We start from the raw sequence: 56,153 nt of genomic DNA on the forward strand, positions 1-56,153 counted from the left end.
CAGGAGTGCCGCCGGATGCTCGACCTGTACGCCGAGGCGGGCGGCAACACGATCGACACCGCCGTCAACTACCGCGACGGAGCCAGCGAGGAGATCCTCGGCGAGCTGCTCGAAGGCCGGCGCGAGTCGTTCGTCCTCGGCACGAAGTACACCGTCTCGCGGGACCGTGCCGACCCGAACGCCGCGGGGAACCACCGCAAGAACCTGAGGGCCTCGCTGGAGACCAGCCTGCGCCGGTTGCGTACGGACTACCTCGATCTCTACTGGGTGCACATGTGGGACCGCGACACCCCGATCGAGGAGACGATGCGCGCCCTGGACGACGCCGTCCAGGCCGGCAAGGTGCTGTACGTGGGGATCTCCGACGCCCCCGCCTGGGTCGTGGCCCGTGCCAACACCCTCGCCGAGTGGCGCGGGTGGAGTCCCTTCATCGGCCTGCAGGTGCCGTACAGCCTGCTGCAGCGCGACATCGAGAGAGAACTGCTGCCCATGGCCGAGTCTCTCGGGCTCGGCGTCACGGCGTGGAGCCCGCTCGGGGGCGGCGTGCTGTCCGGCAAGTACACCGGTGCGGACGGGCCCGCGCCCGCCGGACGGCTGGCCGCACAGTCCCTTTCGGACCGCGACCACGCCGTGGCCCGGGCCGTGCGGGATGCCGCCGGCGAACTCGGGGCGACCCCGTCCCAGGTGGCGATCGCGTGGACGATGAGCCGCTCCCCCGCCGTCCACCCGATCGTCGGGGCGCGTTCCGCCGATCAGCTCCGGGACAATCTCGCCTCCGCCGATCTCACCCTCCCTCCCGAGATCCGCGAGCGGCTGGAACAGGCCACCGGGTTCACGCTCGGGTTCCCCGGGGACTTCATCGCCCAGACCTCGTCATGGGTGTTCGGCGCCGCGCTCGCCGATCCCTCTCCCGGCGCGGCCCGGCGCTGACGGCGTACGGCTACCGCACCCGGAACGCGGCCGCCGCGGCGGCGGCGATCGCCACGCACAGGACCACGACGACCGTGAGCGACCCCAGAGGGTCGCGGCGCCGTACGGGCGTCGCGGCATGCCTGGCCGGCACCCGGTGGACGGGGGACGCCGACGGCGTGGCGACGGGCCGCGGGGTCGTATGGGGACGAGTCGCATGAGGACGGGGTGACGGCGCCACGACGACCGGCGGCCGGGGCACGGCCGGACGCGGGGAGAGGCGCGGCGCCTTCGGCGGGGCCGGCCTGGGCTTCGCCGGCGCCGGCGACGCCGAAGGCGGTGGCGGTGGCGGTGGCGGAGGTTGCGGGCTGGGAGGCGTGGGTTGCGGGGCAGGCGGAGGCGGCGGCACGGGTGTCGGCGGCGTGCAGCGGGCCGGGCCTCCGACGCCCACCTCCACGTGCAGGCCGACGATCACGTCCACGTCGACGCAGAGGCCGATCCGCGCCCCCGGCCGGTGCGGGTCGGCGACCGTGCGGGACGCACCCGCCACGCCGCCCACGACTCCGGGCGCGATTCCGGGGTCGACGGCCGTCGCCGTGATCTCCGCCGCCCGCACCGCCCCTCCGGTCTCCGGCCGACCCGCTGCCGCCGTCCCGGCCGCGGCGAGCGTGTGGCGCTCGGCCCGCGCCTGCCCGGGGAACGCGGCTGACAGCGCGGCGCAGGCGGAGACGGCCGCGACGGCCATGCGCAGGCCCTCCGTCCGGCCCATGTCAGCGGCCCTCGGGGATCCGCTGGAACTCGTGCAGGGCGCTCACGAAGGCGTCCGGCTTGACCGCCAGGCCCCCGCTGAAGGGATGGGCGATGTTCCAGGCCAGGTAGACGCCCACGCCGAGCAGGATCGCCATGGCCGTGACCGGGATGAGCGCGAAGCCCCGGGGTCTCGCCCCGGCCAGGAACGGGAAGACGACGACGAGGACGCCCGTGACGACCGTCAGCAGGAGGACTCCCGGCGGCGGCGCCGTCCCCGCGTCCGCCGCGCGCTGCCGCCGGGCGGCGAACAGGTCCGCCATCCGGTCCAGCACCGCGCTCTTCGCGTCGCGGGCCTCGTCCGTCGTCACCGGCAGTCCCGCCACGTAGGCGCGCAGGGACTCCAGCCGGTCCGTCCCCTCCGGGCCGAGCCGCCCGGCGGCCATCAGCGGCCACTCGTCGTCGACGACGTACCGCGCGTACTCCCGCAGCCCTTCGCGTAACTGGCCGGCGTCGGGGACGGGCAGGGGCGCGGCGGCCCAGTAGGTCTCGACGAGGGCCTGCGTCTCCAGATAGGTGTTCTGCCGCGCCGCGTCGGCCGAGGTCCACGGCACGACGATCGCGATGGCGAACACGAGCAGGAACAGCGAGGAGAGCATCGACCCGGCGTGGCCGGCGGAGGTGCCGCCCGGATCGCGGTCGTCGGTGCCCCGGCCCAGTGTGCGGAAGAGGATGACGGACAGGGCCACCAGGCCGACGGCCGCCACGGCGGCGAGTACGCCCGCGAGCATGACACCTCCAGCAGTTTGACGATTACTTTAGGTAACATGACTAGCACATGAAGTAACCCCGGACCAGCGGTTGCGGATAGAGTTCCGGCTATCGGCACGGCGTTACCAATGAGGCGCGCGTGCCAAAACCCTAAATTTGGCACTAATGCGTCTCATTACGGAAAAATCCCGAAATCGGAGAGTTGGAGCTCCTTGACGAAGTTCCTACACCGACGAAGACTTCCCTCGACCTGCGTGCCCCGGTCCGGCCGACCCCCCTGCCTGAAGGGGCACGCCAGATGGAGGAAAACCCGATGAGGAGCTCCCCCCGCCGAACGCGGCGTTACGCGGCTGTGCTCGCGCTCCCCCTGGCGCTCGCCCTGAACGCCCTCCCGGTGCTCGCCGATCCCTCACCCCAGCCGGTGCCGCCCGACCGGGTGTCCGGCACCGCGCAGGACGGCGTCGCGCTGATGCGGGTCGTCGTCGCCGACCAGGCGGCGGTGGACAGGCTGGTCTCCCTGGGCGTCGACCTGGCCGAGTACACCAAGCCGGTCGAGGGCGGCGTCGAGGTGCACGCCGTGCTCAGCCCCGGCGAGGCGCAGGGCCTGCGCGACCAGGGCTTCGACGTCCGCGACGCGATATCCGACCAGGGCGACTACGCCGCGAACCTCGCCGAGCGGCGGCAGGCCCTCGCCTCCGCCGCCGCCGACGCCGCGGAGACCGACACGCTCACCCCGCTGCGCGCCGAGTGGTTCACCAGCCTGGACGGCCAGAGCTTCCTGTCGGCCGAGGTGAAGTCGAGCGCGACCGACGCGCAGACCGTGCTGACCGCCACCTGGGACAGCGGTCCCGGCACGGCCCCCGGCTCCGGCGGCACGACGACCATGTCCCGCTTCACCGACGCCGGGCAGTACATGTACCACCGGTTCAGCGCGCCCGTCCCCGTGGCGCAGGCCCCCACGAAGGTCACGGTGACCAGCAGCCGGGGCGGCTCGGTCACGGTGCCGGTGACGAAGTGGCTCGGCGAGAGGCGCAAGCCCCCGAGCAAGCACTACGTGTCGGACTTCGTCGACCACTACATGGACCCGACCGAGGTCACCGGCCGCATCACCGGGCTCGCCGAGCAGTTCCCGAAGATCGCGGAGATCGTCGACCTGCCGTACCGGACGAACGGCTACCGGCGGGCGGCCCAGGCGCAGTTCGGCAGCGGGACCGGCGCCGCCGCCGCGAGCACCTTCTACGTGAGTTCCAAGGCGTACGGCAGCGAGGGCGGCAACGACGTGAGCGTCGCGCTGGTGAGGCCGGCCACCACCGGAACCCCGCTGTCGGTCGCGGTCACCGGCGGGAACGTGGCGGTCACCCTCGCCACCGACGCCTCCGGGGCGATCGGCAGCACGGCCGCGCAGGTGGTGGCCGCCCTCAACGGCGACGCCGCCGCCTCCGCGCTGCTCACCGCCGCCACCTACCGGGGCAACGCCGGGAACGGCCTGGTGGCGGAGGCCCCCGCGACCCGGCTGACCGACGGCCTGCTGGCTCCGGCGACGGTCTCGCGCCGGCCGTTCCAGATGAAGGCCCTGCGGATCGGCAGGCACCGGGACGGCTCGAAGGTCGGGGTCTTCCTCTACTGCCAGGAGCACGCCCGCGAGTGGGTGACCCCCGTGACCTGCGTGGAGACCGCCGAGCGGCTACTGCACAACTACAACGAGGACCCGGCCACCCGCAGGCTCGTCGACGACCTCGACATCTTCGTGATGCCGACGGCCAACCCCGACGGCGGCCACTACTCGATGTACGACTTCAACATGCAGCGGCGCAACATGACCGACCACTGCCCGGCCGCCAACGGAGACCCGGGGCGCCGCAACTCCTGGGGTGTCGACCTCAACCGCAACTTCACCGTCGGCTCGGTGTTCGACGGGTTCAACGGCGCCTCCACGACCTGCACCAGCGACACGTTCGGCGGGCCGTCGGAGCTGTCGGAGCCCGAGACGCGCAACCAGGTGTGGCTCGTCGACACGTTCCCGAACATCAGGTTCGCCATGAACACCCACTCCTACGGCGGTTACTTCATGTGGCCTCCGGGGGCGTACAAGACCGCCGGGCGTGAGACGCTGCCGCGGGCCGACTTCGGCACCGAGAGCTTCTTCTGGAACGCGTCCGGTCACATCCTGTCGGCCGTGCAGGACCGGCGAGGAACGGCGATCTGGCCGGGGCGCACCGGCCCGGTGGTCGACGTGCTCTACTCGGCGGCGGGCAACAGCGCCGACGAGCACTGGTACAACCGCGGCATCATCGGCTGGGACTTCGAGGTCGGCGCGGACGTCTACGACCAGGCCACCAAGCAGTACCGCGCGGTCGGCTTCCAGCCGCCCTTCGAGGAGGGCCACGAGGAGGCGATGGAGTTCGCGGGCGGCCAGATCGCCATCCTGGAGGTGGCGCGGGAGTACGGGGAGGACCACCACCGGCCGGACTCCCGGCTCAAGGAGCTCGCGAAGGACGACACCTCGGTGACGTTCACGTTCACGACCGACGAGCCGGCGAACGTCTACTACACGCTCGACGGCGGCCGCCCGACGCTGAACTCGCCCAAGCTGGCCGCGGCCGGCATGCGCGAGGGCGCGCAGAGGATCACGGTGAACCAGACCACGGAGGTCCACTGGTTCGCCGTCGACATCGCCGGCAACGTCGAGAAGAACTACAAGCCGGACGGCTCCGGCGACAACTACAACAAGGAGACCGTCAAGGTCAGGGGCAGGCGCTGACCGGTTCGTGAAGGTGGCCGCCGGCGCCGGGACTTTCCCGGGCCGGCGGCCGTCGCCGTACAGGGGAGGTTTCCGCGCGGAGTCCGCGACCCGCGCGTTCAGGGCGTTGTCACTCAGGGTTAGGAAATCCTGACGTAACGGGTTGTTGACCGGGCGGTCAATCAGACGGAGTGTCGGAGCACAACCAATCTCTCCCGTACGGAGGCACGGATGGATCTCACGAGATCGTTGTCCGACGTCGTCGCCCTCCTCGCCGGACTGGTCGCGGTGGTCGCGCCGTTCTTCTGGGCCGACGCCCAGGCCGCGACGCAACCCCTGCTCGTCCTCGGCGCGCTCCTCGTCGTCTCCGCCCTGTGGTCCATCCTGGGCGCGGGCGGCGCGAGCTCCTGGGTGACCGCGGCGTTCGGCGCCCTGCTGTTCGTCTCGCCCTGGGCGTTCGGTTTCGACGGCGACGCCGCCTCGGCGTGGACCGCCTGGATCACCGGCGCCGTCACCGTCGTCGTCGGCCTGCTGACCGTCCTCCAGGTCCGCGGCCGGACGACCGTCGCCGCCTGAGCCCTGCCCACCCTCTGTACGGCCCCGCTGCCGCCCTCCCCGGCGGACGGCAGCGGGGCCCTTCGTCCGCGGCCCGGCGGCCCGCATGCTGAGAGGCATGCTGGGAGCATGGACCTGTCCGTACGCTTCTCGCCTGATCTGTGGCTCTTCCTCGCGCCGCGCAACCGGCGGCCCGAGGTGTGCCTGCCCTACGACGGGACCTCCTCGCTCGGGCACGTGGTCGAGTCGGCCGGGGTGCCGCTGACCGAGGTCGGCGGGCTGACCGCGGCGGAGCGCCCGGCCGGCCCGTCGTACCGGCCGCGCCCGGGTGAGGTCGTGGACGTCCGGCCGGTACGCAGGCCGCAGGTGATCCCGGAGATCCGGTTCCTCCTCGACGTCCATCTCGGCACGCTGGCCCGCCGTCTCCGCCTGGTCGGCCTGGACACCGCCTACCACAACGACATGGACGACGACGCCCTCATCGAGCAGGCGAGCGCCGAGGAACGGGTGCTGCTCACGCAGGACCGCGGCATCCTGCGCCGCCGGTCGCTGCGGCACGGCGCGTACGTGCGCGGCGCCCGGCCGGACGACCAGTTCCTCGACGTGCTCGACCGGTTCCGGCCGCCGCTGGCGCCGTGGACCCGCTGCACCGCCTGCAACGGAACGCTCGCGACGGTCGGCAAGGCAGAGGTGGAGGACACGCTGGAGCCCGGCACCCGGCGCACCTACGACGCGTTCGCCCGCTGCCTCGCCTGCGGCCGCGTCTACTGGCACGGCGCCCACGGCGACACGCTGTCCGCCATCGTGCGTACCGCCGCCGACGCCGTCTCCCGGCCGTGAAGGCGGTCCGGGAGCGGCGGGCGGCGGTCAGCGCCGGCAGGTGCGGAGCATGTTGAGCAGGGCCGTCCTCTCCTTCCCGGTCACGGAGAGCCGGTGGTGGTGCTTGACGGCGATCCACGCCGTGGCGTAGCGGCACCAGTGGCTCCGGCGCGGCGGACGCCAGCTCTGCGGGCCCCGGCCTCCCTTGGCCATGTTCACCGAATGGCTCACCACGACCAGCTCGGGCCGGGTGAGGTCGTTGGCGAAAGCCCGGCGACGCGCCTGGCTCCATCGGGCGGCGCCGGAGCGCCAGGCGTACGCCAGAGGCACCAGGTGGTCGACGTCGACCTGCTTGACGCTCTTCAGCACCCTGCCGTCGTACGGGCTGTACCAGGCGCCCTTGACGGGGCGGCAGTGCGCGTCCCTGCGCACCCCCCGCCCCTGGCGGGCGAGGACCACCTCCCGCGCGTCGCACGCTCCCTTGTGGTGCGCCCACCGGGGCTGGAACCGCCGATGACTGTATCCGCGGAGCGGCAGCGGCCTGGCGACCTTCAGCTGGGCCAGGAGGCGGCGGGCCGACGCCGCCGCGTGGGAGCTGCCCCCGGCTTCGGCCGTCGCCTGGGGAGCGGCGGCGACCGTGGTGATCGGGACGACCAGAAGGGTGAGTACGGCGGTGTTGAGCGCCCTCGCGGGAAAGATCATGCCTACAGCCTTACCAAACCCACGGGCGCGCCGAAACCCGAAGCGAGCCCGCGCCCCCGGGTCCGTACGCTCTGACGGCGGTCGCGCGATCGCACTCCAGGCGCTTCCACCTCGGCGGCCCCGGCCTTCGGCGCTTGTTCTCAGATCTGCACCACTAACGAATTTGGTGCACCCGGAAATTCGGTATGCGACGTCGGTATGCCGGAGATTGCGCAATTACGTCTTGACGATTTCTGTAAACTTGATGCCGATTTGTGTGCGTCGGGGGGTGCAGATGCAAGTTCTGGAGTGGAACACCAGGGACCTGGCCGCTCGGGACCGTTTTCCTTTCTGGCATCAGACGTTGTCGCAGACACTCGTGAGCACATGGCCGGCCTCGGACAGCCCCGCCGACTTCAACGCGTCGGCGCGGCTGTTCGACTTCGGCGCGGTCACGTTGTCGACGATGAGCCACAGCAGGCTGCAGGTGAGCCGGCCCGCGAAGCTCATCCGGCAGACGGATCCGGAGGTCTTCCAGCTCCACCTCGTTCTCGCCGGCGACGGTGCGATGACGCAGGCGGGCCGGGAGGCGCGCTTCGCGGTGAATCACCTTCTTCTCATCGACTCGTCCCAGCCGTGGCAGGGATGGCGAGGGGCCGGCCGTGGGCCGGCGGAATCTCTGATCGTCCAGTTCCCGAGATCCTCGCTGGGCCTTCGGTCCGACATGGTCGGGCGGCTCGTCGCGGCGCCGTTTCCCGCGCGCGCCGGGATCACCGGTGTCCTGGCCGCGCACCTGAGGCAGCTGACGGAGAACGCTGGCGACCTTACCCGCCAGGACGCGGAGGCGCTGGGCGCCGTCACCCTCGACCTGGTCGCGGCGGCCTGCGCGCACCGGTGCGAGGCCACCCGCGCGCTGGCGCCCGAGTCGCGGCACCAGGCTCTGCTGTCGCTGATCCACCATTTCATCCGGCAGCGGCTCGGTGATCCGGACCTGAACGCGGAGATGATCGCCGCGGCGCACGGGATCTCCGTACGGCACCTGTACAAGATCTTCCAGGAGCAGGGGCTGAGCGTGGCGGGCTGGATTCGCCGGTGCCGCCTTGAGGGGTGCCACCGCGATCTCGCCGACCCCCTGCTGCGAGCACGGCCCATCCAGACCATCGCCGCCCGCTGGGGTTTCAGCGACGCCGCGACCTTCAGCCGCAACTTCCGCGCCGCCTTCGGCATGTCCCCCCGTGATCACCGGCACCAGGCGGCGGACGACGCGTGGCGGGAGGGAACGGGCCTGGACTGAGGCCCCCGCTGGGGCGGGGGCCCGGGACGACGGCGATCAGGAGGCGACGGAGTACGGGGAGTTCAGCTCCTTCTCGAACCAGTCGATCGTGCGGCGCAGGCCGGTGACGGGGTCGACGCGGGGACGCCACCCGAGCCGCTCCTCGGCGAGCGAGGTGTCGGGGCGGCGTACGGCCGGGTCGTCCACCGGCCGGTCGATGAACCGGACCGGCGAGGAGGAGCCCGCGAGGTCCCGGATCGTCTCCGCCAGGTCCGACATCGACATCTCCGCCGGGTTGCCGATGTTCACCGGCCCGGCGAAGTCGCTCTCGGCGAGCGCGAGCACGCCGTCGACCGTGTCGTCCACGTAGCAGATCGACCTCGTCTGGCTGCCGTCGCCGGTCACGGTGATCGGCTCGCCCAGCAGCGCCTGCCGGATGAAGGTGGGAATCGCCCGGCCGTCATGCGGCCGCATCCGGGGGCCGTAGGTGTTGAAGATCCGCGCGATGGCGGTGTCGACGCCCCGCGAGTCGTGATAGGCCGTGGTCAGCGCCTCGGCGAAGCGTTTGGCCTCGTCGTACACGCTGCGCGGCCCGACCGGGTTGACGTTGCCCCAGTACGTCTCCTTCTGCGGGTGCTCCAGCGGGTCGCCGTACACCTCGCTCGTGGACGCGAGGACCAGCCGGGCGCTCTTCTCGGCGGCGAGCCCGAGCGCGTGCAGCGTGCCCATGCTGCCGACCTTCAGCGTCTCGATCGGATGACGCAGGTAGTCGGCGGGCGACGCCGCCGACGCGAAGTGGAGCACCAGGTCCACCTGGCCGGGCACGTGGACGAACCCGGTGAGGTCGCACTCCACCAGCCGGAACGCCGGGCGGCCGATCAGGTGCTCGACGTTGCGCGGAGACCCGGTGAGGAAGTTGTCCAGGCAGACGACCGCCGCGCCCTTCTCGATCAGGCGTTCGCACAGGTAGGAGCCGAGGAACCCGGCTCCTCCGGTGACCACGACACGGGATCCCTTCACCGCACCTCCACTCCTCGTGACCTTCTGACCGCGTCCAGCACCTCGGCCACTCCGATCTCCAGCAGGCCTTCCGACGGCGTGTCGCCGTGCGGGTCTCCCCGGCGTCCCGCCCACAGCGCGATGTGCGGGCGGCCCGGCGGCGGCCCCCACAGCGCGGGCGGGACCGGGCCGTACAGGATGACCGAGGGCGTGCCGACGGCGGTGGCCAGGTGTGACATGCCGGTGTCGCCGCACACCACCAGCGCCGCGTGCGCCGTGAGCGCGGCGAGCTCGGGCAGGTTCGTACGGCCGGCCAGCACCGACTCCTCCGGCAGCCCGGCGAGGGCCGCGACGTGCCGGGCGAGCGCGATCTCGGTCACCCCGCCCGTGACGACGACCCGGTGGCCCGTCCGGACGAGCTCGGCGGCCACCTGGGCGAAGCGGTCCGGCGGCCACTGCCGGGCCCGGAACGCCGCGCCCGGATGGATGACCACCTCGCCGCCGGGCAGCGGCCCCGGCCCCGGGTCGCCGAGCGCGAGGTCGTCGGGGTCGGCCGCGATGCCGTACCACTCCAGCAGTGAGCACCACCGCTGACGCTCGTGCGTCTCCGCGTTCCACTCCGGGCCGTCCGAGCCGGGGACGGCGGGGTGCGTGTGGGTGAGCAGGCGGCCCGGCCGCGTGCGGCGCAGCGCCTGGATGCTCTCCGGGCCGCTGCCGTGGAGGTTCACCGCGACGTCCGGCGACGCGTACGGCACCGGTCCCGGCCCGGACACGTCGATCAGTTCGTCGACGCCGCCGATCAGCGGGAGCAGCCCGCCGAGGTAGGCGGGGGTGGCGAGCACGAAGTGATGCCCGGGATGCGCCCGCCGCAGCGCCCGCAGCGCGGGCACCGAGGCCAGCAGGTCGCCGAGCCCCAGCCCGCGCAGGGCGAGCAGGACCGGTCTTCCGGGTTCCTCTAGGGCCATGACGTCTCCGTCGAGGCCGCCACGACCAGCTCCCTGACCTCGCAGCCCCGCGGCTGGCCGAGGGCGAACAGGATCGCCGACGCGACGTCCTCCGGCTGGTTCAGCCGAGCGTCTGGGCCGGGCTTGTACTGCTCGGGCCGGTCGTCGAAGAAGCGGGTGTGCATGCCGCCGGGGATCAGCAGGGTCACCCCGACCTGCCCGGCCAGCTCGGCCGCCAGGGCCCGGGTGAAGCCCACCACGCCGAACTTCGAGGCGCAGTAGGCCGTGGCGTCGCTGAGCGCCCGCACGCCGAGCGTGGAGGCGACGGTGACGACTCTGCCCCCGGACTCGCGCAGGAACGGCAGGGCCGCCCGGACCACCGCGGCGGTGCCGAGGAGGTTGACCCCGATCACCCGCTCCCACCTGTCGGCGGCCACGTCCTCCAGCCGTCCGCAGGCGTCGACGCCCGCCGCCGTGACCACGGCGTCGAGTCCGCCCGCCCGCTCGGCGAGCTCGCGTACGGCCCGCTCGGCCTGCTCCCGGTCGGCGAGGTCGGCGCGCACGTGGTCGAACCCGCCGTCCGGCTCGTTGAGGTCGACGACCAGCGGCCGGCCGCCCGCCTTGGCGACCGCCGCCGCGGTGGCCCGGCCGAGGCCGGACGCGCCACCGGTGATCAGTACGTTTCCCACCATTGGGTTTCCCTTTCGACTGGAGGACCGCTACCCGCGACGGAGGTCACGATGCGGCCCGGGCGGCGGCGATCAGGCCCGTGGTGGAATATCCGGGCACGGTCGGCAGGATGACGACCTCCCCACCGGCCCGGCGCACGGCCTCGGCCTCGGGCATCGACCGCTCGTCGTAGTCGCCCCCCTTCACCCACACGTCGGGGCACAGCCGCTCGATGACCTGGGACGGCGTGTCCTCGCCGAAGACCGTCACGGCGTCCACGAAGCCCAGCGCGCGCAGCACCTCGACGCGGTCGCGCTCGCTCACCAGCGGCCTGCTCGGGCCCTTGAGCCGCCGGATCGAGTCGTCGGAGTTGACGCAGACCACGAGGGCGTCGCCGAGCGCCCTGGCCCGCCGCAGCAGGCTCACGTGCCCGGCGTGCAGCAGGTCGAAGCATCCGCCGGTCGCGATGAGCCGGCCTCCGGAGGCCCGCACGGCGGCGGCCACCTCGAAGGCGGAGGCGCCGGGCGGGAACGGCACGGGCGCCTCGGCGGCCGGACGCGGCAGGCGGAGGGCGGCGGCCCCGCCGTCCGCCACGAACCTGGTGGCCTCGCCGACCGCGCGGGCGACGGCGTCCTCGGTGGACGCTCCGTCGGCCAGGGCGAGGGCCGCCGCCGCGGCGAAGCGGTCGCCGGCGCCGCAGGCGTCCGCGCCGACGGCGACGTGCGGGGCGGGGACCGGCCCGAACCTGCCGCCGCGACGGGCCAGCATCGCGCCGCGCTCACCGAGCGTGATCGCGACGGCCTCGGCGTCGAGATCGCGCACGAGCCTGCGGGCCGTGCGCTCCGGCGAGACGTACGGCTCGCCGCACATGCCCCGGGCCTCCGCCTCGCTGGGCGTGACGAGCGCGCAGCCCGGCACGGGCAGCGACCCGCGCGGGTGGGGGTCCCAGACGACCGGCACGTCGAGGCCGCGCAGCAACTCCCGGAGCAGGTCGGCCACGCCGCGCCCGTAGTCGGCCACCAGCACCGCGCCCGCCGAGGCGAGGGCGTCCGCGGCGCGGGCGAAGGCCGAGGCGGAGGCCACCTGGCCCGGCCGCCCCATGGCCCGGCCGTCTCCGGTGTCGATCCTGACCAGCGTCTGCCCCCGGGCCCGGACCCGGGTCTTGCGCACGGTCGTGCCGCGCAGCGGGAGCCGTACGATCTCGACCGTGGGCGACAGCAGGTCCTCCAGGCAGCGGCCCGAGGGGTCGTCGCCGACGGCGGTGACCAGCGTCACCTGTGTGCCGTCGCGGGCGGCGAGCAGCGCCGCGAGGCCGGCGCCGCCCGGCCGGTGGTGCTCCGCCTGCCCCTCGACCACGGGGACGGGCGCGTCGGGACACAGCCGGTCGGCCGTGCCCTCGACGTCGACGTCGAGCAGGGAGTCTCCGACGATGACGAGTGGTGCGCTCACGCGACGGCCTTCTCAATCACGTCACACAGCATGTGGATCACCGTGAGATGCACCTCCTGGATGGTCGCGGTGTCGTCGGCGGGCACCGTCAGGGCCTCGTCGCACAGGTCGGCCAGCGGGTTCGGCCCGGGACCGGTCAGCGCCCAGGTGGTCAGGCCGCACTCGCGGCCGGCCTCGGCCGCCTCGGTCACGTTGGCGCTCGTCCCGCTGGTGGACAGGCAGATCAGCACGTCGCCGGGGCGGCCGTGCGCCCGCACCTGCCGCGCGTACAGCTCCTTCAGGCCGAAGTCGTTGCCGATGGCGGTCAGCGACGAGGTGTCGCCGTGCAGCGGGATCGCCGCGTACGGCCTGCGGTTGGCGCGGTAGCGCCCGACCAGCTCGGCGGTCAGGTGCTGCGCCTCGGCGGCCGAGCCGCCGTTGCCGCACGCGAGCAGCCGTCCACCGCCGCTCAGCACGGCGGCGAGCTTGTAACCCCAGGCGTGGATCTTGGGTGTCTCCGGGTCGACCGCCGTCAGTGCGGTGCTCAGCCGGGCCAGGTGAGGATGCATCGCTCAGCCTCCCGCGGCGGCGAGGGCGCCGAGACGCCCGCCGGCCAGGTTTCGGTACACGGACTCGGTCTGCTCGGCGATCCTCCGCCAGCCGTAGCGGGCGCGCGCCCGCCGGGCCCCCGCGGCCGACAGCGCCGACCGCAGCTCGGGCCGGGCGAGCAGGTCGCCGAGCGCGCGGGACAGCGCGCGGGGCCGCCGGGGCGGCACGAGCACGCCGCACCCCGCGACGGTGTCGAGGTGGCCGCCGACCGCCGAGGCGATCACCGGCACCCCGCAGGCCAGGGCCTCCAGGGGCACCATGCCGAACGGCTCGTACCACGGGACGGTCACCAGCACGTCGGCGGAGCGCATGAGGGCGGGCACCTCGGCCCGGCCCACGCTGCCGATCAGCCGGACCCGGTCGCCGAGGCCGAGGCCGTCCGCCAGCGTGCGCAGCCGCGTGCCCTCCTCGTCGCCCGGGTCGCCGCCCGCGATGACGAGTTCGGCGCCGGGCACGTGCCGCAGGGCGCGGACGACGGTGTCCACCCCCTTGCGCGGCACCATGCGCCCGATGCTCAGCACCCGGGGCCGGTCGCCGCGCGGGGCGGCCGGGCCGCCGGGGTGGAACAGGCCGAGATCGACGCCGCACGGCACGACCGCGATCCGGTCGCGCGGCACGCCCAGCGCGACGAGTTCCCGCACCTCGTCGGAGCAGGTGGCGACCACCGCGACGGCCCGGCGGCCGATGTCGCGCTCGGCGGAGATCCGGGTCGCCGGGCTCGTGTCGGCCTCGCCCTGCCAGCGCCGCTTCACCGTGCCGAGCGCGTGGTAGGTCTGCACGACCGGGACGCCGAGCGGCTCGGCCGCCGTCAGGGTGGCCAGGCCGCTCATCCAGAAGTGGGCGTGCGCGACGTCGGGCCGCTCGGCCTTCCACCGGCGGGCGAGGTGCGCCCCGAACTCCGGCATGTGCGGTAGCAGCTCGTCCTTGGGCAGCGGCTCGGGCGGCCCGGCCGGCACGTGCTCGACGATGACGCCGGGCGCCATGGGCACGGTGTCCGGCTGCTCCGGGGAGGTGCGCCGCGTGTGCACGACGACCTCGTTGCCCCGCTCCGCCAGGGCCAGGGCCAGCGCCGCCACGTGCACGTTCTGCCCGCCGGCGTCCACGCCGCCGAGGGTCGCGAGCGGGCTCGCGTGCTCCGACACCAGGGCGATCCTCATGGCACCCCCTCCGTGACCGCATCACCGAGCTCCGTGACCGCCCCGCGGAGCGACGTGACCGCCTCGCCGAGCTCCGTGACCGCCCCGCGGAGCGACTCCTTCGCCGCGGCCAGGCCGTGGACGGCGTCCACGACCTGCGCACCGCTGACGGCGGACAGGCACGGATGGCCGGGGACGGGGCAGAGCCTCGCCCTGCTCCCCCTGCAGGGGGCGTCCTGGTCGCCGAGGAGCACCGAGGGCACGCCGTACGGCGCCCAGCGGGCGGCGGGCACGACCGGCGCGAACAGGCTGACCACCGGCGTGCCGACCGCCGCCGCGAGATGGGCGGGGCCGGTGTTGGCCGCCACGACCACCGACGCCCCGGCCAGCACGGCGGCCAGTTCGGCGAACGTGGTCGCCCCGCCGAGGTCCGCCGCGGGACCGGAGACGATCGCGGTCAGGGCCCGCTCCCCCGGGCTGCCGGTGACGACGACCCGCTCACCCGCGGCCAGCAGCGCCTCGACCGCCTCCGCCCAGCGCTCCACGGGCCACGCCCTGGCCTGCGCGGTCGTGCCGGGATGCACGACCACGTAGCCCGGCGGGCCGGTGAGGTGCGCCACGTCCGGCAGCGGCCCGCGTACGGCGAGCCGCCCGTCGTCGCCCGGCGGCAGGACGAAGCCGGCCGCGCGGACGAGGCCGAGCATCCGCTCCGGCTCGGGCACGTCCACGCTCTCGTCCACGACGTGACGCACGTCGAGCAGGGAGCCGGGGTAGTCCTCGCTGATCGCGGCGATGCGCGGCACCCCGGCGAGCCGCAGCAGCAGGGCCGTCGGCAGCGCCGACTGGTGGAAGGACGTGAAGATCACGGCCAGGTCGGGGCCGACGGCGCGCACCTGATCGACCAGGCGGGCCGCGTGCTCGGAGGTCACCGGCATCCGGTCGGGGTCGATCCAGGGGGCGCGCCACTCCAGCACGCGGCCGACGCCGGGCAGCAGTTCGGCCGCCGCCCTGCCGTACGGACCGGCGAGCATGACGACCTCCCGCGCCCCGGCGGCGACGGCGCGCACGGCGGGCCCCGCGAGCAGCACGTCTCCCGCGTTGTCGGGCCGCACCACCAGTGCGGTCCCGATCACGGACGCCTCCCCGTCCGCACCGCCAGCTCGCCCCTGAGCCGGTGGGCGCACGCGACCGGCGGGATCACCACGCTGGTCACGGCCATGCGCCAGATCTCCCCGGGCGTACGCGGCCCAGGGGCGATCCGCGCCCAGGCGAACTCTCCGGTGAGGCCGAGCCAGGCGAGCCCGGCGGCGCCCGCGGCGAGACGCGTCCGGCGGCCGGTCCGCACGCCGGCGGCGGCCAGCGCGAGCGCGAGCAGGCCCGCGCCGGTGGTGAGGGCGTGCCGCCTGAGCCTGCCCGGCCCGCCGATGAACAGACGCCAGTCGCGGCCGTACGCCTGGCGCATGATCGCGTCGGAGGCGTTGCCGCGCTGGAAGCGCACGCTGGACCAGAAGCCGTCGCCGCGCACCGGATGCCGGGTCAGGCGCTCCCCCTTCACCAGGCAGAATCCGGCCCGCTCCACGCGTATCGCGAGGTCGGCGTCCTCCCGGTACGCGCCGGGGAAGCGTTCGTCGAACCCGCCGGTCGCCTCCAGGGCGGTCCTGCGGTAGGCCATGTCGGCGGTGATCCAGTCGGCGTCGGCCAGGCCGGCCGTGTTGCGCTCGGCGTCGGTCGGGCGGCGGCCCTCGGCGGAGCCGGGCAGCGGCACCTCCAGCCGTCCCTGGCTGCCGCCCACGTGCGCGGGCAGGCGGGCGAGGTCGGCCGCCAGCGCCCGCGCCCAGCCGGGCCCCGGCACCACGTCGTCGTCCAGGAACGCCACCCACGGGGTCGTCGCCGCCCGCCAGCCCACGTTGCGGGCGGCGGCCGGGCCGCGCCCGCCCGACCTGAGCACTCGTACGCCGGCGGGGACCGGCAGAGCCTCGGCTTCCTCCCCCGGACGGTCGTCCACCACGATCACCTCGGGGCCGTCCCCCTCCTGGGGGCCGGCGGCTTCCCGGGGACTGATGGCGGCGAGCGTGGCGGCCAGGCTCGGCCGCCCGATCGTCGGGATGACGACGGTGACCGCCGGCCCCTGGGGGGTGGCGTCCGCGGGCGCGTTCCTCCGCTTCCGGCCGGTCTGCCGGGTCGCCTGCTGGGTCGCCTGCTGGGTCGCCTGCTGCGTCGTCTGCCGGGTCGTCTCCGATGTCATCCCGCGAACACCGCCCCCCTGCGCACGACGTACGGGCCGAGCACGAGCACGTCCACAGGCGCCGAGCCGAAGCACTCCAGCGCGTCGCGCGGGTCGTCCACCATCGGACGGCCCGCCGTGTTGAGGCTCGTGTTGACCACCACGGGAACCCCGGTGCGGGCCTCGAACTCCTCGAGTAACCGGGCGAGCAGCGGGTCGCGCCCGCGCTCGATCGTCTGGATGCGGGCCGTGCCGTCGACGTGGACGACGGCGGGGACGCGGTCGCGCCACTCGGGCTTCACGTCGTGGACGAACAGCATGTACGGGCTCGACATCGGACCCCTGCCGAAGATCGTGGAGGCGCGTTCCGCGAGGACCATCGGGGCGATGGGGCGGAACTGCTCGCGGCCCTTCACGTCGTTGAGCCGCTCGGTGTTGCGGGGATTGCCGGGGTTGGCGAGCAGGGAGCGGCGGCCGAGGGCGCGGGGGCCGTACTCCGCGCGGCCCTGGAACCAGGCCACCACGCGGTCGGCGGCCAGTTCGGCGGCGACGGCCGCGGCGAGGTCGGCGGGCCGCTCGTACGGCACCTTCGCCACGTCGAGCCAGGCGCCGAGCTCCTCGTCGGTCCAGCCGCGGCCGAGGTCGGCGCCGGGCATCGGGGCGACCCGGTCGCCGGAGGCATGCGCGAGGTGCAGCGCCCCGCCGAGCGCGGTGCCGGAGTCGCCCGCCGCCGGCTGCACCCAGACGTCCTCGAACGGGCCCTCGGCGAACAGCCGGGTGTTGGCCACGCAGTTCAGCGCCACTCCCCCGGCCATCGTCAGATAACGGGCGCCGGTCCGCTCGTGCAGCCACTTGGCGAGGTCGAGCAGCACCTCCTCCAGCCGCGTCTGCACGCTCGCCGCGAGGTCGGCGTGGTCGGAGGTCCACTTCTCGCCCTTGCCGAGGGCCTTGGCGTAGACGCTCCAGTCGATCGGCTCGACCCGGAAACCGCCGTCGCCCGTGGGGTGGACGAGCTCGCGCATCTCCCGCAGGAACCGCGGCTCGCCGTAGGAGGCGAGGGCCATCACCTTGTACTCGTCGCTCGACCGCAGGAAGCCGAGGTGCGCGGTGAGGTCCTCGTACATCAGTCCGAGGGAGTGCGGCAGGGCCTGGCTCGCCAGGACGGTGAGCTCGCCGTCCCGGTAGTGCCCGGCGAGGTGCGACACGGCCTCGCCCCGGCCGTCGCAGACCAGCACCGCCGACTCGCGGTACGGCGCGGCCAGCCCGGCCGACGCGGCGTGCGCGATGTGGTGGGGGACGAACCGCACCTGGGCGGAGTCCAGCCCCGGCAGGGCGGTCGCCAGGAAGTTGGGGGCCCGGCGCGCGTAGGTGGTGCGCATCTCCTCCCAGCGCGCGTCCTGTCCCTCCCCTCCGGGCAGCACCAGCTCCGGGTCGTAGGAGTAGGCGACGCCGTCGAGGTCCTCGGGTCGCAGGCCGGCCTGTTCCAGGCACCACGCCGCGGCCTGCTCGGGCAGTTCCCAGGCGGAGAACGGCACCGGCCGCTTGCCGTGCTTGCGCCGGCTGAAGCGCTCCTCCTCCGCTGCGGCGACCACCTCGCCATCGATCACCAAAGCGGCGGCTGGATCATGAAATATCGCATTTATCCCCAAGAACCGCATCGGTTTCCCTCCGTTGCGCAGTGCCGGTCTGGTTACCGAGAGAAGCGGCGCTAAACACTGCTTTGTAGAGAAGTCGACGTGAGTGGGGGAGGTGCTCAATAACCGCTACTCTGCGTAGCCAAAGGCCCTGACCTGGAGGTGGTCAGCACGCGGTCAGGGCGCGGTCACAGCGCGTTTGCTCCGATTTCCTCCGGGTAGCCCGGCGGGCGATTCCGCAGGAGGCCGCCCGTGACCCAGCCCGCTCACCAGCCCGCCGCGGTGCTCTTCGACCGTGACGGCACTCTCGTCCACGATGTTCCCTACAACAGCGATCCCGGCCGCGTGGCGCCGGTGGAGGGGGCGCGGGATGCGCTGGACCGGCTCCGCGCGGCCGGTGTCCCGATCGGTGTGGTCACCAACCAGTCGGGGGTGGCCAAGGGGCTGATCCCGCCGGAGGCCCTGCGGGCCGTGAACGACCGGGTGGAGGCCCTGCTGGGCCCGTTCGACGTGTGGGAGATCTGCGAGCACGACGACGGCGACCGCTGCGCCTGCCGCAAGCCCGCGCCCGGCCTCGTGCTGAGCGCCGCCCGCCGGCTCGGCGTCTCGCCCGTCGACTGCGTCGTGATCGGCGACATCGGCCGGGACGTGGAGGCGGCCCGCGCGGCGGGCGCGCGGGGCGTCCTCGTGCCGACCCCGGTGACGCTGCCGGAGGAGGTGGCCGCGGCCCTCGAGGTGGCGCCCGACCTCGCCGCGGCGATCGATCTGGTGCTGCCGAGGATTCCGCTCACGGCTGAGCCTTAAGCGGGTGCGGGCGGGGCAGAGGGGTGACGCGCCCGGCGGGGAGGCGCGGTGTTCCAGAGTCTGCAGAAGGACGGACGGGGAGCGACACGATGAAGATCATGGTCTGGCACGTCCACGGTTCGTGGACCACCTCCTTCGTGCACGGGGGGCACGAATACCTGGTGCCGCTCACGCCCGACCGCGGCCCGGACGGGCGGGGCCGGGCGGAGACCTATCCCTGGCCCGGCACCGTGCGGGAGGTGCCCCACGACCGGCTGGCCGCCGAGGACGTCGACCTGATCGTCTACCAGCGGCCGCACGAGATCGAGCTCGCCCGTGAGTGGCTGGGGCGTGACGTGCCGGGCGTCTACGTCGAGCACAACACCCCCGCGGGAGACGTGCCGAAGACCCGCCACCCGCTGGCGGACCGGGACGACATCCCCCTCGTCCACGTCACCCACTTCAACGACCTCTTCTGGGACTCCGGCCGCGCGCCGACCCACGTGATCGAGCACGGCGTGGTGGACCCCGGCCACCTCTACAGCGGTGAACTGCCCCGCGCGGGGGTGGTCGTCAACGAGCCGATCAGGCGCTGGCGGGTGGCGGGCACCGACCTGCTGCCCACCTTCGCCACGGGCGCCCCGATCGACGTGTTCGGCATGCAGGTGACGAACCTGCCCGCCAAGCTCGGCCTCGACGGGGCGATGGAGGCCTTCGAGGACCTGCCGCAGAGCGCCATGCACGCCGAGCTGGCCAGGCGCCGGGTCTACCTGCACCCCTACCGCTGGACCTCGCTCGGCCTGTCGCTGATCGAGGCAATGATGATCGGCATGCCGGTCGTCGCCCTCGCCACCACCGAGGCCGTCGAGGCGGTGCCGCCGGAGGCGGGGGTCGTCTCGACCAAGATCCCCACGCTGCTGCGGGCCCTCGACCGGTTCGCCAACGAACCGGAGCTCGCCGCCCAGGCCGGCAAGGCCGCCCGCTCGGCCGCGCTCGCCCGCTACAACCTCGACCGCTTCCTCGCCGACTGGGACCGCCTGCTCACCTCCATCGTCGCGAGTTGACATTCTTGGGCAAGGTCTTACTCCTCGATGAGACCGGCCGGTCTCACCACCGGAGTACGCTTCCGTGAGGGCGAGGGGGAGCCATGCCCGATCCTCGGGAGATCCATGACGCTTTCGCGGAGGCGCTCTGCACGCACGACAAGCGGCGCCTTCTGGACTGCTTCCACGCGGACGCCGTTCTCGTGACCCCCGTCGGCGTGGTGGAGGGGCACGAACAGATCGAGTGGTATTTCGGCCAGTTCTTCTCCACCGTGCCCGACCTGACGACCAGGGTCATCACGATCTCGGTCTGCGGTGACACCGTTTCCGTCGAATGGGTCACGTCGGGAACTCAGACGGGGGAAATGCTACTCCCGGACGGCACCGTGATCCCCGGCACCGGCCGCCCCGTCTTCTGGAGGGGTTGCGGAATGTGGTCGGTGGAAGACGGCAGGTTCGTCACCGGGCGCATCTACTACGACCAGTTGCGTGCTTACATGTCGCTGGGCTGCCGGCTCGTACAGAACAAGCCCCGCTCCGCGACCGCCGCCCCTGATCAGGAGGCCCGACCCGTGCCCGCCACCCATCCGAGCGGCCAGGAGACCCGGGCCGAGCCGCGCTCCAACTCCATCCGCCGGCTTCTCCGCGGGATCTTCGGCATGTGATCGTCCCTGCCACCCGACCCCGACGCCGAGCCCGACTCGCCCACGGCTGTCGTGCGACGCCTTGATTGTTTACCGAGAACGGGGCACCGCGAGGGCGGGTGATCCGGCCGGGGTGGGAAAAGGCTCCTCATGATGCGCAACCTGGTGAACGGCGCCGTCGGCGGCGCGCTCGCGACGGCGGTGTACAGCGCGATGCTGATGGCGGCGGACAGGGCCGGTCTGCTGGAGGAGCCGCCGCCGCGGCGATTCGCCCGGATGACTCTGCCGGGCCGCGGGAGCCGTCCCCGACCGGGCGAGAGCGTGCTCTCGACCATCGCGCACTATGCCTTCGGATCGAGCTGCGGCACCGTGCTGGGCCTGCTGTCGGCCGGTCAGCGGGTGCCCGTCCCGATCGGCACGGCGTACGGGCTGCTGGTGTGGCACTTCGGCTGCCGGGGCCTCGCGCCGAGCATCGGCGCGTACGCGCCCCTGCCGAAGGACCGCCCGGGACGCCAGGCCACACTGCTGGCGGGACACCTGCTGTGGGGCACCGCGCTCGTGCTCGCGCTCAACCGGCTGAGGACCGAGAGGGCGCCGCTGACCACCGAGCTCGCGCCCCGGCTGCGGGAGGAGGTCCGGCGTCCCACGGTCCCCGAACCCGTCCCCGCCCTCTGATCCGGACCGCTCGCCCGACTACCAGAACCTGACTTCCGGATACTCCGCCGACGGCCCGTAGAGCAGGGGTCGCCGCTTGCCCTTCAGGTGTGTGTCGAGGAAGGCGGTGACGTATTCGCGGGTGATCTTGAGGGAGCGTTCACCGTCGATCGGAAAGGCCGGCATGCCTAGCTGCGGCGCGAGCACCGCGTAGTCGACGAAGCTCACGTGCTCCGCGCCGGTGACGGTGAGCCAGCGCTTCCACGTTCCGGTGACGTGGGGCCAGAACAGGTCCCATGACTTCGGCTGCCCGCTGGTCGCCGGCTGCTGCCGGGGGTTGCCGATCATCATGAACGGCTTGGTGACGGGCGCGACAGGGGTATCGGGGTTGTAGGAGCCGTCCAGGTTGACCGCGGCCTCGATGCGGTCGCTCACTGGCAGCAGGTGGGCCGCGCTCTGGCCGCCGACCGAGTGCCCGACCATCGCGATCCTGCTCTCGTCGATCAGCCGGTTCCAATGCCCGGCCAGCTCCAGCTCGTCCAGCACGAAGGTCGTGTCCGCCGCACGCACCCGGGCGACCTTCTCCCCCAGCTCCGGGGTCTGGCCGCCCGCACCGGCCTGGAACGTGACGGTCCTGCCGTCGGGGAACGTCGTGGCGACCGACTCGTAGGTATGCTCGATGCCCGCCACTATGTAGCCCCGGCTCGCGAACTCCTCGGCCAGCGAGGTCAGCGTGGCCCGTGGCATGGTCATGCCGGGCGACATGACCACCAGCGGCCATCCGCCCTTCTTCGCGAGCGCGGGCGCGTCGGCGCGGGCATGCGTCTTCGTCTTCGTGAGCGTGTCCGGCGCGAGGTCCTTCAGCTGGGGGAATCCCTTGAGGATCAGCGCCGATTCCTGCGGGGTGACGTACGGCGCGGCCCTACCCTTCGTTTTCTTGGCCGGATACCAGAGGGAGACCATCAATTCACGTGGTCTGCCGTCCACCCAGGGGTCGGGCCGGTGGGAGTCGACCAGGTGGACGTCCGACCGTCCGACCGCGTGGTGCCCGGTGGGCGCAGGAAGAGCCGGCGTGGGGGCAGGAGTGCCGCCGGTGACGGGAGCCAGGGCGATCACGCCGGCGATGAGCATGTTCTTCATGCCCGTCACCCTGCCGGGCGACCCTTTCGCACCGTCCCCTGCGAAGGTCACGCGGCGTGCGCGACTTTCGTAGGGGTCGCTCAGCCGGTCGCCCCGATAGCCTCTGACCATGACCTCTACCGGTGCGGGCATCCTGGATCGGGCCCTGCCGTGGGTGCTCGGGAGCGCGGTGTTCGTGCTCTGCGCGGGCTCCGCGTCCGGCTGGGCCGGCGTGGCGACGACGGTGCCCGCCCCGGTGGCCCTGGCGGTCGCCGCGGCCTCGGCGGGAGCCGCGGTCGTCGGCAGGCGTTCGGCGTGGCCGGTGACCGTGGTGGCGGCCGTCGCCTACGTCTGGCTGGCCGTGTGGCCGCCGGTGGTCGTCGCCTCCTACTACACGGGCCTGCACCTGGGGCGTCGTCAGGCGCTGTGGCTTTACGCGGCCGGCGCGTCCGCCGTGTGGGCGCTGGGCGCGGCCGTCTCCTGTCTGAGCGGCGGCCAGCGGGCGCTGGCGATGGGCTCCTCGCCCAACGTGCTCATCCTGGGCGGCGCGCTGGTCGGGCTTCCGCTGGTGGCCGGGTTGTGGAGCCGCGCCAGGCGGCAGGTGCTCGACGCCATGCGCGAGCAGGCCGGACAGCTGCTGCGGGAGCAGGTCCTGCGCGCGGAGCAGGCACGCGCCCAGGAACGCGCCCGCATCGCGCGGGAGATGCACGACGTGGTCGCGCACCGGGTGTCGCTGATGGTCCTGCACGCCGGGGCGCTGGAGGTGAGCGCGCTGGACGAGCGTACGGCCCAGGCGGCCGCTCTGATCAGCGACGTCGGCAGGGAGGCGCTGCGCAATCTGCGCGAGGTGCTCGGCGTCCTGCGCTCGCCGGACGCCTCCCGCGACCCGCAGCCCACGCTGACCGACCTCGACCGGCTGCTGGAGCAGTCTCGCGCCCTCGGCCTCGTGGTCAAGCGGCATGACGAGGGACGGGCCCGCCCGCTCGGGCAATCGGCGGAACGGACCGCCTACCGCGTGGTCCAGGAGGCGCTGACCAACGTGCACAAGCACGCGGACGGCGCCGAGACCGACGTGGTCGTCCGCTACCTGCCCGCCGAACTGGAGGTCGTCGTCCGCAACGGGCCGTCCCCCGCGGGCGAGGGGCTCCCCGGATCCGGGTGGGGACTGGTCGGCCTGCGCGAGCGCGTCGAACTGCTCGGAGGCGCCTTGGAAGCCGGCCCGCACGGAGGGGGTTTCCGGGTGCTGGCGAGGATCCCCGCCGCATGATGCGCGTACTGCTCGTCGACGACGAAGCGCTGGTGAGGTCGGGGCTGCGGATGATCCTGGAGTCGGCGGGCGACATCGCGATCGTGGGCGAAGCACGCGACGGCGAGGAGGCGATCGGCGCGGCCGCCCGGCTCAGGCCTGAGGTCGTGCTCATGGACGTCCGGATGCCCGGCATGGACGGCCTGACCGCCGCGGGGCGGCTGCTGCGCGCCGCCAGCGCCCCGAAGGTGGTCATGCTGACCACCTTCGACCTAGACGAGTACGTCCACGAGGCGCTGCGTCTCGGCGCCGTGGGGTTCCTGCTCAAAGACACCCCGCCGCGTGAGCTGATCGCCGCGGTCCGCACGGTCGCCGCGGGGAACGCGATGCTCTCCCCCGCCGTCCTGAAGAGGCTCATCGGCTCGTTCGTCCACAAGGCGCCCTCGCGTGCCGAGGCCGCTCGCGAGCGGCTCGCCGCGCTCACGGCCAGGGAGGAGGACGTGATCAGGGCACTGGCACGCGGCCTGTCGAACGCCGAGGTCGGACGGGAGCTGAAGCTGTCGGAGCCGACGGTGAAGGCGCACGTGAGCCGGCTGCTCGCCAAGCTGGGCCTGGCCAACAGGGTGCAGGCGGCGATCCTCGTCCACGACGCCGACCTCGCGTGACCCCGTCCGGCTCTCCTCGGAACGTCCTCCCGCCCCGTCCTCGGGGGAGAATGTGGTCTTGCGCTGTCGTGTTGCCGATCTGGCCAGCGCCGACCGACCGAGGAGAAGTCGAATGAGCAAGCTCGATGAGAACGCCGTGGCTTTACTGAAGGAGCCGGTCCACGCCTGGGTGACGACCGTCAGGCCGGACGGATCGCTGCACAACACCGTGGTGTGGGTCGACATCGACGGAGAGGAAGTCGTCTTCAACACCGCCGTGGGACGGGCGAAGGAGCGGCACCTGCGCGACAACCCCCGGGTGTCGGTCAGCGTGCTCGACCCGGGCAACGCCTTCCGCTTCGTCAGCGTCTCCGGCACCGCCACGCTGGAGCTCGAAGGCGCGGACGCGGTCATCGACGGCTTGGCGAAGAAGTACCTCGGGGTGGACGCCTACCCCTACCGCCAGCCGGGAGAGCAGCGCGTCACCGTACGCGTCGTTCCCGTGAAGGTCATCTCCAGCGCGGGACGCTGACGGGGCGTTCGCCGGGCGAGCACGCACACAGCCGCCCGGCACGCCCTCCCGCCCCCACCGGCGCCGGGACCGGCGCTCGGGCGTCCGCACGCGACCGGCGCGACGCGACCTCAGGCCCGCTCAGACTCCGGCGCGCAGGTAGGCGAGCACGGCGAGCACCCGGCGGTGGTCGTCCGCGTCCGGAGGCAGGTCGAGCTTGGCGAGGATGCTCGCGATGTGCTTGGCGACGGCCGCCTCGGTGACGAACAGCGCGCGGGCGATCGCGGCGTTGGACCTGCCCTCCGCGACCAGGGCGAGCACCTCGCGCTCGCGCGGTGAGAGCCGGGCCACCGGGTCGCGGCGCCCGCGCAGCAACTGCCGGACGACCTCGGCGTCGATGACCGTGCCACCGCCCGCGACCGTCGTCACCGCCCCGGCGAACTGCGTGACGTCGCCGATGCGGTCCTTCAGCAGATAGCCCACCCCGCCCCCGCCCGGGCACCGGGTCTGGTCGAGCAGTTCGGCGGCGTAGGTTTGCTCGACGTACTGGCTGAGCACCAGGACAGCGAGGGACGGCCGCGCCGCCCGCAGTTCCAGCACCGCCCGCAGCCCCTCGTCGCTGAATCCGGGCGGCATGCGCACGTCGGCGACGACGACGTCCGGGTCCTGCTCGGCGACCGCGGCGATCAGCGCGGCGGCGTCGCCGACCGCCGCGACGACCTCGTGCCCGAAGCGTTCCAGCAGGCCCACGAGGCCCTCCCGGAGCAGCACCGAGTCTTCGGCTATCACCACACGCACGGGATCACCTCTCGCACGGGATCTCCGCCCGCACCGTGGTCGGGCCGCCGCATGGGCTGTCGACGGTGAGCGTGCCCCCGACGGCCGCCACCCGGTCGGCGAGCCCGGTCAGGCCGGTACCGCCCGCCGGGTCCGCTCCCCCGCGCCCGTCGTCGGCGACCTCCAGCACGAGCCGTGCGCCGCGCAGCCGGCCGCGCACCGTGCAGGAGCCTGCCCCGCTGTGCTTGGCCACGTTCGCGAGCGCCTCGCAGGCGACGTAGTAGGCCGCCGCCTCCACCCGCTCGGGGAGCCGCCGGTCCAGCGCGATGTCCGCCCGCGCGGGCACGGGCGACCTCCCGGCGACGTCGCGTACGGCGGCGGGCAGCCCGCGATCGGCGAGCACCTGCGGATGGACGCCGCGGATCAGCTCGCGCAGTTCCTCCAGCGCCTGCCCGGCCAGCTCGCGCGCCTCGTCGAGCCGCAGGGCCGCGGGCGAGCCCGGCGGGAGGTCGAGCCCGGCCAGGCCCAGCTTCATCGACAGCGCGACCAGCCGCTGCTGCGCGCCGTCGTGCAGGTCGCGCTCGATGCGGCGGCGCTCGGCATCGAAGGCGTCCACCAGCCGGGCCCGGGACCGCGCGATCTCCCGCACCTCGGCCTCCTGCGGGACCAGCATCGCCCGCGCCATCGCGGCCCGGGCGCCCGCCCAGGCGCTGACCGTGTACGCCGCGACGGGCACCAGCAGCAGTCCGACGGCCGAGCCGGCGAAGGTCTCCGCCAGAGTCGCCTCCCCCTCGGGAGCGATCGGCTGCACGACCGGGGAGAGGATCAGCACCGCGGGCCCCCCGATCGCGGCCGCCGCCACCAGCAGGTCGACCCACCAGAGCGCGAACAGCCCCACGAGGGTGTGCCCCGCCTCCCGCCATCCCGGCCACCACCCGCCCGGCAGTCCGCGTACGGGCTGCCGGTCCACGTACCTCAGCCGCCACCGCTCGAACCGGGCCACGGGCGTGAGCAGCACGGCCGCCACCACGAGGGACACCGGTACGGCTGCCGGGCCGTCCATCGCCCGGACCGGCGTCAGGACGGCGGCGAAGGCGGAACCGGGGACGATCCCGGTCAGCAGGTACGCCAGCGACCGCCACGGCCAGGCCGAGGCAAGGAACCGCTGGGGCGGCCCGGCGAGCGCCTCCAGCGCGGTACGGGGCGTGAGAGGGGCGACGGCGGGGACGAGGAAGGGGGCGGCCACGGCATCGACGCTAGCCGCCGGGCCCGCCGTTGTCGGTAGTGCTGGGGATACCTCCGGTTCTCGCCTCAGCGCCAGTGCCTCGCGGGCCCGCCCCCGGTTGGCTCGGCTCCATGACACGAACAGGCACGACACGAACCGGCACGACGCAGACAGGAACGGCGCAGGCGGTCCTGCTCGACTCGGTCCGCATGGTGTACGGCACCGGGCCCGGCGCGGTGAACGCTCTCGACGGGGTGACCCTCGGCTTCGCCCAGGGCACCTTCACGGCCGTGATGGGGCCCTCGGGCTCCGGCAAGTCAACGCTGCTGCACTGCGCCGCCGGGCTCGACCGGCCGACGGACGGGACCGTCCTGATCGGCGGCGTCGACCTCGGGCCGCTCGGCGAGAAGGCGCTCACCCTGCTGCGCCGGGAACGGGTCGGCTTCGTGTTCCAGGAGTACAACCTCGCCGACTCGCTCACCGCCGAGGAGAACGTGGCGCTTCCCCTCCGCCTGGCCGGGCGCCGGCCCGGCCGGGACGAGGTGCGCGAGGCGCTCGCCGAGGTCGGCCTGGAGCGGCGGGCCGGGCACCGGCCCGCCGAACTCTCGGGCGGCGAGCGGCAGCGGGTGGCGATCGCCCGCACGCTGATCACCCGGCCCGCCGTGCTCTTCGCCGACGAACCGACCGGCGCGCTCGACCGCGCCGCGTCCCGGGTGGTCATGGAACTCCTGCGAGCGCTCGTGGACGCCCACGGGCAGACCGTCGTCATGGTCACGCACGACCCCGCCGCGGCGGCGTACGGCGACCGGGTCGTGCTGCTCGCCGACGGGCGGCTCGCCGGGGAGCTGGACCGGTCGAGCGCCACCGAGATCGCCGCCCGCGTGGCGCTGCTGGAGGAGACGTGCTGAACCGCCCGCTTAACCGGCCACTGAACCGGCCACTGAGTCTTTCGCTGCTCCGCGGCCGGTGGACCGGCCTGGCGGGCACCTTCGCCGCGCTCTGCCTCGGCGCCGCGATCCTCACCGCGAGCGCGCTGCTGCTGACGTCCGCCGGCCCGCGGGTGCCCGCCCGGTACGCCGCCGTGCCCCTGCTCGTGCACGGCCCCGGCGTGCCCGGGGAGGAGAACAACTTCGCCGAGAACCCGCCCTGGTCCCCCGAGACGACGGAGGCGCTGGTCCGCGCCCTGGCGGCCGTGCCCGGTGTCGCGGCGGTCGTTCCCTACCGCGACCCCGGGCCGTACGTCTCCGACGGCGAGCCGGCGCGGTCCGGAGACGGGGCGACACGGTCCGGGGACGGGGTCCGCGTCATCGGGCTGCGCGCCGAGCCAGGAGCCGATCTCTCCGCCGTACGGGCGGCGGCCGGGCGTGCCGTGCGCGGCGCCGGGGACGGCACGGCGCGGGTGCTTGCGGGAGAGGACCGGGCCGAGGCCGAGCCCGCCGCCGACGCGCGGACCCGCTGGATCGGCATGCAGGTGCTGACCGCGATGGCGCTGCTCGGCGGCTTCGTGTCGGTGTTCGTGGTCGCCTCCACCTTCGCGTTCCGGGTCGTCCAGCGCCGCCGGGAGTTCGGCCTGCTGCGGGTGGCCGGCGCGACCCCGCGCCAGGTGCGGCTGATCGTGTACGGCGAGGCGCTCGCCGTGGGCGTCGTCGCGGCCGCGGCCGGGGCCCTGCTGGGCGCCGCCGTCGCGCCCGCCCTGGGCCGGGTGCTCGTCACGGCGGGCTTCGAGCCCGCGTCGTTCGACGTGCGCCTCACCCCGCTCCCCGTGGCCGGCGCGGTCGCGGCCGGGATCGCGGCGGGCCTGCTCGGCGCCTGGTCCGCGTCGGGCCGGGCCGCCCGGGTCCGCCCGCTGGAGGCCCTGCGCGACCACGCGGCGGGCGGCACGCCGATGACGCGCCTGCGGTGGATCACCGGCGTCACGGCGGTCGCCGGCGGCCTGGCCCTGGCGGTGGCGAGCGCCTCCGCGCGGGAGGACTCCCTGGTGAACGCCGTCCTGGTCGCCGCGATGGCGCTCATCGTCGGGCTCACCCTGCTCGCGCCGGTCACCCTCCCGCCACTCGTCCGCGCCTTCGCGTGGCCGATCTCCCGGGCGGCCGTGGGCATGCTGGCCGGGCGGAACGCGTTGGCGGCCGTACGGCGCACCGCCGCCACGGCGGCCCCGGTGCTGCTGACGGTGGGCTTCACCGTGCTCGTCACCGGCATGGTGCGGACGACCGCCGCGGCGTACGCCATGGGGAACCCGGCCGCCGACCAGGCGGAGGAGGACCGGCTCGTCTGGCTGTTCACGCTCCTGCTGGTGGGGGTCTCGGCCGGCTACTCCGGCCTGGCGATCGTCAACACGCAGGTGATGGCGGCGTCGGCGCGCGTGCGCGAGTTCGCCGTCCTGCGCCTGTCCGGAGCGACGCGGCGGCAGGTGATCGGGGCGACCGCGGCCGAGGCGGTGCTCGTCACCGGGATCGGCACCACGCTGGGGTTCGCGGTGGCCGTGCCCGCGCTGCTCGGGATGCGCGCCGGGCTGTCCCAGAAGGCCGGTGCGGCCGTCCCCCTGGTGATTCCCTGGCCGGCGGTCGCGGCGGTGGTGACCGCGTGTCTCGTCCTCGCCGCGGGCGCCGCCACCCTTTTCACATGCGGCGCGATTTCACCTCGGCGACCGCTGTTCCCACGGTCCGGGAAATCGGCGTGAGGTGAACGTAAAGGGGCGGCCAAGCATCAGCCCTGAGCTGGTAAGACTTGTGATCCTTTTTGTCCTGACGGCTCCGATCTCGGATACGTCTCATACCCTTTTTATCCGGGCATTGCATTACACAGAATCGGGGAGGGGTCATGGCTGGCAGGCGCATGCCTTTCCTTTTACGCCCGCGTTCGATCCAGGCGCGCATCGCCCTGATGAGCGCGGTTCTCTCCCTCATGGTTCTCACGGTGATCGGAGTGGGCCTGGACCTCGCGGTCCGGAACCGGATCCACTCGCACCTGTTCATCGACGCCCAACGGGTGGCCACCGACTGGATCGCCTCGATGGGCCCCGACGGCATCCCCCCGCCGCCCGCCGCGCCCGAGAACCTGGTGCAGCTCGTCGACTCCCGGAACCGGGTGATCACCGCCAGCCGGGGGGCGACCGGCAGGCCGCCGCTGACCTCCCCCATGCCCGGCGACCAGGACCGCCTGCAGTACCGGATCGAGTGCCGGGACGGGGAGCGGTGCGTCGTGGTCACCGCCGTACGGGTGCTTCCGGTGCAGTCCCGGCTCTTCTGGAACGGCGAGCCGCACGCCGTCTACTCCGGGAGGGCCGAGCCGGCTCTCCTGGCGACGCGGCGGCTGGAACTGTTCATCGCGATCGGGGTGTTGCTCATGACGGCCGGCTGGACGTGGGCGAGCTGGCGCTCGGCGGGGCGCACACTGCGTCCCGTCCGGGACATCCGCGAGAAGGTCGAAGAGATCACCGTGTGCGACCTCAGCCTGCGGGTGCCGCAGCCGCGCGGCCGCGACGAGATCGCCGAGCTGGCCCGGGCCTCCAACGACCTGCTCGAACGCCTCGACTCCTCGGTGCGCCAGCAGCGGCACTTCGCCTCGATGGTCTCCCACGAGCTGCGGACCCCCCTGGCCGGGCTGCGGACGCAGCTGGAGGAGGCCCTGCTCTACCGCGACGACACCGATCCGTACGAGACCCTGCGCACGGCGGTGCGCACCACCGAGCGCTGCCAGGCGATCATCAACGAGATGCTCGCGGTGGCCCGTGTCCGCACGGCCGCGGCGGCCGAGCCCGAGCCGGTCGACCTCGGGGCGCTCGCGCGGGAGGAGGCCGCCGCCCGTACGGACGGGGTGCCCGTGCGCGCCGAGATCAGGGACGACGTGACCATCCTCGGCAACCGGGTCCAGCTGTGCGGCGTGCTGACCAACCTGCTGGTCAACGCCCAGCGGCACGCGCACAGCGAGGTGGAGGTCAGCGTCGAGCGGGCCGGGGACGAGGCGGTCGTCACCGTGCTCGACGACGGCGACGGCATCGCGCCGGAGGACCGCGAGCGGGTCTTCGAGCCGTTCGTCCGGCTGAAGGACGGGCGCCGCCGCGACCCCAAGGGCACCGGGCTGGGCCTCGCCCTCTGCCGCGTCACGGCGGACGCGCACCACGGCACGCTCCGCGTCGAGGACTCCCCGCGCGGCGCCCGCTTCGTCCTGCGCCTGCCGCTGTCCGCGGCAGTCCCGGCCGCCGAGGGTCGCCGGCTCAGCTGTTGACGATCGGCACAGTGCCCATCGGCACGGGGGCGAGGGTCAGCGCGAAGTCGCCTCCGCTGTCGGTGTACCAGCGGGCGACCGCGAACCCGGCCCGGGACAGCTCGCGAAGCAGGCCCTCCCTGCGGAACTTGGCGCTGATCTCCGTGCGCAGCTCCTCCCCCTCGGCGAAGGCGGCCGTCAGCCCGAGCGCCCTGATCGGGACCTCCATCGGCCGGGTCGCCCGCAGCCGCATCTCGATCCACTCGTTGTCCTCGTCGTACAGCGCGACGTGCTCGAACGCCTCCGGCTCGAAGGCGGCGTCCAGCTCGCGGTTGACCACCCGGAGCACGTTGCGGTTGAAGGCGGCCGTGACGCCCCGCGGGTCGTCGTACGCCGCGACCAGCCGGGCGTGGTCCTTCACCAGGTCGGCGCCGAGGAGCAGGGTGTCCCCCGGCCGCATGGTGGCGCGCAGTTCCTTGAGGAACACCTCCCGGGCGGCGGGCGTGAGGTTGCCGATCGTGCCGCCGAGGAACGCGACCAGCCGCCTGCCCGTCCTCGGCAGCAGCGCCAGGTGCCGCTCGAAGTCGGCGCGCACCGGCCGCACGTCCAGGCCGCGATAGCGTACGGCGAGCCGCTCGGCCGCGGCCTCCAGCGTGACGGCGTCCACGTCGACCGGGACGTAGGTCCGGAGCGTCCCGGCGGCGGCCAGCGCGTCGAGCAGGAGCACGGTCTTCTCGCTGGTGCCCGAGCCCAGTTCGACGAGCGTGTCGGCGCGGCTGAGGGCCGCGACGTCGACCGCCCGGCGGCGCAGGATCTCCAGCTCGCACCGGGTGGGGTAGTACTCGGCCAGCCGGGTGATCCGGGCGAACAGCTCGCCTCCGGCCGCGTCGTAGAACCACTTGGGCGGCAGCCACTTCGGTGTGGAGGTGAGCCCGGCGCGCACGTCGCCCTCCAGAGTCTGGCGCAGGTAGTCGCCGCCGAGATGATCGATCATGCTCATGGGCCACCTCTCAGTCGATGGGTGTCACCGCCACGCCGTCGGGGGAGGCGAGCAGCAGACTGCGGTCGGGCACCGGCCGCCATCCGGGCCGGTCGTCCAGCGGTTCGCTGGACACGAGCACTCCCTCCTCCAGGTGGGTGAACAGGGTGTCGCCCCAGGCGACGGCCGCCACCTCCGCGCCGCCCGTCACGAGCAGGTTGAGCCGCGCGTGCCGGTCCCCCTCCGCGGCCTCGCGCACGACGAGGGACAGCGCGTCGGCGAGCGGCACGCCGACGCGGAGACGGGCGAACACCGCCGCGGCGAGCCACGCCGAGTCGCACGCGCTCTCCGGGTCGGCCTCCACGCCGGTCACCAGGGGCCGGACCGCCTCGCGCCGGACCCTGCCGTTGTGGCTGAGCAGCCAGCGCCCGTCCGCGAACGGCGCCGTCGCCGTCTCCTCGACCGGCATGCCGGTCGTGGCCGACCGGACCGCCGCGAGCAGGCACGACGAGCGTGCCGCCGCGGCGAGGCCGGGCATGTTGGCGTCCGCCCACATCGGCACCGCCCGGCGGTAGCGGACCGGCTCCGGCAGGGCCGCGTCATACCACCCGAACCCGAACCCATCGGCGTTCACGATGCCGTACCTCTGCAGGCGCGGCGCGTACGACTGGCGAAGCAGGCCGTGCTCGGGGTCGCTGACGAGCGAGGCCAGGGACCGCGCCGGCCCCAGCCACGCCGCGTGGCGGCACATCGCCTAGTCCTCCGAGCGGGCGCAGCGGAACCCGGCGAAGATCTGCCTGCGGATCGGGAGGTCCCAGTTGCGGAAGGTCGTCCGCACCGCGGAGGGATGGGTGGCCCACGACCCGCCGCGCAGCACCCGGTAGGTCTCCCCGAAGAAGACCTCGCTGTACTCCTTGTAGGGGAAGCTCCGGAAGCCCGGATAGGGCTGGAACCACGAGTCCGTCCACTCCCAGACGTCGCCGACCAGTTGCTCGACGCCGTACGGGCTCGCTCCCGCCGGGTACGCCCCGACCGGCGCGGGCCGGGCTGCCCGGTGTCCCAGGTTCGCCCGGTCACCGAGGTCTCCCGGCCCGGCGTCGCCCCAGGGATACTCGCGGCCCCCGCACGCCTTCTCCCACTCGGCCTCGGTCGGCAGCCGCTTGCCCGCCCACCGGGCGTACGCGTCGGCCTCGTACCACGAGACGTGCTGGACCGGCTCGTCCGGCGGCACCGGCTCCTCCCGGCCGAAGCGGAGCCGCCACCAGGTGTCGCCGTCCCTCGTCCAGAACAGCGGGGCGTCCACACCGCTCCGCTCGACCCACTCCCAGCCCTGCGGCAGCCACCAGCGCGGGTCGCGGTAGCCGCCGTCCTCGACGAACCGCAGGTACGCCCCGCAGGTGACGGGGTGACGGTCGATCCAGTAACCCGGCAGGTGCCGCCGGTGCGCCGGGCGTTCGTTGTCGTACGCCCAGGCCACCGTGTCCGTGCCCATGCTGAAGATCCCGGCGGGGATGTGGACCTCGGGATCGGCGGCCGGAGCGCCGGGCGGCAGCTCGCCGTCCCGCACCAGTCCCGGCCGCCGGGACAGCTGCAGCGTGGCCAGCATGGTCTCGTCGTGCTGGTGCTCGTGCTGGAGGACCAGCCCGAAGACGAAACCACCGGCCCGCAGCGGGTCGGGGTCGGCCGGGTCCAGCCGGTCGAGGACGTCGAGCACCCGGCCGCGCACGCCCGAGATGTACCTCCTGGCCTCGGCCGGGGCGAGCAGCGGCAGCGTGGGCCGGTCCGCGCGCGGATACCTGAACGCGTCGTAGAGGTGGTCGATCTCCGGGCGCAGCGGCTCGATGCCGCCCGCCTCCCGCAGCACCCACAACTCCTCGTAGTTGCCGACGTGGGCGAGGTCCCAGACCAGCGGCGACATGAGAGGCGAGTGCTGGCGCGTCAGCACCTCGTCGTCGGCGTCGGTGTAGACGAGGGACCGCTCCCGTACGGCGGCGAGTTCGGCCGCGATCCTGTCCTTCAGTCCGGGCATGCCGATGTCGAGTTCGGTCATGCGAACATCTCCTCCATCCGGTCGGCGGCCGGTGGGCGGCCGGATTCGATGTGCCGGGAGGCGAAGGCGCGGACCCGGCCGACCAGCCGGGGCCCGGCTCCGAGCCGGGGCAGGGCCTCGGCGGCGGCGCGGAAGCAGACGGAGGCGCAACGGCGCAGGGCGGAGTCCGTGAGCCCGAGGCGGGCGGCGTCCGTCCACCTGCCGGCGAGCGGCCGGGCGGCCTCCATGGCGGTCGCCGCCGCCTGGTCGTCGGTGACGAGCGCGTGGACGACGGCCGCGCACACGGGCCAGCCGGCGGGACCCTGCGCGTCGAGGTAGCGCACCTCCAGCCAGCCCCGGGGCCGCACCGGCGGGAAGAGCGTGGTCGCGTGGTAGGCGAGGTCGGCCTCGCCGGCGGGCCGCCCGGCCACCCGGGCGAAGTCGCGGAACGCCGAGCCGTCGAGGACGGGCCGGCAGTCGTCGCCCTCCCGGACCATCATCAGACGCGCGTCGAGGAGGTAGCGCGCCCAGTCGTCCGCCGGGTCGCCTCCCCCGCCCAGGCGTTGTGCGACGGGAGCGGTCCTGGTCGGATCGAGACGGCTCCACACGGCCTGACGCCCGGAGACCCACCCGCCGGCGGGTGAGTTGGCGAAAGCGGCCACGAGCACGGGGCCGAGCGCGTGGGCTCGTTCCCAGCGGCTCCGCGGATCGTCGCCGAAGTCCAGGTTGACCTGGATCGAGGCCGTCGAGCACATCATCGTCCGGCCGTACGGACGGCCCAGGAAGGCGTCCATCGCCTCGTACCTCGGCTCGGTCAACTGCCTGGCCGGCGGGCGGAGCACGTCGAGGCCGCGGTTGCCCAGCCGCAGCCCGGCCCGGGTGAGCGCGAGCCGTACGGCCTCGACGTCGGCGGTGAGCTTGGCGATCGCGGCGGGCAGGGCGTCCGGCGGGGCCGACAGTTCGAGCTGACCGCCGGGCTCGAAGGTCACCTTGCTGCCGCCCGGGAGCGGCGGGAGCGCGTCCGCGATCCTGGCGACGGGGACCGGCCTCGCCGGGTCCACCGCGTCGAACACCAGGAACTCCAGCTCGACGCCCAAACGGTTCGACGCGGCTCCGCGGAAGCAGCTCCGAGCGTACTCCTGCACGTCGGCCATCCGCCCCCCTCGCCTCACGCGACCCGTCTCACACGACCCGGTGGTGCCGAGTCAACTTTCCCCGCAAACGCCTCTTTCAACCTGAGACCCGGCGAAACAGGGTGACAACAGGGGTCACGCGGAGGTCGCGGCCCACTCCTCGTCCCGCATCCGGATCATCGAGACGCCCACGACACCGAAGACCACGAGCAGGATGACCGGGCCGCCGAGCCCCAGGACGAGGTTCCAGGCGCTCGCGCCGAACAGCCAGACGATGATCCCGGCCAGCACACCGGCCGGGAACCACCATCCCGCCCGGCCCGCCCGGGCGTACGCGACGGCCACGAGGACGAGCCCGAGGAAGCTTCCGATCATGCCGGGCATCTGCCAGGCGGCGATCATCGCGGGCTGCGCCGCGTCCTGCATGAGCTTCTCCGCCTGGTCCGCCGGGAGCATCTGGTAGGCCACGATGTCGAAGAAGTCGGAGATCATGAGCGCCGAGAAGTTGATCAGGCCGAGGACCGCGATCACCCCAGCGATGTGGGCGAGCACCACGCCCTTCCTGCGTACGAGGTGGACGAGGCCGATCACGCCGGGGACCCACAGGATCCACGCGTAGTGGAGGAGGGTCGCGCTGACGCCCACGGCGCCCGGGTTGTGCGCGTACACCAGGGGGTCCTCGACCCCCGGCTCCGACGGGTCGGCGGCCATGCCGAGGAGCAGGCAGAGCGGAGCGAGGACGAGGCTGGCGCCCGCCGCGACGCGGCGGAAGGAGTTCGCGTTGGTAAGCATGCGGAGGACCGTACGGAGCGGTCCCGGGACCCGTCGTCAAAGCGTTCTTTGACCCCTGGTCCCCCTCCAGGCGGATTTCCGCGCCCCCCGCGTCCCCCCGGTCGCAAAGGACGCCAGGCAGCGGGCATGGCCTGGGGCGGCGTGCCCCTTTTGTCATGCAATGGGCGTGAATATCTGACCGAGTGACCACTACTGTCTGCGTCATGCTCCACCGCCGTCTCCCCGCCCCCGTCGACTGGCTCGTCGCGGTGGCCGTGGGCCTGTTCGCGGTCGCCGAGGAGGTCAGCGGGCGCACGGCAGCCCCCTCACGCGGCCATCTGTTCCTCTGGACAGCCGCCGGGCTCGTCGCCGCCGCCGGCGTGCTGTTCCGGCGTCGCGCCCCCTTCGCGATCCTCGCCGTCTACTCCGCCGCCAACGTCGCGTTGCTCGTCCTGACGCCCCAGATGGCGGCGGCCTGGCAGTTCTACACCCAGCTCGTGCTGTTGTTCACGCTCCTGTCGGAGGTCCGGCCGCGCGGCGTCAAGGCCGTGTGCGGCCTCGGCGCGACCGGTGCGTTCGTGGCCGCCATGCTGGCCGCCTCGTCCCCGCCGTCCGGCCCGGGGGACGTCGCCGTCGCGCTGGTCATGTGCGCCATCGCGGCGGGCGCGGGCCTCGCCGTACGCCGGCACCGCGCGCTCGCCGAGCAGGCCGCCGAGCGCGGCGAACTGCTGGCCCGCGAGGCGGTGGCGGAGGAGCGCGCCCGGATAGCGCGCGAGCTGCACGACATCGTCGCCCACAGCGTCAGCGTGATGACCATGCAGACCGGCGGCGTACGGCTCATGCTGCGCGAGGACCAGGAACGCGAGCGGCAGGTGCTCACCGCCGTCGAGGAGACTGGCCGGGGCGCCGTGGACGAGCTGCGCCGGATGCTCGGCCTGCTGCGCGGATCGCCGGCCGAGGTCCCGGGGCCGCGGGCCGGCCTCGACGGGCTGCGGGACCTGCTGGACCAGGTCCGGGCCGCCGGGCTCGACGTGACCCTGGAGGTGCGGGGCGATCCGGTGCCGCTGTCCGCCGGGCTCGACCTGTCGGCCTACCGCATCGTGCAGGAGGCGCTGACCAACACGCTCAAGCACGCCGGCGCCACCCGGGCGGAGGTGACCGTCGCCTACACCCCTCGGGAGCTGCGCCTCGACGTCGTGGACCACGGCCCCCGCGAGGGGCGCCCCCGGCCGGGCACGCGAGGGAGCGGGCACGGGCTCATCGGCATGCGGGAGCGGGCCGCGCTGTTCCGCGGCACGCTCACCGCGGCGCCGCTCCCCTCGGGCGGCTTCGGCGTCCGGGCGGTGCTGCCGCTGTGAGCGACGCCGTGAACGACGCTCCGGACGGCACGGGTGCGATCGGGATCCTGATCGCCGACGACCAGGCGATGGTCCGGACCGGGCTGCGACTGGTCATCGGGACGCAGCCGGACCTCACCGTGCTGGGCGAGGCGTCCGACGGCGAGCACGCCGTCGAGCTGGCCCGGAGCCTGCGGCCCGACGTCGTGCTGCTCGACATCGCGATGCCGCGCCTCGACGGCCTGGAGGCGGCCCGGCGGATCCTCGCCTCCCCGCGGCCGCCACGGGTGATCCTGCTGACGACGTACGACACCGACGAGAACCTCGACCACGCCCTGCGCTCGGGGGTCAGCGGCTTCCTGCTCAAGGTCTCGCCGCCCGAACACCTGTTCGCGGCGATCCGCAGCGCGGCGCGCGGAGAGGTCCTGCTCGACCCGGCCGTGACGGAGCGGGTCGTCGACGCCTACCGGCGCGCGCGGCCCGCCGCGGCGCCGCCCGGCGACTCGGGGCTGACGGCCCGCGAGGAGCAGGTGCTCCGCCTGGTCGCGCGGGGACTGTCGAACGGCGAGATCGCGGCCGCGCTGTCGATCGCCGAGGCGACGGTGAGCACGCACATCAACCGGCTGCTCGCCAAGCTCGGCCTGCGCGACCGCGCCCAGGCCGTACGGCACGCCTACGAGTCGGGTCTGGTCCGCCCCGGAGATCCCGGATCCTGAGCCGGTAGCGTAGGTGCCCATGACAGCTATCGACTCCACCTCTGGTGCGTACGGCATCGGCCTGGCCACGATCGCCGCGGACGGCACCGTGCTGGACACCTGGTTCCCCTTCCCGGCGCTGGGCGAGCCCCCGGCCGTGGGCACCGAGCCGATCTCCCACGAGGACCTGGGCGAGGGCATGGCGGAGCTCGTCGGCCCCGACCCCGCCCGCGGCGTCGAGGTCGTGGCCGTGCGCACCGGCGTCGCCGACCTGGCGGCTCCGCCGGCCGACGCGCACGATGTGTACCTGCGCCTGCACCTGCTGTCCCACCGTCTGGTCCGGCCGCGCGGGCTCAACCTCGACGGGATCTTCGGGCTGCTGGCCAACGTCGTGTGGACCAACCACGGCCCGTGCCGCGCGGAGGGCTTCGAGGAGGTGCGGCTGCGCCTCCGGGCCCGCGGCCCGGTGACCGTGTACGGCGTGGACAAGTTCCCCCGGATGGTCGACTACGTGCTGCCCGCGGGAGTGCGCGTCGCCGACGCCGACCGCGTACGGCTCGGCGCGCACCTGGCGAGCGGCACCACCGTCATGCACGAGGGTTTCGTCAACTACAACGCCGGCACGCTCGGCGCCTCGATGGTGGAGGGCCGGATCTCCGCCGGGGTCGTCGTGGGCGACGGCTCCGACGTGGGCGGCGGCGCCTCGATCATGGGGACGCTGTCCGGCGGCGGCAAGGAGGTCATCTCGATCGGCGAGCGGTGCCTGCTCGGGGCCAACTCGGGCATCGGCATCTCGCTGGGCGACGACTGCGTGGTGGAGGCCGGGCTGTACGTCACGGCGGGCACCAAGGTCGCCCTCCCGGACGGGCAGGTCGTGAAGGCCAGGGAGCTGTCGGGCAAGTCGGGCCTGCTGCTGCGCCGCAACTCGACGACCGGGGCCGTCGAGGCGGTGTCCAGGGAGAGCAGGGGCATCGAGCTCAACGCCGCGCTGCACGCCAACGACTGATCTCCCCTGCCGAGGCGCACCCTGAGATGACCCTGAGTCTGCCCTGAACTTGGCCTTCGGCCCTGTGAGCGGGGGGAGTGCGGCCCGTACCGTGAAGGCATGGGACGCATTCTCCTCATCGCAGCAGCCGTCATCGTCGGGTTCTTCCTTCTCGGCTCCGTGATCGGGCTCATCTTCGGCGCACTGAAGTGGGTCCTGATCATCGGCGCGATCGCCCTGATCGTGTCGGTCGTGTTCAAGCTCACCCGGAGCAGCCGGTCGAGCCACTACACCTGACCGGCGCGGTACACGCAAAGGGGCGGGCCCCGTCGCGATAGCGACGGGGCCCGCCTTCTTGTGCGCCTACGCGGTTCCTCGGGTTACGAGATGGGCGGGTAGGCGTTCGCCAGGAGCTGCTGGAACTGGGCGGAGAACCAGTGGCCCGACAGCGGGGCGCCGGCCAGCGCGCCCGAGAGGTTGTTGCCGTTCAGGCTGTTGCCGTGGTAGGTCGGGTCGCACATCGGGTCCGCGCCCTTGCCCTCGTCGTTCGGGATCTGCGCGCTGGCGCCGTCGGACTCACCCGGAGGCTTGATCCAGACGTAGGCGTCGAGACCGGCGGCGGGGTTCGCCCTCGGCCGCTCGCCCATGCCGGCACCGGACTGGTTGCACCAGTTGCCGGCGTGGATCCGGCGGTCGACGCGGGACTCGTTGACGAAGGTGTCCACGTTGGTGGACGTGCTCGCCTTGGTCGGACGGGCCGAGCCGCCCCAGCCGTTGCGGGAGGTGTCGATCAGCATGCCCAGCGTGTTCGGGAAGCCCTTCGCCACCAGGGCGTTGCGCAGCCCGACCGCGAAGGTCTGCTCGTCCACGTAGTAGTTCCAGTCGACCCACTTGGACTGACGCACCGACTGGCCGTTCACCGAGGTGTTGATGGTGAAGTACGGCTCGGACAGCGCGGCGAAGTTGGCGGTGTTCGTGATGAAGCCGTCGACGCTGTTCACGCCCGCGGTGGTCCCGGACGCGACCTGGTGGAAGAGGTTCACCACCGGGCCGAAGTTGGTGTCCCAGCCGAGCCAGGCGTGGTGCGCCGCGTCGATGTAGGTGTAGACGTTCCGGATCGCGTGCAGCTTGTTCAGCGCGTACTGGACGCCCTGGACGTAGGCGCCCGAGGACTGGGCCTCCTGGCACGCCTGGAAGTTGCTGACGTTGGTGATCAGGTTCGGCAGCGAGTCGGGCTCGATGACCGTCACGATGCGGAGGTTGGAGTACTTCGAGTCCGCCATGATGCCGGCGATCACGTCGATGTACTCGGACTTGTACCGCGCGAGGCCGTTGTTCGCGATCTTCAGCTCACCGTTGGAGGCGAGCGCCGAGCAGTCACGGTTCGGCAGGTCGTAGATGACGACCTGGATCGTGAGAGGCGCGCTGCCGTTGGCCGCGTCCTGCCTGACCGCCTCGTCCAGGTGGTCACGCAGACCCATGCTGTTCTGGCCCGCGGAGCCGGAGCTGATCGCGGCGATGCGGTCCAGCCAGACCGCCGTGGAGGTGTTGGCGATCTTCGAGCCGCCCGGCTCGTTCGACGCGCTCCTCGACCAGTCCGGGTTCACGTAGCCCGTGGCGCCGGAGTACGGGTTGTCCACGTGGGTCCCGGGCGGCGGCGGCGAGTACGACGGCGACTGGGACGGGGACTGCGAGGGAGACTGGGACGGCGACTGCGAGGGGGACTGCGAAGGAGACTGGGACGGCGACTGCGACGGCGACTGCGAAGGAGACCGCGACGGCGACTGGGACGGCGACTGCGACGGCGACTGCGGGGTCCCGTTGCAGGACACGCCGTTGATCTTGAAGTCGGTCGGCGACGGGTTGCTGCTGGTCCAGGTGCCGTTGAAGCCGAGGCTCGTGGACGCGCCGGTCGCCAGCGACTTGTTCCAGTCGAGCGCGGTCGCGCTCACGTTGCTGCCCGACTGGCTCCAGTTGGCCGACCAGCCCTGGGCGACCTTCTGGCCGCTGTTCGGGAAGGTGAACGTGAGCGTCCAGTTGCTGAGCGCGTCGCCCAGGTTCTGGATGGTCAGGTTGGCGGACATGCCGCCCTGCCACTGACTGGCGGAGTAGGTGACTTTGCAGGAGACCGCGGCACTCGCCGAAGTGGCGGTGGCCACGGCCGCCGTGGAGCCGATCGCGAGCACGGCCGCCGCGACCAGGCCGCGGCGCACCGTAGAGCTCACGGCTCCCGGTCGGGGGGTGGATCTCATTGGGAAGGTCCTCCTGGCGGTGGTTTCTGCGCTTGGGAGCGCTCCCACGAACCATAGGCACCGCCCCCGGCGGCGTACAGAGACCCGTCAAGACCCACATCGCCACAGAAAGCCCACCCGGCGTGTACCCGCCGCCCGAACAGGGCATCCATGGTGACGTTACGCCCGAAGACGCCTGCGTGTTACGTGAAAGTTTCACCCATTCATCCGTGAAACGCGTGGCCAGGGGCCTACTGCGCGTCAACCCGCCTCCTCCGGGCGTTCCGCCGGGCGGCCCCGGCGGAACGCCCGGGACGGACGGCGCCGGACACGAACCTGACCTGGTCACGAGGGGATGGGGTCCGGCGGGTAGCATCCGTGAGTCACACATATCGCGAATGGGGATCGTCATGACCGTCAAAGTGACCGTCACCGGCGCGGCCGGCCAGATCGGTTACGCGCTGCTGTTCCGCGTCGCCTCGGGCCAGCTTCTCGGGGCAGACACCCCGGTGAAGCTCAGCCTCCTGGAGATCCCGCAGGCCGTGAAGGCGGCCGAGGGCACGGCGATGGAGCTCGACGACTGCGCGTTCCCGCTGCTGCGCGGCATCGAGATCTCCGACGACCCGGCCCGGGCCTTCGACGGCGCCAACGTCGCGCTGCTCGTCGGCGCCCGCCCCCGTACGAAGGGCATGGAGCGCGGCGACCTGCTCGAGGCCAACGGCGGGATCTTCGGCCCGCAGGGCAGGGCCATCAACGACAACGCCGCCGACGACATCCGCGTGCTCGTCGTGGGCAACCCGGCCAACACCAACGCGCTCATCGCGCGGTCCGCCGCTCCCGACGTGCCGGCCGAGCGGTTCACCGCGATGACCCGCCTCGACCACAACCGCGCGCTGTCGCAGCTCGCCGGCAAGCTGAGCGTCCCGGTGACCGAGATCAGCAAGATGACGATCTGGGGCAACCACTCCGCGACGCAGTACCCGGACCTCTTCCACACCGAGGTCGGCGGCAAGGTCGCGGCCGAGCTCGTCGAGGAGGAGTGGCTGCGCGACACCTTCATCCCGACCGTCGCCAAGCGCGGCGCGGCGATCATCGAGGCGCGCGGCGCGTCCTCGGCCGCGTCGGCGGCCAACGCGGCGATCGACCACGTGCACGACTGGGTGAACGGCACGCCCGAGGGCGACTGGACCTCCGCCGCGGTGCCGTCCGACGGCTCGTACGGCGTGCCGGAGGGCCTCATCTCGTCCTTCCCCGTCGTGTCCAGGAACGGCCGCTGGGAGATCGTCCAGGGTCTGGAGATCGACGCGTTCTCCCGCGAGCGGATCGACGCCTCGGTCGGCGAGCTGGTGGAGGAGCGCGACGCCGTCAAGGCGCTGGGCCTCATCTGACGAACGATCTGACGACCGCGTGAGGAGGGGGCGGGCCGGTCACGGCCCGCCCCCTCCTCACGTTTTTCCCGGTGTTCCCGTACGTGCACAGAGGCTGTCTGCGGGCAGTGGACGGGCATGACTGGAGACGGGGCCTACGACGTTGTGGTGCTCGGCATGGGACCCGGCGGCGAGGGCGTCGCGGGACGGCTGGCGGAGGCGGGGCTCGGCGTGGCCGCCGTGGAGGCCGGCCTGATCGGGGGCGAGTGCGCCTACTGGGGCTGCGTCCCCTCGAAGATGATGGTGCGCGCGGCCGACCTGCTGGCCGAGGCCCGCCGCGTGCCCGGTGTGGCCGGGTCGGTCCGGGTGACCCCGGCGTGGACCCCGGTGATCGACCGGATCACCGGGGAGGGCACCGACGACTGGAGCGACGCCGACAGGGCCGAGCACTTCGAGAGCGCCGGAGTCGACGTCGTCCGCGGCCGCGGCCGGATCACCGGCCCGCGCGAGGTGACCGTGGACGGCCGCAGGCTGCGTGCCCGGCGGGGGATCGTCGTCGCCACCGGCACCACTCCCGCCGTTCCCCCGATCGACGGCCTGGTGGGCACGCCCTACTGGACCAACCGGGACGCCGTCGTGGCGCGGCGGGTGCCCGAGTCGCTGATCGTGCTCGGCGGCGGAGCGATCGGCTGCGAGCTCGCCCAGGTCTTCGCCCGGTTCGGCGCCCGGGTCACGATCGTGGAGGGCGCCGGCCGCCTGCTGCCCCGCGAGGAGCCGGAGGCGGGCGCGCTGCTGGCCCGCGTTTTCGCCGGGGAACGCGTCGAGACGCACACCGGCGTCGCCGTCGAACGGGTGCGGCACGACGGCGACGGCTTCGCGCTGACGCTCGGCGACGGCCGGATCCTGCGCGCCGCACACCTGCTGGTGGCGACCGGGCGCAGCGTCGACCTGGCGGCGATAGGCGCCGGGAACGCCGGCCTGGACGAGAAGGCCCGGTTCGTCGAGGTGGACGACCGGATGCGGGCCGGCGACGGCGTCTGGGCGGTGGGCGACGTGACCGGCCGCGGCGCCTACACACACGTCGCCGTCTACCAGGGCAGGATCGCCGCCCGCGACATCCTCGGCGAGGGCGGGCCCGCCGCCGACTACCGCGCGGTGCCGCGCGTCACGTTCACCGACCCGGAGGTCGGCGCGGTCGGCATGACCGAGCGGGAGGCCAGGGAGGCCGGCGTCGAGGTGCGGGTGGGGTTCGCCGCCCTCGGCGACTCGGCCCGGGGCTGGATCCACGGGCCGGGGCACGAGGGCCTGGTCAAGCTGGTCGAGGACGCGCGGCGCGGGGTGCTCGTCGGCGCCACCAGCAGCGGCCCGGCGGGCGGCGAGGTCCTCGGCGCGCTCGTGGTGGCGGTGCAGAACGAGATCCCCACCGCACGGCTGCGGCACATGATGTACGCCTATCCGACCTTCCACCGCGCCGTCGAGGACGCGCTGGAGACCCTCGACCACCGGCAGGCCGATATCAACACGTGACAGAACCGGCCGGGTCCCGGACGGGTCCAATGCATGACATCCCGGAAAGGAGATGATCATGCAGCACCCCACCCGGCCGATCACACGGGGACTGACCGGCCTCGCCCTGACCATGCTGACCGTCCCGGCGCTGGCCCTCCCGGCGGCCGCCCAGACACAGACCTCCCACCACACGATCCGCTACGCGTCGGTGGACTCCTGCCCGCGCAAGGACGGCACCGCGACGCCCTGCCACACCTGGCGGCTGGACCTGCTCGACGGCAGGCGGGTCGCGCTCAAGGACGCCATGCTGTGGCCGCTGACCGCCAAGGGCAGGCCCGACAGGACCAACAGCGCCCCGCTCACCGTCAGCGGCGACGGCGAGTCGGTGGCCTACTTCCGCAAGTCCGACCACCGGCTCGTGGTACGCGAGTTCCACGGCGGCGTCCGCGTGATGCCGAGGAGTCCGCTGCCGCGCGGCCTCGGCATGAACGCGGCCTGGCTGAAGCTCTCCCAGGACGGCGACCGCCTCGCCCTCGGCTACATCGCGGGGGACGGCCGCACCCGGGTCCGCCTGTTCGACGTGGCGCGGGCGAGCGCGACCGGCACCACCCCGGAGACGGACGGGTTCGCCGGCTTCAGCGGGGACGGCTCGTCCGTCCTCCTGCAGCGCGCCGGCGACGAGAACACCATCGGGCTGGCCGTCCACGACGACACGGGCGCCGAACTGGCCGCCGCTGTCCCGCCCCAGATCGTGGCCAACAACGGCCCATGGGGACTGTCCGCCGACGACCGCACGGTCGCCTACGTCACCGGCCTCGGCGAGAAGGCGAGGCTGCGTTTCTACGACGTCGCGACCGACCAGGCGACGGGCTCGGTCCGCTTCTCCCTGCCGAAGGACGCCGCGCTCGACATGATCGACTGGACCGGCGGGCACGAGGTGACCCTGCACCTGGTGCGGTCGCAGGGATCCCGCGACGTGGTGACCGTCCTGAAGGTCGACACCGAGACGGGCCGGACCCGGGTGCGGGACTCCTACAAGGTCCGCTCCGGCGCCTTCGCGTACCTGAGCTGCGGCGGCTGAGGCCGCCATCACCAGCAGCGCCGCCACCTCCGAGACGACGGTCAGGCGCTGCGTGAGACCGGCGGGCACCATGCCGGGGTCGAGGCCCAGCGCGCGGAGGGCGTACGGCACGACCACCAGGACGAGCGACCCGAGCGCGACCGCGCACAGCAGCCGGACCGGCCGCGACCGGGTGGCCCTGGCGACGAGCAGCCCGGCCAGCGGAAGACTGACGAACGCGGCGAACGCCGCGTAGCGGTGGATGCCCCCGGACACCGACAGCGACAGCCCCGGCCGGTCGGTCGGGAACCCGGCGACCAGCAGCAGGCAGCCGCTCCACACGCCGACCAGCAGGGCCGGGCGCCGGTCCAGCCGCGCCAGCCGTACGGCGAGCACGGCGGAGCCGGCCGCGAGCAGCGTCAGCGAGACGGGCAGCAGCAGGCCGTGCGGCGCGAAGGCGTACTCACTGATCATGTCCGTCAGCGGGTCGAGCCCCGCCGTCAGATGAAGCACGAACATCACGGCGGCGCCGGCGGCGACCAGCGTGTATCCCAAGACCATCCCCATGGCTCCTCACTGTGGCCATGGGGATGGCGGCGGCCCATCGGAGATCCACCGGAGCCGCCCCTGAGGCGTCCCCTAGGAAGGGTCTGCGGAGTCGGCGGGGGCGGTCTCGGGGGCGGAGGCCCGGAACCAGCGGCAGCCGTACCGGCCCATGGGGAAACCGACCCTGCCCGAGTCGTCGATCTCGATCCGGCCGTCCACGAGCAGGTCGGTCAGCACCTTCGACGAGTCGAACCCCTCCAGCGTGAGCTCCACCTCGGTCTCGGCGTCGCCGAGGTTGTGCACGGCGACGACCGTCTCGCCGTCGCAGTCCGCGCGGTGCGCGAACACCGCGTCCACGCCCGTGTCGAGCACGGTGTACTTCCCCCAGGCGAACTCGGGGCAGTCGCGGTAGTGCCGGATCAGGCGGGTGATCCACGCCAGGAGCGAGTCGGGGTCGCGTTCCTGGGCGCTGACGTTCACCTTCTCCGGGCCGAAGTCGCCCTTCGGCATGGGGATGCTCACCTTGGCGGGATCGGCGTCGCTGAAGCCGCCGTTGCGGTGCGGAGTCCACTGCATGGGCGTCCGTACGGCGAGACGGCCCTCGATCTCCAGGTTCTCGCCCATGCCGATCTCCTCGCCGTAGAAGAGCACGGGTGTGCCCGGCAGGGAGAACAGCAGGCTGTAGACCATCTTGATCCGCTCCAGGTCGCCGCCGAGCATCGTCGGCAGGCGGCGCCGCAGGCCACGCCCGAACACCTGCATGTCCTTGTCCGGGCCGAACGCCGCGAAGATCTCCTCGCGCTCGGAGTCGCTGAGCTTGTCGAGCGTGAGCTCGTCGTGGTTGCGCATGAACGTCGCCCACTGGCTGTCCCTGGGCGGGCTGGGCCGCTCCCGCAGCGCGGCGGCGAGCGGCCGGGCGTCCTCGCGCGCGAGCGAGAGGTACGTCCGCTGCATGCTGATGAAGTCGAAGCACATGGTGAGCTCGTCACCGAGGTCGTTGCCGAAGTACTTCACGAGGTCCGGGTACGGCAGGTTGACCTCGCCGAGCAGGATCGCGCTGCCGTCGCGTCGGCTGAGGAACGCCCGCAGGCAGGCGAAGAACTCGTGCGGGTCGGGCAGGTCGTCACCGCTGTCGGTGACCTGCTCGATGAGGAACGGCACGGCGTCCACCCGGAACCCCGACAGGCCGAGCTCCATCCAGAAGCCGAGGATGCGGGAGATCTCGTCCTGCACCTCGGGGTTGGCGGTGTTGAGGTCGGGCTGGAACCGGTAGAACCGGTGGTAGTAGTACTGCTCGGTCTTCTCGTCGTACTCCCAGAGGCTGTCCTCCTTGTCGGGGAACACGACGCCCTTGGGGTCGTCCGGCTCCGGCTTGTCCGACCAGATGTACCAGTCGCGGTAGCGGGAGTCCCGGCTGGAACGCGCCTCCTTGAACCAGGGATGCTGGTCGGAGGTGTGGTTGACCACGAGGTCGGCGATGACCCTGATGCCGCGGTCCCTGGCCACCCGCATGAACTCGACGAAGTCGCCGAGCGTCCCCAGGCGCGGGTCGACGTTGTAGAAGTCGGTGATGTCGTACCCGTCGTCCTTGTCAGGGGTCGGGAAGAACGGCATCAGCCAGATGCACGTGACACCCATCCTGTCCAGGTGGTCGATGCGCTGGATCGCGCCCCGGAAGTCGCCGATCCCGTCGCCGTTGCCGTCGGCGAAGGTCTCGATGTCGAGGCAGTACACGACCGCGTTCTTCCACCAGAGGTCGGAGGTCATGCTGAGTCTCATGACCGTTCCCGCTTCCCGGCAAAGGAACGGCAAAACATCGGGCCCGCGCCGCCGGAACGGCGCGGGCCGACGCGGTACCGCTCGTGCGGCCGCTCACGGCCGCACCGTCACCGAGAGTCACGATCTACAGCGGCGTGACCTGTTCGGCCTGCGGTCCCTTGGTGCCCTGAACGGTCACGTAACTGACCCGCTGGTTCTGGTCCAGCGTACGATAACCGTTAGACGTTATCGCCGAATAATGAACGAACACGTCAGCGGTGCCGTCGTCCGGAGCGATGAAACCGAAGCCCTTTTCCGAGTTGAACCACTTGACAGTGCCTTCAGACAACTGCTTCTCCTTCTTGGAAGCCGCACCATGTTCCCAGGTCGGGAGCATGAGGCTGCGTAGCGGAATCGTCGCCCATCCGCGTGGGACGCTGGAATGGCACGCACGCCCGCCGCCGGGAACAACCCGGGTGCGCTTTTTCACAGACCACGTTTTTGGAAATCGTCCACTGCGACACTCACAGCCTGTACGGACAGTACCCGCGATTACCTGAGGCTATGCCGGTGCCGCCATGTACCAGCGGGCGTGGCCGTCACCGCGCGTGAGCGAGTCGAGCCGGCGGGGCAGCTCCTGGCGGGAGAACGGGTCTCCGGCGGCGTTGCGGATGTGGATGCCCACGGCGTACATGTCCCGCACCTCCATGAGCGTGCCGTAGCCCGGCCACTGCCGAAGGTCGGAGCCGTAGGCGTGGGCGAAGCCGTCCACGTCGTCCGTCGACAGCCCGAAGCGGCGCTGCCCGTGATAGGTGTGCACCAGGTCCCACTCGCGCGGCCCGACGGCCACGCCGTCCCAGTCGCACAGCACGACGTGCCCGTCCTGGCGGCGCAGCAGGTTGTCGATCCACGCGTCGCCGTGCAGCAGCACCGGCGCGCCGGTGTCCAGGTCGCGCCAGCGCCCGGTGAGCTCCTCGATGCGGTCTCTCAGCCAGGAGCGCTGCCCGGGAGTCAGCACCTCGGCCCGCTGCTCCACCGCGTGCCGCACCTCGGCGAGCGGGTCGGTGAGCGCCCGCAGCCCCATCGGCGGCACCGGCTCCCGGTGGAGGCTGCGCAGCACCCGGCCGAGTTGCCGGGTGGTCGGACGGCCCCAGGAGGGGACATACCGCCAGAAGGTCACCGCGCGGCCCTCGTGGACGATGGGCTGGCCGGGAATCTCGTCGACCGGCCGCACGGTCGGGAAGCCCCGGTCGGCGAGCCAGCGGGCGACCGCCAGGACCACCGGCAGGCGGGTCAGCGCGTCCGGCGCCGTCGCGATCCGCACCACCATCTCCCCGGCCGCCGCGCCGCCGCCGGCGGCGTTCGCGCGCAGCTTGAAGACGGCGTTGCTGCGCAGCCGCATGAGTTGCGCGCCGCGCGCGTCCACGCCGATCCGCGCGCAGACCTCGCGCAGGACCTCGAACGCCTCCTCGGCCAGCGACGGGCGTTCCATGATCCTCATGCCGGAGGTCCTCACGACGGCGTCAGGCGTTCTCTGCGGACGGGAACAGCCCGCTCAGCACGAGCGCGGGCGACGACTCGGCCAGCACCTGCCGCAGGCGCCGTACGGCGGGCAGAGCGGGATCGGCGTCCGCGAGCAGAGCCCTGGCCCGGGTCACCACGATCGAGGTGCGGTGCTCGGCCGGCACCTGCCGCAGCGCCTCGGCCGCGATCCGGCAGGCCTCCTCGTGGTCGCCGGTCCTCGCGAGGTGACTCGCCTGGTCGAGCAGGATCAGCGCCGGGTCGATCGTCTGGAAGCCCGGCGGGAACGTGTCCATCCCCTGGATCTTCTGGGCGTCCCCCAGCTCGATCAGGGTCCCGGTGCGGTAGAACGTCATCCGCTTCTCGGTGAAGACGAAGGCCAGGTCGTCCTGGCTCATGCCGCGCATCCGGGCGAAGATCTGCTCGGCCTCGGCGAGCGCGATCCTGGCCGCCTTGCCGTCTCCCATCCTGGCCAGCGCTCGGGCCTCGGCCGCCGCCGCCAGCGCCGCCGGGGAGCTGGGCGCCGAGCCGGCCAGCATCCGCGCCTCGCGGGCCAGCCGGACGGTCTCGTTCAGGTCGCCGTAGTAGTAGAGGAGCATCGTCTGCTGGGCGCGGACCAGCGCGCGCAGCCGCAGGTCGCCCACGTCGTCGGAGGCGGCGCGGGCGGTGCCGTACCACGCGTGGGCCTGGCGCGTGTCGCCCAGCTTCATCAGCGCGTCGGCGGCGAGCAGGGTGAGCATCGTGGTCGCGGTGAGCAGGCGGCGCTGCACCGAGGACGGCTGGCGGGCGGCGCTCAGCCGGCGCACGTCGGAGATCTCCAGCATGACGCGGCAGAGCATGGGCATCGGCGGGGTCGTCATGTACTCACGGCGGTAACGCAGGACCTGCTCGTCCAGCCGGTCGAGCTGGTCCTCGTTCACCGTGCCCAGGGCGAGGGTGCGGTCGAGCTCGTGACGGATGCCCTCGACCTCGGCGAAGAACCGGCCGTTCGGCGTGCCCAGCAGCATCGCCTGGTGGAACAGCGCCCGGCGCTCGGCGTCGTCGGCGGTCAGGTCCTCGGTGCGGGCCTGCTCGCCGGTCTGGCCCGGGCCCACGACGACGATCCGCTGCCCGCCCGTGTCCTCGCAGTAGTCGGCGGCGAGGCCGAGCCGCACGGCGTTGGCACGATACAAACGGGCCAGCAGGTCGATCGTCTGCGGGCGGGGGCGGGCCCGGTTGTTCTCCCAGGCGTTCAGCAGGTCGATGCTCGCGTGCGGGTGCCCGAGGTCCTGCTGGTCACACAGGTGCTCCAGCTCCTCGATGGCCTGCCGGGCCGACCAGCCGCGCCCGAGCCGGTGGGCCTTCAACAGGCTCACGCCGCAACACCCGTGGATCGCCTGGACGGTCTGCCACAGCGTCCACTGCCGAATCTGCGCCTGTTCGCGCCAGCGTCGCGCGCAAGCGGGTGAGTGCTCTCCGCGGGCCATGGACACGCCCTCCGTTTGTGCAGAGTCCCCGTTTACGGTTGTTTCCCCAACGTAAAGGAGCAGGCACCCAACCCCCTGCGACTGTTATGCGTTCGTGGCCGGGAACCCGTGTGCGTTCCACGGAATCGGGGTGAGTTCCCTGGTTATTGCACGGTTTCGCGGGATCCGGACGATTGCCGGTGTGTCGTAGCGGGTTCACCCTTTCCGGTGATAGGTCCTGACGTTCCCCGGAGGCGACGATGACGACGGTAGACCGAAGTGCGGCGATGGACCATCTGGAGCGGCTCGCGGCCCAGCTCGAGGCTCACTCGTTCCAGGTACGCCTGACTGCGCCGGCAGGCCTCTACCCGCGTCTGCGTGTCATCAACCCCATGGAGCCCACGATGGCCGAGGACGTGCTGGCGTCCAACGCCAGCGACGGCGAGTGGTGGTACTGGCTGTCCTGGGCGGGCCGCATCGGCCACGCCTCGGACGTCGTCACCGCCGCCGAGCGCATCGCCAGCGTCCTGCACGTCATCCGCCGCTGACCCGACGCCGGCCGGACGGCACCGCGGGGACGAACCAGTGGGACGGCGCGTCGGCCGGGCCGGCCCCCGGCGCAGCGGTCCCCCGCCCGCGCGACGGTCCCGTCCGGCCGGACCAGCACCCCCGCCCGCCGTGCCGGATCAGGCGAACTTGGTCTTCGGGCGGGGCTGGAGAACGCCGTCGATGTAGACGTCCACCTTCTCGTCATAGAAGGCGACCAGTCCGGCGATCTTCTGGGACTCCGGGAGCGGGGTGGGATAGGACCAGACGAGGTCCTTGCCCTGCTCGTCCTCGCCGACCGACCAGTACTCCGCCCGCCCCTTGTACGGGCAGCGCGTCACGGTCTCCGACGGCCGCAGCAGGTCCAGCCGCACGTCGGTCTTGGGCAGGTAGTACCGCGGGGGCAGGCCGGTCTCGAACAGGATGCGGGGACTGCGCGAGTCGGCGACGGTGACGCCTCCCACCTCCACCCGGACGTGGCGCGAAGCGGCCAGGACGTCCACCCGTGTGTAGGGGTCGCGGGCGTGGACGAAGACCTCCTCGTCCTCCTCGAACCAGTTGTCCATGGCGTCCCAGTCGAAGCGGACGTGCCCGCGGATCTCCGGCAGCGGCGCGTCGTCGCCGTGGACCACGGCGACGCCCGGCCTGCCGGCCACGTCGTGGACCGGCGCGTCGCCCCTGCTCGGCGAGTGCCGCGTCTCGCCGGTGGCCTTGAGCGCGTCCATGCGGACGTCCTCCACCGGGAAGTAGTACGTCGGGTAGTAGGGAACCTCCCAGACCAGCAGGGCGCGGGTGGTGTCGGCCACCGGCAGCCCCTCGACATAGACGCGCACGCGCTTGGCCGTCGGCTCCACCCGGACACGGCCCCGTTTCGTCGGCTCCATGGCAGCGGCAACGAGCGGGCGAGACGTCCTTATTCCCCCGCCCTCACCCGCCCTCACAATCGACATTTCCCGGTGTGCGAACCCGGGTCGGCCCGCACTATCGACAGCGAGCGGATAAGTCGCTTACCCTCGGCTAGGTGGGTCTTCGCCTTTACGATACGCATCACCGCGCCGTCCGCGATTTCGTCCCCCGAATTCCCGGAAAGGTGTCGATTTATCTCTGCGGCCCCACCGTCGTCGTTCCGCCGCATGTGGGACAGCTCAGGTCGCAGGTGAACTTCGATATTCTGCACCGCTGGCTGAAAAGCAGCGGATACGAGGTCCTGCTCTGCCGTAACGTCACCGACATCGAGGACAAGATAATCGGCAGGTCGCTTTCCGAGGGAATTCCCTGGTGGCGGATCACCGATCCCGTGCACCGCGCCTTCGTCCGCGCCTACGCCGCCCTGGGCTGCCTTCCTCCCAGCGTGGAGCCACGGGCGACCGGGCACATCCCCGAGATGGTCGAGATGATCGAGGAACTCGTGGCGGCCGGGCACGCCTACGAGGCCGACGGCAACGTCTATTTCTCGGTCGACTCCTACCCACACTACGGGTCCCTTTCGCGGCAGCAGGCCCGGCATCTCCGGGCGGCCGAGGAACACGAACGCGGAAAACGCGACCCGCGTGATTTCGCGTTGTGGAAGAGCGCCAAGCCCGGCGAGCCGGTTTGGCACTCACCCTGGGGTGAGGGGCGCCCGGGGTGGCATCTGGAATGTTCCGCGATGGCCCGCCGATATCTCGGCACGGAATTCGACATCCACGGCGGCGGAGCCAATCTCATATTCCCGCACCACGAGAACGAGATGGCCCAGTCACGGGCCGCCGGAGACGCGTTCGCGCGATTCTGGCTGCATAACGGACCGGTGACCCAGGGCGGCGAGAAAGTGCGTAAACGCCTGCGCAACCCGCTGGCCCTCCCGGCCCTGCTCGACCGCGTACGGCCGGCCGAACTCCGCTATTACCTGGCGGCCGCCCATTACCGGTCTCCGGTGGAATTCAGCCTCGACGCCCTGGACGAGGCGGCCGCGGCCTACCGGCGCGTCGAGAGGTTCGTGGTGCGGGTGGGCTCCGACGCCGCCGCTCCCCTTCCCTCCCCCCTTCCCGCGCAGTTCAGCGCGGCGATGGACAGCGACCTGAACGTGCCGCAGGCCCTGGCCGCCGTCCACGCGGCGGTGGCCGACGGCAACGCCGCGCTGGCCGCCGGAGACCGCGAGAGGGCGGCGCGGGAATGCCGCTCGGCCCGGGCCATGCTGAATGTCCTCGGCCTGGACCCGCTCAGCGGGAACTGGCACCGGGAAACACATCTGCAGGAAGTCGCGGCGGCCGTGCTGCGGGTGGTTCGCGATCTCGCCTCCGCCAGCTCCCGGCAGGGTGATCACGATCGCGCGCGGGCCATGGAACAGCACATCGAGACGGCGCTCGCTAATCGCCGCCAAATCGAGCACCCCGTCCTTATCAGATAGATCACGAGCCGCCCGCCGGCGAGTGAGCGTTAACATCCCCGGCCCCGGCCCGCGCCAGGCCCTCCGCGGCGGCGGGAGACGCCGGGGTGACCGGACGGCGGATGTTACAAGAACAAGAACTGACGCACGGAGGGTAATCCTGGCCAAATCATGGGAATCATGACGGCACCAGCCGAGCGGACACCGCCGAAAGGAGGGCCGGATGAAGAAGGTGCAGATCGTGCAGCGACCGCGGCCGCCGAGAACGCCAGCCCCGGTCGACCTGCGCACCCCCTCGGGAAGGGTCCTCCCGTTCTGAACGCGGCTTCGGTCAGCCCCTGGCCAGCTCGTAGCAGCGGGCGAAGCCCTCCAGCACCGCGGGCCAGGAACACCTGACCGGCTCGGTCTCCCGGTTGTGCTCGGCGATCGACTGCCGCAGGGCGGAGTCGCGGGTCAGCCGGACGACCGAGGCCACCAGGTCGTCGAAGGTACGGCCCAGCAGGCCCTCCTTGCCGGGACTGACGAAGTCGGCCACGCCGCTCTGCGCCCGTGCCACGACCGGCACCCCGGCCGCGCGGGCCTCCAGCGCGGCCAGCCCGAACGACTCGCGCGGGGCCGGGGCGACGAACACGTCGGCCGCGGCCAGCAACGCCCTGATCTGCTCCCGTGTGTACCTGCCCGGCAGGGACACCCAGCCCATCCGCCGCTCCCGCAGATAACGCTCCATCCGCCCGCGGGCGGGGCCGTCCCCCACGATCGTCGCGCGCATCGCGATGTCCCCCGGCACCCGCGCGCGCGCCGCCTCCAGCAGCTTGAGCAGCCGCAGCGGCTGCTTGCGCGGCGCCAGCCTGCCCACCGCGACCACGTGCACGGCCCCGTCCGCCAAGGCGTCCACCGGCCCGTCAACGGGGCCGTCGACCGGACCGTCCACCGGGCCGGGCCGCCAGGAGGTCACGTCGAGCCCGTTCGAGACGACCTGCACCGGCACGCGCGGACCCGCCACGTCGCGGATGGGCCGGGCGGCGGCCTCGCTGACCGCGCTGACGACCAGCCCCCAGCGCCGCCAGCCGAAGGCGCCCTGCAACGCCCGGTACATCCCCCGGGTGACCGGGTCCCACATGCTGTGCACGGTCGCGACCACCGGGAGCCCGGCCCGCACCGCCGCCCGCACCCCCATCCACGCGAACGGCGAGACGGCCCCGGTGTGGACGTGCGCGACGTCGTACCGCCCGCTCGCCATGATCCGGAGCAGGTGGGCGGTCCCGCGCGGGTGCACCGGCAGGTCGAACGGGAGGTTCGCGACCACCCGGTGTACGCCGGGCAGCGGCTCCCCCGGCGTCGCCGTCACCACCTCCACCTGGTGGCCCGCCTCGCGCTGCGCCCTGACGAGATCCGCGACCTGCACCTCGATGCCTCCGAGCCGCGGCAGGTAGCAGTCGCTGACGTGGAGAATCCTCACCGGGTCAGCCTGACAGAGCACGCGATGCCCATCAAACCGGCCGCTCCCCGGCAGGGGTGGCGTCGCGGGACGCGGACCACGTGGGATCATGGCACGAGGACGACACGTGGTGGAGCACACTATGACAACGTTCCGTGGGGCGCGATGAGCACAGCGGTGTTCTTCCACGCCCATCCCGACGACGAGGCGCTGCTGACGGCCGGAACCATGGCGATGCTGGCCGACGAGGGACACCGGGTGGTGCTCGTCGTCGCGACCGCCGGAGAGCGCGGCCTCGCCGAAATGCCCAGGGGCGAGGAACTGGGCAGAACCAGAATGGACGAGCTGTACCGCTCGGCCGCGGCCCTAGGCTGCGCCCGGGTCGTGCTGCTCGGCTACGGCGACTCCGGCCTGGCGATCGACGGCGGCGTGGCCGACGACCGGCCCGACAACGCGTTCATCGACGCCGACGTCGAGGACGCGGCGCAACGGCTGGCCTCGGTGCTCAAGGAGGAGGCCGCCGACCTGCTCACGATCTACGACCCGGCGGGGGGCTACGGCCACCCCGACCACGTGCAGGTCTACCGGGTCGGCAGCCGGGCCGCCGAGATCGCCGGCACGCCCATCGTGCTGGAGGCGACGGTCGACCGCGACCTGCTGCTCAGGGGCGTACGGCTGGCCGCCAGGTTCTACCCGGCGATCGACGTGCGGAGCTTCGAGCGGGCCTACTCCCCGCGCGATGCGATCACCCACCGGGTCAGCGTACGCAGGTACGCGAAGGCGAAGCGCGCGTCGATGGCGGCCCACGCCAGCCAGGCGACCGGCGGCGACGGCGACCGCACACTGGGCGCCATGCTCAGGATCCCCGGTCCCGCCTACCGCTTCGTCTTCGGCACCGAGTGGTTCGTCCGCCGGGGGCTGCCCAGAGGCACCCGCCTCAGGCATCCGTTCGACTCCCCCTAGGGGACGTGATCCTCCGTGAGGAGGAGCCGGGCGGTCTCGCGGCCCGGCAGACTGAAGGCGACCGGAGACCGGACTGGGGGCATTCGCGGGTGAACAGGAAGTGGCTGCAGATCGCGCTGTCCACGGTGTCGCTCGGGCTCGCCGTGGCCCTGGTGGTCTACCTGCCGCAGATCGTGCACACGCTGACCGGCGCGACCGTGAGCTGGCACGAGATCGGCCTGCGGTTCGGCGGCCTCGGCTGGCAGACCATCGCGCTGATGACCCTGCTCTGGCTGGCCAGCCTGTATGCGTACACGTACGTGATGACCTCCGCCCTGCCCGGCCTCACCCACCCGCAGGCGCTCACGCTCAACGCGGCCGGCAGCGCGGTCAGCAACCTGCTGCCGTTCGGCGGCGCGGCCGGGGTGGCCCTGACGTTCGGCATGACCCGCGGCTGGGGCTTCGCGAACCGGCCGATCGTCGTCTACACGCTGGTCACCGGC

53 protein-coding genes and 1 pseudogene (2 of these 54 only partly in view) are annotated in these 56,153 nt (G+C 72.8%); 26 read left to right on the plus strand and 28 right to left on the minus strand.

All coding sequences use genetic code 11. From position 1 onward, the window contains the following. Positions 1 to 930: the 3' portion of an aldo/keto reductase gene (locus FED44_RS23650; protein ID WP_138462084.1), read on the plus strand. The gene continues 99 nt to the left of window position 1, outside the view; 930 of the gene's 1,029 nt are visible here — the last part of the coding sequence; its start codon lies off the left edge, out of view; its stop codon occupies positions 928 to 930. Between the two features lie 10 nt (positions 931 to 940). Here FED44_RS23650 and FED44_RS36555 read toward each other — a convergent pair whose 3' ends face one another. Continuing rightward, complete coding sequence (locus tag FED44_RS36555) at positions 941 to 1,678, minus strand: hypothetical protein (RefSeq protein WP_187406025.1); 738 nt, start codon at positions 1,676 to 1,678, stop codon at positions 941 to 943. 1 nt (position 1,679) lies between these two features. After that, on the minus strand, positions 1,680 to 2,447 hold the full coding sequence (locus tag FED44_RS23660; RefSeq protein ID WP_111697284.1) for a bestrophin-like domain: 768 nt from the start codon (positions 2,445 to 2,447) through the stop codon (positions 1,680 to 1,682). A gap of 293 nt (positions 2,448 to 2,740) precedes the next feature. Here FED44_RS23660 and FED44_RS23665 point away from each other — a divergent pair, with 293 nt between their 5' ends. The 3 genes from FED44_RS23665 to FED44_RS23675 all read left to right on the plus strand — a co-directional run bounded on the left by FED44_RS23665 (position 2,741) and on the right by FED44_RS23675 (position 6,562). Further along, positions 2,741 to 5,188, plus strand: coding sequence for a M14 family zinc carboxypeptidase (locus FED44_RS23665; protein ID WP_138462085.1), 2,448 nt, complete (start codon positions 2,741 to 2,743; stop codon positions 5,186 to 5,188). 210 nt (positions 5,189 to 5,398) lie between these two features. Then, entirely contained in the window at positions 5,399 to 5,743 is a 345-nt protein-coding gene (locus FED44_RS23670) for an SPW repeat domain-containing protein (protein WP_111697282.1), read from the plus strand. A 108-nt stretch (positions 5,744 to 5,851) separates the two neighbouring features. Then, positions 5,852 to 6,562, plus strand: coding sequence for a Mut7-C RNAse domain-containing protein (locus tag FED44_RS23675; protein ID WP_138462086.1), 711 nt, complete (start codon positions 5,852 to 5,854; stop codon positions 6,560 to 6,562). 27 nt (positions 6,563 to 6,589) lie between these two features. On the opposite strand, the gene FED44_RS23680 is transcribed toward FED44_RS23675, so the two are convergent. Further along, on the minus strand, positions 6,590 to 7,243 hold the full coding sequence (locus FED44_RS23680) for an HNH endonuclease family protein (RefSeq protein WP_111697280.1): 654 nt from the start codon (positions 7,241 to 7,243) through the stop codon (positions 6,590 to 6,592). Positions 7,244 to 7,517: 274 nt separating this feature from the next. Here FED44_RS23680 and FED44_RS23685 point away from each other — a divergent pair, with 274 nt between their 5' ends. Beyond that, positions 7,518 to 8,516, plus strand: a complete 999-nt coding sequence (locus FED44_RS23685) for a helix-turn-helix domain-containing protein (protein WP_262367269.1) — start codon at positions 7,518 to 7,520, stop codon at positions 8,514 to 8,516. A gap of 36 nt (positions 8,517 to 8,552) precedes the next feature. Here the strand turns inward: FED44_RS23685 and FED44_RS23690 are convergent, their stop codons facing one another. Genes FED44_RS23690 through FED44_RS23730 form a run of 9 tightly spaced genes read right to left on the minus strand, consistent with a single transcriptional unit; the run spans position 8,553 to position 18,162 of the window. Next, entirely contained in the window at positions 8,553 to 9,515 is a 963-nt protein-coding gene (locus FED44_RS23690; protein ID WP_111697278.1) for a UDP-glucuronic acid decarboxylase family protein, read from the minus strand. Then, positions 9,512 to 10,459: a glycosyltransferase family 9 protein gene (locus FED44_RS23695; protein WP_138462088.1), complete on the minus strand. Its 948-nt coding sequence runs from the start codon at positions 10,457 to 10,459 to the stop codon at positions 9,512 to 9,514. The genes FED44_RS23690 and FED44_RS23695 overlap by 4 nt, the downstream gene beginning before the upstream one ends. Continuing rightward, positions 10,450 to 11,130: an SDR family oxidoreductase gene (locus FED44_RS23700; RefSeq protein WP_111697276.1), complete on the minus strand. Its 681-nt coding sequence runs from the start codon at positions 11,128 to 11,130 to the stop codon at positions 10,450 to 10,452. The genes FED44_RS23695 and FED44_RS23700 overlap by 10 nt, the downstream gene beginning before the upstream one ends. A gap of 43 nt (positions 11,131 to 11,173) precedes the next feature. Next, the gene (locus FED44_RS23705) at positions 11,174 to 12,556 is read right to left on the minus strand and encodes a PfkB family carbohydrate kinase (RefSeq protein ID WP_138462089.1); all 1,383 of its coding nucleotides are present in this window, start codon (positions 12,554 to 12,556) and stop codon (positions 11,174 to 11,176) included. Beyond that, positions 12,553 to 13,104, minus strand: a complete 552-nt coding sequence (locus FED44_RS23710) for a D-sedoheptulose-7-phosphate isomerase (protein WP_138462090.1) — start codon at positions 13,102 to 13,104, stop codon at positions 12,553 to 12,555. The genes FED44_RS23705 and FED44_RS23710 overlap by 4 nt, the downstream gene beginning before the upstream one ends. 3 nt (positions 13,105 to 13,107) lie before the next feature. Further along, positions 13,108 to 14,301 carry a glycosyltransferase gene (locus FED44_RS23715; protein ID WP_138462091.1) on the minus strand — a complete coding sequence of 398 codons (1,194 nt, stop codon included), beginning with the start codon at positions 14,299 to 14,301 and terminating at the stop codon, positions 13,108 to 13,110. Then, positions 14,298 to 15,413 carry a glycosyltransferase family 9 protein gene (locus tag FED44_RS23720; RefSeq protein WP_138462092.1) on the minus strand — a complete coding sequence of 372 codons (1,116 nt, stop codon included), beginning with the start codon at positions 15,411 to 15,413 and terminating at the stop codon, positions 14,298 to 14,300. Before FED44_RS23720 ends, FED44_RS23715 begins: the two co-directional genes overlap by 4 nt. Continuing rightward, positions 15,410 to 16,525 carry a glycosyltransferase family 2 protein gene (locus FED44_RS23725; RefSeq protein WP_138462093.1) on the minus strand — a complete coding sequence of 372 codons (1,116 nt, stop codon included), beginning with the start codon at positions 16,523 to 16,525 and terminating at the stop codon, positions 15,410 to 15,412. Before FED44_RS23725 ends, FED44_RS23720 begins: the two co-directional genes overlap by 4 nt. Further along, on the minus strand, positions 16,522 to 18,162 hold the full coding sequence (locus FED44_RS23730) for a carbamoyltransferase family protein (protein ID WP_138462094.1): 1,641 nt from the start codon (positions 18,160 to 18,162) through the stop codon (positions 16,522 to 16,524). The genes FED44_RS23725 and FED44_RS23730 overlap by 4 nt, the downstream gene beginning before the upstream one ends. Before the next feature lie 228 nt (positions 18,163 to 18,390). Here FED44_RS23730 and FED44_RS23735 point away from each other — a divergent pair, with 228 nt between their 5' ends. The 4 genes from FED44_RS23735 (at position 18,391) to FED44_RS23750 (ending at position 21,283) form a co-directional block, all read left to right on the plus strand. Further along, entirely contained in the window at positions 18,391 to 18,942 is a 552-nt protein-coding gene (locus tag FED44_RS23735) for a D-glycero-alpha-D-manno-heptose-1,7-bisphosphate 7-phosphatase (RefSeq protein ID WP_244302182.1), read from the plus strand. A gap of 89 nt (positions 18,943 to 19,031) precedes the next feature. Next, positions 19,032 to 19,985, plus strand: coding sequence for a glycosyltransferase (locus FED44_RS23740; RefSeq protein WP_117410389.1), 954 nt, complete (start codon positions 19,032 to 19,034; stop codon positions 19,983 to 19,985). A gap of 83 nt (positions 19,986 to 20,068) precedes the next feature. Then, complete coding sequence (locus FED44_RS23745; protein ID WP_138462095.1) at positions 20,069 to 20,629, plus strand: nuclear transport factor 2 family protein; 561 nt, start codon at positions 20,069 to 20,071, stop codon at positions 20,627 to 20,629. Between the two features lie 129 nt (positions 20,630 to 20,758). Then, positions 20,759 to 21,283 carry a hypothetical protein gene (locus tag FED44_RS23750; RefSeq protein ID WP_138462096.1) on the plus strand — a complete coding sequence of 175 codons (525 nt, stop codon included), beginning with the start codon at positions 20,759 to 20,761 and terminating at the stop codon, positions 21,281 to 21,283. A gap of 18 nt (positions 21,284 to 21,301) precedes the next feature. On the opposite strand, the gene FED44_RS23755 is transcribed toward FED44_RS23750, so the two are convergent. Further along, a complete protein-coding gene (locus tag FED44_RS23755; protein WP_167521571.1) occupies positions 21,302 to 22,402 on the minus strand; it encodes an alpha/beta hydrolase family protein in 1,101 nt (366 codons plus the stop codon). Positions 22,403 to 22,511: 109 nt separating this feature from the next. On the opposite strand from FED44_RS23755, the gene FED44_RS23760 reads away from it, so the two are divergent. The 3 genes from FED44_RS23760 (at position 22,512) to FED44_RS23770 (ending at position 24,803) form a co-directional block, all read left to right on the plus strand. Next, entirely contained in the window at positions 22,512 to 23,648 is a 1,137-nt protein-coding gene (locus tag FED44_RS23760; RefSeq protein ID WP_138462098.1) for a sensor histidine kinase, read from the plus strand. Next, the gene (locus FED44_RS23765) at positions 23,645 to 24,292 is read left to right on the plus strand and encodes a response regulator (RefSeq protein WP_138462099.1); all 648 of its coding nucleotides are present in this window, start codon (positions 23,645 to 23,647) and stop codon (positions 24,290 to 24,292) included. Before FED44_RS23760 ends, FED44_RS23765 begins: the two co-directional genes overlap by 4 nt. A gap of 112 nt (positions 24,293 to 24,404) precedes the next feature. Continuing rightward, on the plus strand, positions 24,405 to 24,803 hold the full coding sequence (locus tag FED44_RS23770) for a PPOX class F420-dependent oxidoreductase (RefSeq protein WP_138462100.1): 399 nt from the start codon (positions 24,405 to 24,407) through the stop codon (positions 24,801 to 24,803). A gap of 120 nt (positions 24,804 to 24,923) precedes the next feature. On the opposite strand, the gene FED44_RS23775 is transcribed toward FED44_RS23770, so the two are convergent. Both FED44_RS23775 and FED44_RS23780 read right to left on the minus strand, forming a co-directional pair. Then, complete coding sequence (locus FED44_RS23775; protein WP_117410393.1) at positions 24,924 to 25,580, minus strand: response regulator transcription factor; 657 nt, start codon at positions 25,578 to 25,580, stop codon at positions 24,924 to 24,926. 4 nt (positions 25,581 to 25,584) lie between these two features. Next, complete coding sequence (locus FED44_RS23780) at positions 25,585 to 26,805, minus strand: sensor histidine kinase (RefSeq protein ID WP_117410394.1); 1,221 nt, start codon at positions 26,803 to 26,805, stop codon at positions 25,585 to 25,587. Between the two features lie 110 nt (positions 26,806 to 26,915). Between FED44_RS23780 and FED44_RS23785 the strand changes: the two genes are divergently transcribed. The 3 genes from FED44_RS23785 (at position 26,916) to FED44_RS23795 (ending at position 31,011) form a co-directional block, all read left to right on the plus strand. Then, positions 26,916 to 27,692 carry an ABC transporter ATP-binding protein gene (locus tag FED44_RS23785; protein ID WP_138462101.1) on the plus strand — a complete coding sequence of 259 codons (777 nt, stop codon included), beginning with the start codon at positions 26,916 to 26,918 and terminating at the stop codon, positions 27,690 to 27,692. After that, entirely contained in the window at positions 27,686 to 29,464 is a 1,779-nt protein-coding gene (locus FED44_RS23790; protein ID WP_208759139.1) for an ABC transporter permease, read from the plus strand. The genes FED44_RS23785 and FED44_RS23790 overlap by 7 nt, the downstream gene beginning before the upstream one ends. 203 nt (positions 29,465 to 29,667) lie before the next feature. Further along, entirely contained in the window at positions 29,668 to 31,011 is a 1,344-nt protein-coding gene (locus FED44_RS23795) for a sensor histidine kinase (protein ID WP_167521572.1), read from the plus strand. Here the strand turns inward: FED44_RS23795 and egtD are convergent. From egtD to FED44_RS23820, 5 genes are all read right to left on the minus strand, one after another. Further along, positions 31,001 to 31,984 carry an L-histidine N(alpha)-methyltransferase gene (egtD, locus tag FED44_RS23800; protein WP_396698992.1) on the minus strand — a complete coding sequence of 328 codons (984 nt, stop codon included), beginning with the start codon at positions 31,982 to 31,984 and terminating at the stop codon, positions 31,001 to 31,003. The two genes, FED44_RS23795 and egtD, sit on opposite strands and share 11 nt — an antisense overlap. A 16-nt stretch (positions 31,985 to 32,000) precedes the next feature. After that, the gene (gene egtC, locus FED44_RS23805; protein WP_117410344.1) at positions 32,001 to 32,720 is read right to left on the minus strand and encodes an ergothioneine biosynthesis protein EgtC; all 720 of its coding nucleotides are present in this window, start codon (positions 32,718 to 32,720) and stop codon (positions 32,001 to 32,003) included. 3 nt (positions 32,721 to 32,723) lie between these two features. After that, entirely contained in the window at positions 32,724 to 34,019 is a 1,296-nt protein-coding gene (gene egtB / locus FED44_RS23810) for an ergothioneine biosynthesis protein EgtB (protein ID WP_244302184.1), read from the minus strand. Then, the gene (egtA, locus tag FED44_RS23815) at positions 34,016 to 35,152 is read right to left on the minus strand and encodes an ergothioneine biosynthesis glutamate--cysteine ligase EgtA (protein WP_138462103.1); all 1,137 of its coding nucleotides are present in this window, start codon (positions 35,150 to 35,152) and stop codon (positions 34,016 to 34,018) included. The genes egtB and egtA overlap by 4 nt, the downstream gene beginning before the upstream one ends. Before the next feature lie 114 nt (positions 35,153 to 35,266). Next, entirely contained in the window at positions 35,267 to 35,923 is a 657-nt protein-coding gene (locus tag FED44_RS23820) for a hypothetical protein (protein ID WP_138462104.1), read from the minus strand. Positions 35,924 to 36,126: 203 nt separating this feature from the next. On the opposite strand from FED44_RS23820, the gene FED44_RS23825 reads away from it, so the two are divergent. From FED44_RS23825 to FED44_RS35985, 4 genes are all read left to right on the plus strand, one after another. Then, the gene (locus FED44_RS23825; protein ID WP_138462105.1) at positions 36,127 to 37,260 is read left to right on the plus strand and encodes a sensor histidine kinase; all 1,134 of its coding nucleotides are present in this window, start codon (positions 36,127 to 36,129) and stop codon (positions 37,258 to 37,260) included. Next, a complete protein-coding gene (locus FED44_RS23830) occupies positions 37,257 to 37,955 on the plus strand; it encodes a response regulator (RefSeq protein ID WP_262367267.1) in 699 nt (232 codons plus the stop codon). Before FED44_RS23825 ends, FED44_RS23830 begins: the two co-directional genes overlap by 4 nt. A 19-nt stretch (positions 37,956 to 37,974) precedes the next feature. Beyond that, on the plus strand, positions 37,975 to 38,940 hold the full coding sequence (gene dapD / locus FED44_RS23835; RefSeq protein WP_138462106.1) for a 2,3,4,5-tetrahydropyridine-2,6-dicarboxylate N-succinyltransferase: 966 nt from the start codon (positions 37,975 to 37,977) through the stop codon (positions 38,938 to 38,940). Between the two features lie 99 nt (positions 38,941 to 39,039). Then, on the plus strand, positions 39,040 to 39,216 hold the full coding sequence (locus tag FED44_RS35985; protein WP_167521562.1) for a hypothetical protein: 177 nt from the start codon (positions 39,040 to 39,042) through the stop codon (positions 39,214 to 39,216). 83 nt (positions 39,217 to 39,299) lie between these two features. On the opposite strand, the gene FED44_RS23840 is transcribed toward FED44_RS35985, so the two are convergent. Beyond that, positions 39,300 to 41,144, minus strand: a complete 1,845-nt coding sequence (locus FED44_RS23840) for a glycoside hydrolase family 6 protein (protein ID WP_316246866.1) — start codon at positions 41,142 to 41,144, stop codon at positions 39,300 to 39,302. A gap of 416 nt (positions 41,145 to 41,560) precedes the next feature. Between FED44_RS23840 and FED44_RS23845 the strand changes: the two genes are divergently transcribed. The 3 genes from FED44_RS23845 to FED44_RS37600 all read left to right on the plus strand — a co-directional run bounded on the left by FED44_RS23845 (position 41,561) and on the right by FED44_RS37600 (position 45,107). Beyond that, a complete protein-coding gene (locus FED44_RS23845) occupies positions 41,561 to 42,538 on the plus strand; it encodes a malate dehydrogenase (RefSeq protein ID WP_117408628.1) in 978 nt (325 codons plus the stop codon). A gap of 117 nt (positions 42,539 to 42,655) precedes the next feature. Then, complete coding sequence (locus tag FED44_RS23850) at positions 42,656 to 44,044, plus strand: dihydrolipoyl dehydrogenase family protein (protein WP_138462107.1); 1,389 nt, start codon at positions 42,656 to 42,658, stop codon at positions 44,042 to 44,044. A 58-nt stretch (positions 44,045 to 44,102) separates the two neighbouring features. After that, positions 44,103 to 45,107 (plus strand): hypothetical protein, encoded by a 1,005-nt coding sequence (locus FED44_RS37600; RefSeq protein ID WP_138462108.1) that lies wholly within the window; start codon positions 44,103 to 44,105, stop codon positions 45,105 to 45,107. Between the two features lie 60 nt (positions 45,108 to 45,167). On the opposite strand, the pseudogene FED44_RS38525 reads toward FED44_RS37600, so the two are convergent. The 5 genes and pseudogenes from FED44_RS38525 to FED44_RS23880 form a co-directional block, all read right to left on the minus strand. Then, a pseudogene (locus tag FED44_RS38525) lies at positions 45,168 to 45,653 on the minus strand (DUF998 domain-containing protein); the annotation flags it as partial. 72 nt (positions 45,654 to 45,725) lie between these two features. After that, positions 45,726 to 47,411 carry an alpha-amylase family protein gene (locus FED44_RS23865; protein ID WP_138462109.1) on the minus strand — a complete coding sequence of 562 codons (1,686 nt, stop codon included), beginning with the start codon at positions 47,409 to 47,411 and terminating at the stop codon, positions 45,726 to 45,728. Between the two features lie 124 nt (positions 47,412 to 47,535). Continuing rightward, the gene (locus FED44_RS23870) at positions 47,536 to 47,739 is read right to left on the minus strand and encodes a cold-shock protein (protein ID WP_117408627.1); all 204 of its coding nucleotides are present in this window, start codon (positions 47,737 to 47,739) and stop codon (positions 47,536 to 47,538) included. A gap of 213 nt (positions 47,740 to 47,952) precedes the next feature. Continuing rightward, positions 47,953 to 48,891: a phosphotransferase enzyme family protein gene (locus FED44_RS23875; RefSeq protein ID WP_244302188.1), complete on the minus strand. Its 939-nt coding sequence runs from the start codon at positions 48,889 to 48,891 to the stop codon at positions 47,953 to 47,955. Positions 48,892 to 48,913: 22 nt separating this feature from the next. Beyond that, entirely contained in the window at positions 48,914 to 50,266 is a 1,353-nt protein-coding gene (locus tag FED44_RS23880; RefSeq protein ID WP_244302190.1) for an XRE family transcriptional regulator, read from the minus strand. 350 nt (positions 50,267 to 50,616) lie between these two features. Here FED44_RS23880 and FED44_RS23885 point away from each other — a divergent pair, with 350 nt between their 5' ends. Continuing rightward, positions 50,617 to 50,904 carry a hypothetical protein gene (locus FED44_RS23885; protein WP_117408619.1) on the plus strand — a complete coding sequence of 96 codons (288 nt, stop codon included), beginning with the start codon at positions 50,617 to 50,619 and terminating at the stop codon, positions 50,902 to 50,904. A 138-nt stretch (positions 50,905 to 51,042) separates the two neighbouring features. Here FED44_RS23885 and FED44_RS23890 read toward each other — a convergent pair whose 3' ends face one another. After that, entirely contained in the window at positions 51,043 to 51,786 is a 744-nt protein-coding gene (locus FED44_RS23890) for a DUF427 domain-containing protein (RefSeq protein ID WP_138462110.1), read from the minus strand. Between the two features lie 137 nt (positions 51,787 to 51,923). Between FED44_RS23890 and cysS the strand changes: the two genes are divergently transcribed. Continuing rightward, positions 51,924 to 53,291, plus strand: a complete 1,368-nt coding sequence (gene cysS, locus FED44_RS23895; protein WP_117408617.1) for a cysteine--tRNA ligase — start codon at positions 51,924 to 51,926, stop codon at positions 53,289 to 53,291. Between the two features lie 310 nt (positions 53,292 to 53,601). Here the strand turns inward: cysS and FED44_RS23900 are convergent, their stop codons facing one another. After that, positions 53,602 to 54,729 carry a glycosyltransferase family 4 protein gene (locus FED44_RS23900; protein ID WP_138462111.1) on the minus strand — a complete coding sequence of 376 codons (1,128 nt, stop codon included), beginning with the start codon at positions 54,727 to 54,729 and terminating at the stop codon, positions 53,602 to 53,604. Positions 54,730 to 54,873: 144 nt separating this feature from the next. Here FED44_RS23900 and FED44_RS23905 point away from each other — a divergent pair, with 144 nt between their 5' ends. Together FED44_RS23905 and FED44_RS23910 are read left to right on the plus strand one after the other, a co-directional pair. Further along, positions 54,874 to 55,671: a PIG-L deacetylase family protein gene (locus FED44_RS23905; protein WP_117408615.1), complete on the plus strand. Its 798-nt coding sequence runs from the start codon at positions 54,874 to 54,876 to the stop codon at positions 55,669 to 55,671. A gap of 5 nt (positions 55,672 to 55,676) precedes the next feature. Then, positions 55,677 to 56,153 carry the start of a lysylphosphatidylglycerol synthase domain-containing protein gene (locus FED44_RS23910; protein WP_244302191.1) on the plus strand. The gene runs 714 nt beyond the window's last position, so the window shows 477 of its 1,191 coding nt (coding positions 1-477); its start codon is at positions 55,677 to 55,679; the stop codon falls past the right edge of the window.

Origin of the sequence: Microbispora triticiradicis (assembly GCF_005864065.1) — a bacterium.
In the GTDB taxonomy this organism is placed as follows: Bacteria; Actinomycetota; Actinomycetes; order Streptosporangiales; family Streptosporangiaceae; genus Microbispora; species Microbispora triticiradicis.

Coding starts and splice junctions, on each gene's coding strand:
- FED44_RS23670 (WP_111697282.1), top strand. CDS start 5,399: ATGGATCTCACGAGATCGTTGTCCGACGTCGTCGCCCTCCTCGCCGGA.
- FED44_RS23765 (WP_138462099.1), top strand. CDS start 23,645: ATGATGCGCGTACTGCTCGTCGACGACGAAGCGCTGGTGAGGTCGGGG.
- FED44_RS23745 (WP_138462095.1), top strand. CDS start 20,069: ATGCCCGATCCTCGGGAGATCCATGACGCTTTCGCGGAGGCGCTCTGC.
- FED44_RS23820 (WP_138462104.1), bottom strand. CDS start 35,923: ATGCTTACCAACGCGAACTCCTTCCGCCGCGTCGCGGCGGGCGCCAGC.
- egtB (WP_244302184.1), bottom strand. CDS start 34,019: ATGACCGAACTCGACATCGGCATGCCCGGACTGAAGGACAGGATCGCG.
- FED44_RS23785 (WP_138462101.1), top strand. CDS start 26,916: ATGACACGAACAGGCACGACACGAACCGGCACGACGCAGACAGGAACG.
- FED44_RS23905 (WP_117408615.1), top strand. CDS start 54,874: ATGAGCACAGCGGTGTTCTTCCACGCCCATCCCGACGACGAGGCGCTG.
- FED44_RS23865 (WP_138462109.1), bottom strand. CDS start 47,411: ATGAGACTCAGCATGACCTCCGACCTCTGGTGGAAGAACGCGGTCGTG.
- FED44_RS23885 (WP_117408619.1), top strand. CDS start 50,617: ATGACGACGGTAGACCGAAGTGCGGCGATGGACCATCTGGAGCGGCTC.
- FED44_RS23730 (WP_138462094.1), bottom strand. CDS start 18,162: ATGCGGTTCTTGGGGATAAATGCGATATTTCATGATCCAGCCGCCGCT.
- FED44_RS23890 (WP_138462110.1), bottom strand. CDS start 51,786: ATGGAGCCGACGAAACGGGGCCGTGTCCGGGTGGAGCCGACGGCCAAG.
- FED44_RS23660 (WP_111697284.1), bottom strand. CDS start 2,447: ATGCTCGCGGGCGTACTCGCCGCCGTGGCGGCCGTCGGCCTGGTGGCC.
- FED44_RS23845 (WP_117408628.1), top strand. CDS start 41,561: ATGACCGTCAAAGTGACCGTCACCGGCGCGGCCGGCCAGATCGGTTAC.
- FED44_RS23795 (WP_167521572.1), top strand. CDS start 29,668: ATGAGCGCGGTTCTCTCCCTCATGGTTCTCACGGTGATCGGAGTGGGC.
- egtA (WP_138462103.1), bottom strand. CDS start 35,152: ATGGCCGACGTGCAGGAGTACGCTCGGAGCTGCTTCCGCGGAGCCGCG.
- FED44_RS23755 (WP_167521571.1), bottom strand. CDS start 22,402: ATGAAGAACATGCTCATCGCCGGCGTGATCGCCCTGGCTCCCGTCACC.
- FED44_RS23665 (WP_138462085.1), top strand. CDS start 2,741: ATGAGGAGCTCCCCCCGCCGAACGCGGCGTTACGCGGCTGTGCTCGCG.
- FED44_RS35985 (WP_167521562.1), top strand. CDS start 39,040: ATGGGACGCATTCTCCTCATCGCAGCAGCCGTCATCGTCGGGTTCTTC.
- FED44_RS23740 (WP_117410389.1), top strand. CDS start 19,032: ATGAAGATCATGGTCTGGCACGTCCACGGTTCGTGGACCACCTCCTTC.
- FED44_RS23725 (WP_138462093.1), bottom strand. CDS start 16,525: ATGACATCGGAGACGACCCGGCAGACGACGCAGCAGGCGACCCAGCAG.
- FED44_RS23710 (WP_138462090.1), bottom strand. CDS start 13,104: ATGCATCCTCACCTGGCCCGGCTGAGCACCGCACTGACGGCGGTCGAC.
- egtC (WP_117410344.1), bottom strand. CDS start 32,720: ATGTGCCGCCACGCGGCGTGGCTGGGGCCGGCGCGGTCCCTGGCCTCG.
- egtD (WP_396698992.1), bottom strand. CDS start 31,984: ATGATCGATCATCTCGGCGGCGACTACCTGCGCCAGACTCTGGAGGGC.
- FED44_RS23875 (WP_244302188.1), bottom strand. CDS start 48,891: ATGAGGATCATGGAACGCCCGTCGCTGGCCGAGGAGGCGTTCGAGGTC.
- FED44_RS23700 (WP_111697276.1), bottom strand. CDS start 11,130: ATGGTGGGAAACGTACTGATCACCGGTGGCGCGTCCGGCCTCGGCCGG.
- FED44_RS23680 (WP_111697280.1), bottom strand. CDS start 7,243: ATGATCTTTCCCGCGAGGGCGCTCAACACCGCCGTACTCACCCTTCTG.
- dapD (WP_138462106.1), top strand. CDS start 37,975: ATGACAGCTATCGACTCCACCTCTGGTGCGTACGGCATCGGCCTGGCC.
- FED44_RS23850 (WP_138462107.1), top strand. CDS start 42,656: ATGACTGGAGACGGGGCCTACGACGTTGTGGTGCTCGGCATGGGACCC.
- FED44_RS23825 (WP_138462105.1), top strand. CDS start 36,127: ATGCTCCACCGCCGTCTCCCCGCCCCCGTCGACTGGCTCGTCGCGGTG.
- FED44_RS23695 (WP_138462088.1), bottom strand. CDS start 10,459: ATGGCCCTAGAGGAACCCGGAAGACCGGTCCTGCTCGCCCTGCGCGGG.
- FED44_RS36555 (WP_187406025.1), bottom strand. CDS start 1,678: ATGGGCCGGACGGAGGGCCTGCGCATGGCCGTCGCGGCCGTCTCCGCC.
- FED44_RS23715 (WP_138462091.1), bottom strand. CDS start 14,301: ATGAGGATCGCCCTGGTGTCGGAGCACGCGAGCCCGCTCGCGACCCTC.
- FED44_RS23750 (WP_138462096.1), top strand. CDS start 20,759: ATGATGCGCAACCTGGTGAACGGCGCCGTCGGCGGCGCGCTCGCGACG.
- FED44_RS23770 (WP_138462100.1), top strand. CDS start 24,405: ATGAGCAAGCTCGATGAGAACGCCGTGGCTTTACTGAAGGAGCCGGTC.
- FED44_RS23760 (WP_138462098.1), top strand. CDS start 22,512: ATGACCTCTACCGGTGCGGGCATCCTGGATCGGGCCCTGCCGTGGGTG.
- FED44_RS23675 (WP_138462086.1), top strand. CDS start 5,852: ATGGACCTGTCCGTACGCTTCTCGCCTGATCTGTGGCTCTTCCTCGCG.
- FED44_RS37600 (WP_138462108.1), top strand. CDS start 44,103: ATGCAGCACCCCACCCGGCCGATCACACGGGGACTGACCGGCCTCGCC.
- FED44_RS23685 (WP_262367269.1), top strand. CDS start 7,518: ATGCAAGTTCTGGAGTGGAACACCAGGGACCTGGCCGCTCGGGACCGT.